47 protein-coding genes and 2 tRNA genes (1 of these 49 running past the window's edge) are annotated in these 57,671 nt (G+C 67.3%); 23 read left to right on the forward strand and 26 right to left on the reverse strand.

Going from position 1 to position 57,671, the window contains the following annotated elements; genetic code table 11:
- Window positions 1–410, reverse strand: partial view of a UDP-glucose 4-epimerase GalE gene (galE, locus tag WBN46_RS07990; RefSeq protein WP_337731076.1) — the 5' end (the start) only. 607 nt of this gene lie to the left of the window's left edge; the window shows 410 of its 1,017 coding nt (coding positions 1–410); it begins with the start codon at window positions 408–410; the stop codon falls past the left edge of the window.
- A gap of 219 nt (window positions 411–629) precedes the next feature.
- Here galE and WBN46_RS07995 point away from each other — a divergent pair, with 219 nt between their 5' ends.
- From WBN46_RS07995 to WBN46_RS08030, 8 genes are all read left to right on the forward strand, one after another.
- Window positions 630–1,919 carry a nucleotide sugar dehydrogenase gene (locus tag WBN46_RS07995; RefSeq protein WP_305079808.1) on the forward strand — a complete coding sequence of 430 codons (1,290 nt, stop codon included), beginning with the start codon at window positions 630–632 and terminating at the stop codon, window positions 1,917–1,919.
- Window positions 1,920–1,946: 27 nt separating this feature from the next.
- Window positions 1,947–2,954: an NAD-dependent epimerase gene (locus WBN46_RS08000; protein ID WP_337731077.1), complete on the forward strand. Its 1,008-nt coding sequence runs from the start codon at window positions 1,947–1,949 to the stop codon at window positions 2,952–2,954.
- 95 nt (window positions 2,955–3,049) lie between these two features.
- Window positions 3,050–3,670 carry an XrtA/PEP-CTERM system exopolysaccharide export protein gene (locus tag WBN46_RS08005; RefSeq protein WP_337731078.1) on the forward strand — a complete coding sequence of 207 codons (621 nt, stop codon included), beginning with the start codon at window positions 3,050–3,052 and terminating at the stop codon, window positions 3,668–3,670.
- The gene (locus WBN46_RS08010; protein ID WP_192201487.1) at window positions 3,670–5,259 is read left to right on the forward strand and encodes an XrtA system polysaccharide chain length determinant; all 1,590 of its coding nucleotides are present in this window, start codon (window positions 3,670–3,672) and stop codon (window positions 5,257–5,259) included. Before WBN46_RS08005 ends, WBN46_RS08010 begins: the two co-directional genes overlap by 1 nt.
- Window positions 5,260–5,269: 10 nt before the next feature.
- Window positions 5,270–6,037 carry a polysaccharide biosynthesis protein gene (locus WBN46_RS08015; RefSeq protein ID WP_192201488.1) on the forward strand — a complete coding sequence of 256 codons (768 nt, stop codon included), beginning with the start codon at window positions 5,270–5,272 and terminating at the stop codon, window positions 6,035–6,037.
- Between the two features lie 20 nt (window positions 6,038–6,057).
- Window positions 6,058–7,359: an outer membrane beta-barrel protein gene (locus WBN46_RS08020; RefSeq protein ID WP_337731079.1), complete on the forward strand. Its 1,302-nt coding sequence runs from the start codon at window positions 6,058–6,060 to the stop codon at window positions 7,357–7,359.
- 10 nt (window positions 7,360–7,369) lie between these two features.
- Complete coding sequence (locus WBN46_RS08025; protein WP_337731080.1) at window positions 7,370–9,232, forward strand: hypothetical protein; 1,863 nt, start codon at window positions 7,370–7,372, stop codon at window positions 9,230–9,232.
- A gap of 272 nt (window positions 9,233–9,504) precedes the next feature.
- Complete coding sequence (locus WBN46_RS08030) at window positions 9,505–11,517, forward strand: heparinase II/III family protein (RefSeq protein WP_337731081.1); 2,013 nt, start codon at window positions 9,505–9,507, stop codon at window positions 11,515–11,517.
- A gap of 9 nt (window positions 11,518–11,526) precedes the next feature.
- Here the strand turns inward: WBN46_RS08030 and WBN46_RS08035 are convergent, their stop codons facing one another.
- The 9 genes from WBN46_RS08035 to WBN46_RS08075 form a co-directional block, all read right to left on the reverse strand.
- On the reverse strand, window positions 11,527–12,450 hold the full coding sequence (locus WBN46_RS08035; protein ID WP_337731082.1) for a glycosyltransferase family A protein: 924 nt from the start codon (window positions 12,448–12,450) through the stop codon (window positions 11,527–11,529).
- Window positions 12,451–12,452: 2 nt separating this feature from the next.
- On the reverse strand, window positions 12,453–13,244 hold the full coding sequence (locus WBN46_RS08040; RefSeq protein WP_337731083.1) for a glycosyltransferase family 2 protein: 792 nt from the start codon (window positions 13,242–13,244) through the stop codon (window positions 12,453–12,455).
- Entirely contained in the window at window positions 13,241–14,428 is a 1,188-nt protein-coding gene (locus tag WBN46_RS08045; RefSeq protein ID WP_337731898.1) for a hypothetical protein, read from the reverse strand. The genes WBN46_RS08040 and WBN46_RS08045 overlap by 4 nt, the downstream gene beginning before the upstream one ends.
- A gap of 109 nt (window positions 14,429–14,537) precedes the next feature.
- A complete protein-coding gene (locus WBN46_RS08050) occupies window positions 14,538–15,179 on the reverse strand; it encodes a polysaccharide deacetylase family protein (protein ID WP_337731084.1) in 642 nt (213 codons plus the stop codon).
- A 30-nt stretch (window positions 15,180–15,209) separates the two neighbouring features.
- Window positions 15,210–16,361 (reverse strand): glycosyltransferase, encoded by a 1,152-nt coding sequence (locus WBN46_RS08055; RefSeq protein ID WP_192201495.1) that lies wholly within the window; start codon window positions 16,359–16,361, stop codon window positions 15,210–15,212.
- Window positions 16,362–16,368: 7 nt separating this feature from the next.
- Window positions 16,369–17,715 carry a phenylacetate--CoA ligase family protein gene (locus tag WBN46_RS08060; protein ID WP_337731085.1) on the reverse strand — a complete coding sequence of 449 codons (1,347 nt, stop codon included), beginning with the start codon at window positions 17,713–17,715 and terminating at the stop codon, window positions 16,369–16,371.
- Complete coding sequence (locus tag WBN46_RS08065) at window positions 17,712–19,265, reverse strand: oligosaccharide flippase family protein (protein ID WP_337731086.1); 1,554 nt, start codon at window positions 19,263–19,265, stop codon at window positions 17,712–17,714. The genes WBN46_RS08060 and WBN46_RS08065 overlap by 4 nt, the downstream gene beginning before the upstream one ends.
- Entirely contained in the window at window positions 19,262–20,557 is a 1,296-nt protein-coding gene (locus WBN46_RS08070; RefSeq protein ID WP_337731087.1) for an O-antigen ligase family protein, read from the reverse strand. The genes WBN46_RS08065 and WBN46_RS08070 overlap by 4 nt, the downstream gene beginning before the upstream one ends.
- Before the next feature lie 21 nt (window positions 20,558–20,578).
- Window positions 20,579–21,646, reverse strand: a complete 1,068-nt coding sequence (locus tag WBN46_RS08075; RefSeq protein WP_337731088.1) for a polysaccharide deacetylase family protein — start codon at window positions 21,644–21,646, stop codon at window positions 20,579–20,581.
- A 185-nt stretch (window positions 21,647–21,831) separates the two neighbouring features.
- Between WBN46_RS08075 and WBN46_RS08080 the strand changes: the two genes are divergently transcribed.
- Genes WBN46_RS08080 through WBN46_RS08105 form a run of 6 tightly spaced genes read left to right on the forward strand, consistent with a single transcriptional unit; the run spans window position 21,832 to window position 28,615 of the window.
- On the forward strand, window positions 21,832–22,503 hold the full coding sequence (locus tag WBN46_RS08080; RefSeq protein ID WP_337731089.1) for a J domain-containing protein: 672 nt from the start codon (window positions 21,832–21,834) through the stop codon (window positions 22,501–22,503).
- Between the two features lie 25 nt (window positions 22,504–22,528).
- Complete coding sequence (locus WBN46_RS08085; RefSeq protein WP_185742035.1) at window positions 22,529–23,140, forward strand: class I SAM-dependent methyltransferase; 612 nt, start codon at window positions 22,529–22,531, stop codon at window positions 23,138–23,140.
- On the forward strand, window positions 23,133–24,338 hold the full coding sequence (locus WBN46_RS08090) for a glycosyltransferase (protein WP_337731090.1): 1,206 nt from the start codon (window positions 23,133–23,135) through the stop codon (window positions 24,336–24,338). Before WBN46_RS08085 ends, WBN46_RS08090 begins: the two co-directional genes overlap by 8 nt.
- Window positions 24,335–26,395, forward strand: a complete 2,061-nt coding sequence (locus WBN46_RS08095; RefSeq protein WP_337731091.1) for an NAD-dependent epimerase/dehydratase family protein — start codon at window positions 24,335–24,337, stop codon at window positions 26,393–26,395. The genes WBN46_RS08090 and WBN46_RS08095 overlap by 4 nt, the downstream gene beginning before the upstream one ends.
- Window positions 26,396–26,399: 4 nt before the next feature.
- On the forward strand, window positions 26,400–27,521 hold the full coding sequence (locus WBN46_RS08100; protein ID WP_337731092.1) for a GNAT family N-acetyltransferase: 1,122 nt from the start codon (window positions 26,400–26,402) through the stop codon (window positions 27,519–27,521).
- A gap of 2 nt (window positions 27,522–27,523) precedes the next feature.
- On the forward strand, window positions 27,524–28,615 hold the full coding sequence (locus WBN46_RS08105) for a GNAT family N-acetyltransferase (protein WP_337731899.1): 1,092 nt from the start codon (window positions 27,524–27,526) through the stop codon (window positions 28,613–28,615).
- A 12-nt stretch (window positions 28,616–28,627) separates the two neighbouring features.
- Here WBN46_RS08105 and WBN46_RS08110 read toward each other — a convergent pair whose 3' ends face one another.
- The 3 genes from WBN46_RS08110 to WBN46_RS08120 are packed head-to-tail and all read right to left on the reverse strand — an operon-like array spanning window position 28,628 to window position 31,819.
- Entirely contained in the window at window positions 28,628–29,257 is a 630-nt protein-coding gene (locus tag WBN46_RS08110) for a hypothetical protein (protein WP_337731093.1), read from the reverse strand.
- Window positions 29,254–30,741, reverse strand: coding sequence for an oligosaccharide flippase family protein (locus WBN46_RS08115; protein ID WP_192201505.1), 1,488 nt, complete (start codon window positions 30,739–30,741; stop codon window positions 29,254–29,256). Before WBN46_RS08115 ends, WBN46_RS08110 begins: the two co-directional genes overlap by 4 nt.
- 46 nt (window positions 30,742–30,787) lie before the next feature.
- The gene (locus tag WBN46_RS08120; RefSeq protein WP_337731094.1) at window positions 30,788–31,819 is read right to left on the reverse strand and encodes an acyltransferase; all 1,032 of its coding nucleotides are present in this window, start codon (window positions 31,817–31,819) and stop codon (window positions 30,788–30,790) included.
- Between the two features lie 92 nt (window positions 31,820–31,911).
- Between WBN46_RS08120 and WBN46_RS08125 the strand changes: the two genes are divergently transcribed.
- The 3 genes from WBN46_RS08125 to WBN46_RS08135 are packed head-to-tail and all read left to right on the forward strand — an operon-like array spanning window position 31,912 to window position 36,088.
- On the forward strand, window positions 31,912–33,099 hold the full coding sequence (locus WBN46_RS08125) for a glycosyltransferase (protein WP_337731095.1): 1,188 nt from the start codon (window positions 31,912–31,914) through the stop codon (window positions 33,097–33,099).
- Between the two features lie 27 nt (window positions 33,100–33,126).
- Window positions 33,127–35,109: an asparagine synthase (glutamine-hydrolyzing) gene (gene asnB / locus WBN46_RS08130; RefSeq protein WP_337731096.1), complete on the forward strand. Its 1,983-nt coding sequence runs from the start codon at window positions 33,127–33,129 to the stop codon at window positions 35,107–35,109.
- Between the two features lie 34 nt (window positions 35,110–35,143).
- Window positions 35,144–36,088, forward strand: a complete 945-nt coding sequence (locus tag WBN46_RS08135; protein WP_337731097.1) for a class I SAM-dependent methyltransferase — start codon at window positions 35,144–35,146, stop codon at window positions 36,086–36,088.
- A 10-nt stretch (window positions 36,089–36,098) separates the two neighbouring features.
- Here WBN46_RS08135 and WBN46_RS08140 read toward each other — a convergent pair whose 3' ends face one another.
- The gene (locus tag WBN46_RS08140) at window positions 36,099–37,313 is read right to left on the reverse strand and encodes a PQQ-dependent sugar dehydrogenase (protein ID WP_337731098.1); all 1,215 of its coding nucleotides are present in this window, start codon (window positions 37,311–37,313) and stop codon (window positions 36,099–36,101) included.
- A gap of 105 nt (window positions 37,314–37,418) precedes the next feature.
- Here WBN46_RS08140 and WBN46_RS08145 point away from each other — a divergent pair, with 105 nt between their 5' ends.
- The 4 genes from WBN46_RS08145 to WBN46_RS08160 are packed head-to-tail and all read left to right on the forward strand — an operon-like array spanning window position 37,419 to window position 41,269.
- On the forward strand, window positions 37,419–37,703 hold the full coding sequence (locus WBN46_RS08145; protein ID WP_337731099.1) for an acyl carrier protein: 285 nt from the start codon (window positions 37,419–37,421) through the stop codon (window positions 37,701–37,703).
- Window positions 37,704–37,724: 21 nt separating this feature from the next.
- Window positions 37,725–39,233, forward strand: a complete 1,509-nt coding sequence (locus WBN46_RS08150; RefSeq protein WP_337731100.1) for an AMP-binding protein — start codon at window positions 37,725–37,727, stop codon at window positions 39,231–39,233.
- Complete coding sequence (nadE, locus tag WBN46_RS08155; RefSeq protein WP_192201511.1) at window positions 39,230–40,210, forward strand: NAD(+) synthase; 981 nt, start codon at window positions 39,230–39,232, stop codon at window positions 40,208–40,210. The genes WBN46_RS08150 and nadE overlap by 4 nt, the downstream gene beginning before the upstream one ends.
- A 3-nt stretch (window positions 40,211–40,213) precedes the next feature.
- Window positions 40,214–41,269 (forward strand): hypothetical protein, encoded by a 1,056-nt coding sequence (locus WBN46_RS08160; RefSeq protein WP_337731101.1) that lies wholly within the window; start codon window positions 40,214–40,216, stop codon window positions 41,267–41,269.
- Between the two features lie 30 nt (window positions 41,270–41,299).
- Here the strand turns inward: WBN46_RS08160 and WBN46_RS08165 are convergent, their stop codons facing one another.
- Entirely contained in the window at window positions 41,300–42,331 is a 1,032-nt protein-coding gene (locus tag WBN46_RS08165; RefSeq protein WP_337731102.1) for a polysaccharide deacetylase family protein, read from the reverse strand.
- Between WBN46_RS08165 and WBN46_RS08170 the strand changes: the two genes are divergently transcribed.
- On the forward strand, window positions 42,318–43,235 hold the full coding sequence (locus WBN46_RS08170; RefSeq protein ID WP_337731103.1) for a glycosyltransferase: 918 nt from the start codon (window positions 42,318–42,320) through the stop codon (window positions 43,233–43,235). The genes WBN46_RS08165 and WBN46_RS08170 overlap by 14 nt on opposite strands.
- A 25-nt stretch (window positions 43,236–43,260) precedes the next feature.
- Here the strand turns inward: WBN46_RS08170 and WBN46_RS08175 are convergent, their stop codons facing one another.
- Entirely contained in the window at window positions 43,261–44,658 is a 1,398-nt protein-coding gene (locus WBN46_RS08175) for a TIGR03013 family XrtA/PEP-CTERM system glycosyltransferase (protein WP_337731104.1), read from the reverse strand.
- A gap of 234 nt (window positions 44,659–44,892) precedes the next feature.
- Window positions 44,893–46,467, reverse strand: a complete 1,575-nt coding sequence (locus WBN46_RS08180) for a right-handed parallel beta-helix repeat-containing protein (RefSeq protein ID WP_192201516.1) — start codon at window positions 46,465–46,467, stop codon at window positions 44,893–44,895.
- 260 nt (window positions 46,468–46,727) lie between these two features.
- Between WBN46_RS08180 and WBN46_RS08185 the strand changes: the two genes are divergently transcribed.
- Window positions 46,728–46,804 (forward strand) — tRNA-Arg (locus WBN46_RS08185).
- Window positions 46,805–46,921: 117 nt separating this feature from the next.
- Here the strand turns inward: WBN46_RS08185 and WBN46_RS08190 are convergent.
- The 9 genes from WBN46_RS08190 to WBN46_RS08230 all read right to left on the reverse strand — a co-directional run bounded on the left by WBN46_RS08190 (window position 46,922) and on the right by WBN46_RS08230 (window position 57,560).
- Window positions 46,922–47,014: transfer RNA gene (locus WBN46_RS08190), tRNA-Ser, on the reverse strand.
- Window positions 47,015–47,090: 76 nt separating this feature from the next.
- Window positions 47,091–47,300 (reverse strand): carbon storage regulator CsrA, encoded by a 210-nt coding sequence (csrA, locus tag WBN46_RS08195; RefSeq protein ID WP_142124622.1) that lies wholly within the window; start codon window positions 47,298–47,300, stop codon window positions 47,091–47,093.
- Between the two features lie 150 nt (window positions 47,301–47,450).
- A complete protein-coding gene (alaS, locus tag WBN46_RS08200; protein ID WP_337731105.1) occupies window positions 47,451–50,102 on the reverse strand; it encodes an alanine--tRNA ligase in 2,652 nt (883 codons plus the stop codon).
- A 93-nt stretch (window positions 50,103–50,195) separates the two neighbouring features.
- Complete coding sequence (gene recX / locus WBN46_RS08205; protein ID WP_337731106.1) at window positions 50,196–50,711, reverse strand: recombination regulator RecX; 516 nt, start codon at window positions 50,709–50,711, stop codon at window positions 50,196–50,198.
- Between the two features lie 30 nt (window positions 50,712–50,741).
- Window positions 50,742–51,776 (reverse strand): recombinase RecA, encoded by a 1,035-nt coding sequence (gene recA, locus WBN46_RS08210; RefSeq protein ID WP_192201519.1) that lies wholly within the window; start codon window positions 51,774–51,776, stop codon window positions 50,742–50,744.
- 193 nt (window positions 51,777–51,969) lie between these two features.
- Window positions 51,970–52,611, reverse strand: coding sequence for a transcriptional repressor LexA (gene lexA / locus WBN46_RS08215; RefSeq protein ID WP_337731107.1), 642 nt, complete (start codon window positions 52,609–52,611; stop codon window positions 51,970–51,972).
- 48 nt (window positions 52,612–52,659) lie between these two features.
- A complete protein-coding gene (locus WBN46_RS08220) occupies window positions 52,660–54,345 on the reverse strand; it encodes an AarF/UbiB family protein (protein WP_337731108.1) in 1,686 nt (561 codons plus the stop codon).
- A 31-nt stretch (window positions 54,346–54,376) separates the two neighbouring features.
- Window positions 54,377–54,868: a CinA family protein gene (locus tag WBN46_RS08225; RefSeq protein ID WP_337731109.1), complete on the reverse strand. Its 492-nt coding sequence runs from the start codon at window positions 54,866–54,868 to the stop codon at window positions 54,377–54,379.
- Between the two features lie 127 nt (window positions 54,869–54,995).
- Complete coding sequence (locus WBN46_RS08230) at window positions 54,996–57,560, reverse strand: TonB-dependent receptor (protein WP_337731110.1); 2,565 nt, start codon at window positions 57,558–57,560, stop codon at window positions 54,996–54,998.
- Between the last annotated feature and the right edge of the window lie 111 nt (window positions 57,561–57,671).

A 57,671-nucleotide genomic window follows, 5' to 3' on the forward strand; every position in this document is an offset into this window, starting at 1 on the left:
CGCACGGGTACGCTGGCGGGGTCTCCGTAGACCGTGGCGGAGGAACTGAATACCAGCCGCCGGACGCCGGCCGCCTGCATGCCGTGCAACAGGTTGAGCGTGCCACCGATGTTGTTGTGGAAATAGTCCAGCGGACGCTCGCAGGATTCGCCCACCGATTTCAGCGCAGCGAAATGCACGACCGCATCGAACGGCTGGCGTTCGAAGAACCGCGAGACGGCCTCGCGTTCGCGCAGGTCCAGCGGCTGGAAAGGCACCGGGTGGCCGGTGATCTGCTGCAGCCGGGTCAGCACGCCCGGCGAGCTGTTGCTGAAATTGTCGGCCACCACCACATCGTGGCCGCGTTCCACCAGCACCACGTAGGTGTGCGCGCCGATGTAGCCGGCGCCGCCGCACAACAGGATCCGCATCTCGACTCCCCCGGTCGCAGGTCGCGCCATCTTCCCGATGGACGATTGCCCCTTGTTACGCAGGCAGCGGCACATTCAGGCCAATCCTGGCGCGTGTCCTCCCGGGCGTGCTTTGGACGTTGATCGACTCGACACCAGGCCGGGAACCGGGCGAACGCGCCCACCGCGCCACCGTATAGACTTCTCGACAGACGCGACACACAGGGGATCTCCACATCGATGAACGCACCACTGCCTACCCTGGACCAGGCCAGGATCGCCGTGATTGGACTGGGGTATGTCGGCCTTCCGCTGGCCGTCGCCTTCGGCCGCAGGTTTCCCACCCTCGGGTTCGACATCAACGGCAAGCGCGTGGCCGAACTGCGCGGGCATCATGACCACACGCTGGAAGTGACCGCCGAGGAACTGCGCGACACGCCGCAGCTCGACTTCAGCGACGATCCGGCCGCGCTGGCGGGCTGCAACGTATTCATCGTCACCGTCCCCACGCCGATCGACGACTACAAGCGCCCCGACCTGCATCCGCTGGAATCCGCCAGCCGCGCCGTCGGCCGCGCCATCGGCAAGGGCGCGGTCGCCATCTACGAATCCACCGTCTATCCCGGTGCGACCGAGGAAGTCTGCGTGCCGATCATCGAGCGCGAATCCGGGCTTGTCTTCAACCGGGATTTCTACGCCGGCTACAGCCCCGAGCGCATCAATCCCGGCGACAAGCAGCACCGGCTGGAGACGATCATGAAGGTCACCTCCGGTTCCAGCCCCGAGGTGGCCGACTTCGTGGACGCGCTGTACGGCAGCATCATCACGGCCGGCACCCACAAAGCCAGCAGCATCCGCGTGGCGGAAGCCGCCAAGGTCATCGAGAACACCCAGCGCGACGTCAACATCGCGCTGATCAACGAACTGGCCCTGATCTTCCACCGCCTGGGCATCGACACCCACGAAGTGCTGGAAGCCGCCGGCACCAAGTGGAACTTCCTGCCATTCCGCCCCGGCCTGGTCGGCGGCCACTGCATCGGCGTGGATCCGTACTACCTGACCCACAAGGCGCAACAGATCGGTTACCACCCGGACGTGATCCTGGCCGGACGACGCATCAACGACGGCATGGGCAGCCATGTCGCCCGCCGCGTGGCCAAGCTGATGGCCAAGCGCAACCTGCCCACGGCCGGCGCCAGGGTGCTGGTGCTGGGCCTGGCCTTCAAGGAAAACTGCCCCGACGTGCGCAATACGCGGGTGGTGGACATCGTGTCCGAACTGCGCAGCTACAACACCCACGTCGACGTGCACGATCCCTGGGTCAATGCGGACGAAGCGCGGCACGAATACGGCCTGGAACTGGTGGCGGAGCCACAGGCCGGCCAGTACGATGCCATCATCCTGGCGGTCGCGCACCGGGAGTTCACCGAACGGGGCGCCGAAGGTGTCCGCGCACTCGGCAAGCCCGGCGCCGTGCTCTTCGACGTGAAGCGGGCCCTGCCCCGCCACGCCGTCGACGACTGCCTGTAAGCGACCCGATTCCACGAGATCCTGTTGATGCGCGTACTGGTCACCGGCGCTGCCGGCTTCATCGGCTCCCACCTCAGCCATCGCCTGCTCGATCGCGGCGACGAGGTGCTGGGGTATGACAACCTCAATGCCTACTACGACCCCACATTGAAGGAGGCCCGCCTGGCCCGGCTCCTGCCGAAGGCGGGCTTCCATTTCGTGCGCGGCTCGCTGGAAGACCGCACGGCACTGGAAGCGGCTTTCGATGCGTTCAAGCCGCAGCGCGTGGTCAACCTGGCCGCCCAGGCCGGCGTGCGCTACTCGCTCGAGAACCCGCACGCCTACATCGACAGCAACATCGTCGGCTTCACCAACATCCTGGAAGCCTGCCGGCACCGCGGCATCGAGCATCTCGTCTACGCATCGTCCAGTTCGGTCTATGGCGCGAACCGGAAACTGCCGTTCGCGGTGGAGGACAGCGTCGACCATCCGGTCAGCCTGTACGCGGCCACCAAGAAGGCCAACGAACTGATGGCGCACACCTACAGCCACCTGTTCGGCATGCCCACCACCGGACTGCGCTTCTTCACCGTGTACGGCCCGTGGGGCCGGCCGGACATGGCGCTGTTCCTGTTCACGAAGAACATCCTCGAGGGCAAGCCCATCGATGTGTTCAACCACGGCCACCACAGCCGCGACTTCACCTTCGTCGACGACATCGTGGAAGGCGTGATCCGTACGCTGGACACCGTGCCCGGCCCGGATCCGGCGTACGACCCGCTGCTGCCGAACCCGGGATCGTCCAGCGCCCCGTACCGCGTCTACAACATCGGCAACCACCAGCCCGTGCAGTTGCTACGCTACATCGAGGTGCTGGAGGACTGCCTGGGCCGCAAGGCGGAGAAGCGACTGCTGCCGATGCAACCCGGCGACGTGCCCGACACCGAAGCCGACGTGGAAGCCCTGCGCCGCGATACCGGCTATTCGCCGACGACGCCCATCGAGACCGGCGTGCGCCGGTTCGTGGAATGGTACCGGACGTTCTACGCCGAGTAAGCCCGATCAGGAGCGCCGGCAAGGCGCTCCGCAGTGGCCGGATTCCCCTGTCGCCGCCGTTGTTACCGGCATCAGCAACTCCAGGGGATCCTCCGATGAAACGCCTCTTTGCCGGCCTTGCCGCCACCCTCCTTTCCGTGCTGCTGGCGTCGTGCGCCACATCCTCCGGCAGCGAGACGCCACCGCCTGCGACAAGCACGCTGGGTACCGATGCGTACCACATCGGCGTGGACGACATCGTGCAGGTCTCCGTGTGGCGCAACCCGGAACTCGGCATCACCGTGCCGGTGCGTCCCGACGGCATGATTTCGGTGCCGTTGGTGGGCGACGTGCCGGCCGGCGGCCGCACCCCGGGGGACGTCGCGAAAGACATCCAGGAACGCCTGGCGACCTACGTGCGCGATCCGCAGGTGGCCGTGATCCTGACCGACCTGCGCAGCCACGAGTATCTGTCCCGGGTGCGCGTCACCGGTGCCGTCCGCCAGCCCGTGTCGCTGCCCTACCGCCCCGGCATGACGGTGCTGGATGCCGTGCTCGCCGCCGGTGGCATCACTGAGTTCGCGGCCGCCGACAGGTCCGACCTGCACCGCAAGGGCGCCGAGCAGACCCAGACCTATGCGGTCCGGCTTGACCGCATCCTCAACCGCGGCGACCTGAGCACCAACTACACGGTGTCGCCCGGCGACGTCATCACCGTTCCCGAGCGCACGTTCTGATGAGCCAGAGCAATCTTCCCGCGCGGCGCGGATACGCTGCGCCGGCCGCGCCTGCGGGCGCGCTGTCGCCCAACGAACTGGCCCCGATCCTGCTGCGCGAAGCACGTCGCCACCGCGTGGCGCTGGTCGGCATCTTCGCCGGCGTCGCCCTGCTGACGCTGGTGGTCGGATTGCTGGTGCTGCCGAAGAACTACACCGCCTCGACGACGATCCTGGCGCAGGAAAGCGACATCATCCAGCCGCTGCTGGAAGGCCGCGCGGTGGCGACCGGCGTCGTGGACCGTGCCGGCATGGCCCGGCAGGTGATCTACAGCCAGCGGGTCCTGCAGGATGCGCTGAAAACCGGCGGCTGGCTGGAAAACGTGCCCAACGCCGTCCAGCAGGACCGCCTGATGGAGCAGATCAAGGGCCGCATCGCGATCACCAGCCCGCGCCCCAACCTGATCCAGATCACCTACCGCGACAGCGATGCCAAGCGCACCTACGAGGTGACGGAGCGCCTGAGCGACATGTTCATCAAGGAGAGCCTGGCGGCGAAGGAGCGCGAAAGCCGCGAGGCCTACGAGTTCATCAACAAGCAGGTGCAGGACTACCACGCCAAGCTGCTTGAGGCCGAAGAGCGCCTGCGTGCATACCGCTCGGCCAACACCGACGCCCAGCCCGGCAGTGCGACCGATGCCAACACGCGCATCAGCTCGCTGCGCACCACGGTCGAACAGACCCGCATGGCACTGCTCGAACAGCGCTCGCGCGAAGGCGCGATCGCCTCGCAGCTCTCCGGCGAATCGGCGGTCACCGCCGTGCAGACGCGCGAAAGCCTGTACCGCGGGCAATTGCTGGAACTGCAAGGTCAACTGGACCGCCTGCTGCTGAACTACACCGAGCAGCACCCGGACGTCGTGCGGGTGCGCCACCAGATGGCCGACCTGCAACAGTCGATGGTCAATGAGCAGAACCGTCGCGCCTCCGCGCCGCAGGGCGGGAGTCCGTTCGACGAAGCCCAGATGAACCCGCTGTACCAGGAGCTGCGCAGCCAACAGGCGCAGACCCGTCGTGAAGTGGCGGCGACCGCATCGCGCATGTCGATCGCGGAGTCGATGCTCAACGACGAACTCAACCGCAGCCGGCGCATCGCCGATTCCGAAAGCGCGCTGGCCGAACTCACGCGCGACTACGAGGTCAACCGCGACATCTACCAGGATCTGCTGCGCCGGCGCGAGAACGCCCGCGTCTCCATGCAGCTGGACCGCGAAGAACGCGGCCTGACCCTGCGCGTACAGGATCCCGCGACGATGCCGTTGCGCCCGACGGGCCTGCGCTTCATGCACTTCGCCATCGGCGGGCTGCTGATGGCGGTGGGCATTCCCCTCGGCCTGCTGTTCCTGCGCGCACGCTTCGATCCGCGCATCCGCTCGGCGCACCAGGTGCAGCGTCTCACCGACCGGCCGCTGCTCACCGTGGTGCCGACCTACCACTCGCCGCGTGACCGTCGCCAGGAGTTGACCCGCAACGCGATGAGCGTCGGCATCCTCCTGGTCGTCGTGCTCGCGTATGGGCTCGTGTTCGGCCTCAAGCAGCTTGCCGCCTGAGGCCTCCGCCATGACCCAACACGCCACAATGGAAAAGCCAGTGACCCCGGACAACGACCGACTGCACGGCGTGCCCTACCGCGCCGATACCTCCCGCTCGCTGGCCCTGATGGACGAGCCCACGGCATTGACGCCACGCGAACTGGAAGAACGTCGCGTCATCCATCGCAACGATTCCGTGCGCGAACAGGCCGATGCGTTCCGCGAGCTGCGTACGCGGCTGCTCGCGCTGGGCGGCGAGCGCAACTTCGTCACCTTGGTGGCGCCGGTGAGCCACGGCTGCGGCGGCAGCTTCGTTGCCCGCAACCTGGCCACAGCGTTCGCGTTCGACGACACCAAGAGCGCGCTGCTGGTGGACTGCGACGCGCTGCACCCGACCCAGCACACCGCGCTGCGCGTGGATGCCGGGCACGGCGGCCTGATGGATTATCTGGATGACAGCGACACCGATCTCGCCCGCATCCTCTACCGCACCGGCGTGCCGCGCCTGCGCCTGATTCCGAGCGGCCGCCAGCGCGAGATGACCGGCGAAGCGTTCAGTTCGTTCCGCATGCGCGCGATGATGGATTCGCTGCGCAGCCGCTACCCCGACCGCTACCTCGTCCTCGACAGTCCGTCGGTACTCGGTTCGCCCGATGCGCGCATCCTCTCCGAGCTCGCCGACCTGGTGGTCCTGGTCGCGGGCTACGGCAAGGTCACGCCGGAGAAGCTGGAGAAAGCCATCGGCAGTTTCCCGGCCGACAAGGTGGCCGGCGTGGTGTTCAACGAAATCCCGTGAAGCAGCCAAGGAGCATCGGCATGCGCGTCACCCGCCTTCGCGTTTCCGCCATCGCGGCCTCCGTGCTGGCCACGTTCTCCGGCCACGCATTCGCCGCGCGGGTCGATTACACCGTGGACCTCGGCATGGAGCACAACAGCAACGTGACGATGGTGCCGGCCGACCCCATCGAACAGCGCTACCTGCGCGCCGGCGTCGGCTTCAGCATCACCGAGAACATCTCGGCGCTGCAGCTGAGCCTGGACGGGCGCGCCGAGTACCGCGACTACGAGGACGACGTCTTCGCCGACACCGTCGATGGCACGCTCTCCGGCCGCATGAACTGGGTGGCCATTCCGCAGCGCCTGTTCTTCGTGGTCGAGGACAACCTGACGGTGCAGCCGGTGGACTCGCTGGTACCCGATGGCCCGGGCAACCGCCAGCAGGTGAACGTGTTCTCCGCCGGCCCGACGGTGCTGTTCAACTGGACGTCTTCGCTGCATGGGCAGGCCGAGCTGCGCTACGTGCACAGTGATGCCGAAGTGACCGACGAGTTCAATTCGCAGCGCCTCGCCGCCGCGGTCCGCACGATCAAGGAACTCTCGCCCACCAACCGCGTGTCGTTGAACCTGCAGGCGCAGCGCGTGGACTTCGACGACGACATCGTGGCCCGCGACTACAACCGCTACGACATCTACGGACGCTATGTCCGCACGCTGGCCAACTTCGAGCTCGGCGCGGACCTGGGCTATTCGCGCATCGACTACCGGCAGGGCGAGTCGCGCTCCGAGCCGCTGCTGCGCGCGGATGCCAAGTGGAACCTGTCTCCGCACAGCCAGCTGATCGCGGCCGTGTCCAGCCAGTTCTCGGACACCGCGACAGATGCACTGACCGGCATCCAGTCCGAGGCCACGGTGCCGGAGAACGTCCTGACCGGCGACGCGGTGGTGAATGCCTCACCGTACGAGGTCCGCAGCATCGACCTCGGCTACCGGTACACGGGCACGCGGTTGACGTTTTCCGTCACCCCGTACGCACAGAAGCGCGACTACGTGGATTCGGACACGTTCGACCAGAAGACGCGCGGCGCGCGCTTCGACCTGCAGTGGCTGATCCGTCGTTCGCTGACGCTGGGAAGCTACGCCACCTGGGAGCGGCTGGATTACACGCAGCTCAACCGCGAGGACGAGACCTCACGCGTGGGCGCGAGCCTGGAATACCAATGGGCGCCCCGCTGGTCGGCGCGCCTGCACGCCGAGCGCTACAAGCGCGACAGCACCGACGTTGGCCAGAGCGTCGCGCAGAACCTGATCTACCTGAGCATCGCCTACTCCAACCGTTGAGGTGTCCGGCATGCGCGCCACGCCCTCCAGATTGAAGACGCATGGCATTCCCAGTGCGGTGTTGCTGACGCTGGCGCTGCTGGCAGCCGCCATCGGCCATTGCGGTGCAGCCGATGCACCGGAGGCGACCGCGGCGCAGGAGCCCCGCGCGACGCAGGCCTCCGCCGATGCGCCGCAGGCGACGGCCGCGCCTGCCTCCCCGCCGGCAACGGCAGGGACCGACCAGTTGAAGATCGACCTGACGTTCGTCGATCGCAGGTCGCCGGAGTACGGCCGCTTCCGCAACTGGGTGGACACCGCCGTGTTGGGCAGCCCGGGCTATGCGTTCAGCGCCAGCGACGCCGCCCTGATGTTCCTGCTCAGCGGTGGCGAGAAGTACTGCAAGCTCGCTGTCCGCATGGTGGAAAAGGAAGTCGCTGAAGCCGAGGCGGCGATTGCGGCCGGTTCGCGCCCCGCGATCGCCGGCGATTCGTACCTGGAGGTCGGTCCCCGCATCGCGGACCTGGCCATGACGCTGCACGCCTGCACCAGCATGATCGATGCCGCGCAACGGCAGCGCTGGTCCGCCCTTGCCGAGCAGGCGGTGTGGAACGTCTGGAACCCGGGCCGGGCGCAGTGGGGCGGACGCAGCCACGCATGGACCGGCTGGTCCATCGACAATCCCGGCAACAACTACTACTACAGCTTCATCGAAGCGACCATGTACTGGGCGCTGGTCAGCGGCAGCAAGACCTGGATGGACGAGCTGAAGACACGCCGCCTGCCGCCGCTGAAGGCGTACTACGCCGAACTGCCGGGCGGCGGCAGCCGCGAAGGCACCGGCTATGGCGCTGCGCAGATGCGCCTGTTCGGCCTTTACCGCCTGTGGAAGGACAGCACGGGCGAGGACCTGGCTGCGGCCAGCACGCATGCGCGCGACAGCATTCCGTACTGGATACATGCCACGGTGCCCACGCTGGATCGCTTCGCGCCGATCGGCGACCAGGCACGCAGTTCGATACCCGAACTGTTCGACTATCACCGCCGCCTGGTGCTGGAAGCGCGCCAGCTGACGACGGATGCCGATGCGCGCGCGATGTCGTCGTGGTGGCTGCGCAGCATCTCGGTGCCGCGCATGAGCCAGGGCTTCAACAGTCGCTATGACCTGTTGCCGGCCAGCGATGGCGGCGATCCGCCCCCGGCCCTGGTCTACCACGCCGAAGGTGCCGGCCACCTGTTCGCGCGCAGCGACTGGGGCAAGGACGCGATGTGGATGTCGTTCGTCGCCGGCCCCTACAACGAGAGTCACGCGCACCAGGAACAAGGCGGATTCACCCTGTTCGCACGCGACTGGCTGGCGGTGACCGAGAACATCTGGAGCCACAGCGGCATCCAGCAGGGCTCGCCCGTGCACAACGTGGTGCGCTTCGAACGCGCCAATCCGGACGCGCAGCAATGCGCGGCGCCGCGCGGCGACACCGTGGTACACCAGTGCGAAACACCGCGCTCGCGCTCCCGTGTGACCGTGACGCCGCGACCCGATGGCGGCATCACCGCGACGGCCGACCTGACCCCGGTGTATCGCGACAATCCGGCCCTGGAGTCCTGGCAGCGGCGCATCGAGTTCGGTGGCCGCAAGCTGCTGGTGCAGGACGATTTCCGGCTGGGCACGGGGACCCGTGCGATCTTCCAGGTCAATGTCCCGGAGCGCCCCACCGTCCAGGGGAACGAAGCCATCGCCGGGCGGCTGCGCATCCGCGTGCTGGAGCCCGCGAATGCGACGCTGCGTGTCCACACCTGGAGCGACGATGACGCGCAGGAGTTCAGGCGCGGCTGGCGGGTGGATGTCTCGGGCGGACAGACCGGCTACAAGGTGGAACTCAGCGAGAAATGACCCGGGTCGTAGCGGGCGACGCAAGCACCGCAAACAGTGCGGCGCGTCGCAAAGCCGTCCTCACGGGCCCGTGACCTCCCCTGCCGCCGGCTGAACCAACCTGCGTTTCTGTGACCCAGCCCGTCCGTTTTGACGGAAGCCCCACGTTATGATCCGCCCGCCGTTGCGCGGATCGCATGTAGCGAGGGGGCGCTGCAGCGGGTAGTCACCAGCCTCGAGGGCTGTCGTCTTCCAATTCGTTCGTGCGCGGTTTTCTTGCCAGGAGAACCCCTTTGTCGCGCACGCCCGCTTCCCCCCGCCGCACCCGCCGGTTGCCCATCGCCCTGTTCCTGGGCGCCGCATCGCTTACCGCCCTGACCGCTGCCAGCGCCGCCGGCGGCCTGTTCGGGCTTCGTGCCCAGGCCTTCGCATCCCACGCCTGGATCCAGGCCGAAGATGACTTCGCCGAGTTGCGCCAGGATACCCGCGACCACGTCCTGCGCTTCTGGACGCGCGCTTCAGCCAATACCCGGCTCGCCCGCCGCGCACGCGAACGCGCTGCCGTCGGCACCCCCGGCACCAGCACGGCCAATCCCGTCGTTCTCACGCCGGTTGCCCCCACCGTGGATTCAACCCCGGTCCTGAGCAGCGGCGGGCGGATCAGTTCGAATTCCTCCCGGCCACGGCTGGTGAACCTGCCCATGCCGGTGCCGGCGGTCGACAAGGCCTCTGCGGCCTACACCCGCTTCAAGGGCTGGGTGGATGCGGCCGTCGCCGGCAATCGCGGCTACGGCTTCAGTGCCGCCGAGGCCGCGCTGATGTACCAGCTTTCGCCCGAGGCCAAGTACTGCACGCTGGCTGTCAGCATGGTCGAGGCGCAGGTCAGCGCGGCGGAATCCGCGATCGCCGGTGGCGGCCGTCCTGCCGTGGCGGGAGATTCCTATCTCGAGGTAGGCCCGATGATCGCCGATGTCGCAGCCACCATGACCGCCTGCGGCGGCAGCATCACCGCCAGCCAGCGCACCCGCTGGTCCGCATACGCGGAACAGGCGGTGTGGAACATCTGGAACTACAACAACGCCCAATGGGGCGGTCGCAGCCATCCGTGGTCCGGCTGGTCGGTGAGCAATCCCGGCAACAACTACTACTACAGCTTCGTCGAAGCGACGATGTACTGGGCGCTGGCCAGCGGCAACAGCACCTGGTTCAACTTCCTCCGCGACAACAAGCTGCCTGCGCTGCAGACCTACTTCGCCCGGCTGCCCGGCGGCGGCAGCAGCGAAGGCACCGGCTACGGCACCTCGCACATGCGGCTGTTCTCGCTGTACCGCATCTGGCGCGATGCCACCGGCACCGACCTGGCCAACGCCAACAGCCATGCGTCCGACAGCATCCCGTATTGGGTGCATGCCACGGTGCCCACGCTGGACCGCTTCGCGCCGATCGGCGACCAGGCACGCAGTTCGGTTCCCGACATCTACGACTACCACCGCCGCCTGATGCTGGAGGCCCGTTCGGTGGCGACCAATCCGGTCGTGCAGAACCAGGCGACCTGGTGGCTCAACAACATCTCGATCGCGCGCATGGGCTCCGGCTTCAACTATCGCTACGACCTGCTGCCTGCCGGCACCACGGCCGCCGTACCGTCGGAGCTGGTCTACCACGCCCGCGGTACCGGACACCTGTTCGCGCGTACCGGATGGACGCGTGATGCGATGTGGCTGGCGATCGTGGCCGGACCCTACAACGAGAGCCACGCCCACCAGGACCAGGGTTCGTTCACGCTGTTCTCCGGCGACTGGCTGGCGGTCACCGCCAACATCTGGAGCCACAGCGGCATCAACCAGGGCACCGATGTGCACAACCTGGTGCGCTTCGTGCGCAATGGCACGGTGGCACGCCAGTGCGAATCCACCACGCGGGCCTCGACGCTCACGGTCAATCCCGGCAGCGGCGGCTCCTTCACCGCCGATGCCAACCTGACCCCGGCGTTCTGCAACAGCGACGCGGTCACCAATTGGCAGCGCAACTTCACCTTCGCCAACCGCCGCCTGACCGTCCGCGACAGCTTCAGCATCACCAGCGGCACCACCGCGACGTTCCAGGTGAACGTGCCGGTGGCGCCGACACTGGTGAACAGCCGCGAAGCCACGGCGGGCCGCCTGCGCGTACGCGTGCTGGAGCCGGCCAACGCGACGATCAACAGCAACTTCAGCTCGGGCAAGTACGTCGAGGATGGCGCGCGCTTCCGCATCGACGTGCAGGGCGGCACCACCGGCTATGTCGTCGAACTGAGCGAAATCTGACCTGCCCCGTCACGGGCAAGGGTAAGGCCGCCGCCCGCGCGCGCGCAGGCGGCGGCGCATGTCCAGCACGGGGATGGGCATGCAGCTGATCGACATCAGGCTGATGCGTTCCAGCGTGGGCCGTGCGACCAGCGCCGGCAACAGCAGGTGGCGTGCCGGCTGCAACCGGCGCGCATGGATCAGGTGGCGGGCGAACTCCGTACGGATCACCCGCACCTTCCACGCCACCATCGCGGCAGGCAGCGACAACTGTTCGCCCAGCGTCTGCGCGTTGTGGATCTCCGCAGCGGCGCAGCGTTCGATACGACTGGTCAGGCTGCCTTCCACAGGCGTGTAACGGCCCACCAGGCCAGAGCAGGCTCGCACCCGCCAGCCTGCGTGCGCGATGCGCAACCACAGGCTGTAGTCCTCGGCACCGATGAGCTCGCGCGCTTCGAAGAAGCCGCCCAGGGTATCGAAGACTTCGCGGCGCACCACGCTCATCGAGGTGCATATGCGGTTGCACCGCCACAGCAGGTCGAAATCCATCTCCGCCGGCAGCGCCAGGCGGTCCTCGCGCGCACTGCCATGCAGAAGACCGGCACGCGGATCCACCGCCAAGGGCATCTGTGCCTGCATCTTGTGCGGCAACCAGGTGTCGTCCGCATCCAGGAATGCCACCCATGCCGCCGATGTCGCGCGCACGCCCGCATTGCGCGCACTGGCGGGTCCGCCGTTGGGCTGCCGCAGCAGTTCGACGACGCCGCCATAACCCGCCACGATGCGCGCCATCTCGTCGCCATCGGGGGAGCCATCGTCCACCACCACGATCTGGCGCGGCGGCAAGGTCTGCGTCACGACACTGTCCAGTGCGCGCGCCAGGGTGGCAGCGGCCTGGTACGCCGGAATCACCACCGCGTAGTCCGGCACCGTCACGGGGGAAGACGATGCCATGGTCACGCCAGCCTTGAGACGGGACGTCGCTTGAGCAGCGCATGCGCGATGTAGTGCAGCATGCACCACGCCGACCGCGGCCAGGGCAGGCTCTCGATGTCGCGGTAGATCCGCCACTGCCAGCCGGCGGCACGCAACTTGTTCGACGACACCGAACCTTCGCGGACGAGGTAGTACGCCAGCGGCCGCTCATCCGGCACGCGTTCGGCATGGCCGGCACGTCGCACCCGATCCAGCCAGAACACGTAGTCTTCATGCCCCATCTTCTGGAACGCCACCTCGCCCAGCGATCGCTCGTAGATGCCGGTCAGGTTGCCGATGCGGTTGCTGTAGAGCATGCCGGCATAGTCCACGCGCGCCGGGGGCAGCACGGTCGCCAATGGCCTGCCATCCTCGCCCACGCGCTGATAGGCGGTGTAGCACACGCGCGCGCCGGTCCGCCGCATGTGTTCGAGTTGCAGGGCGAGCTTGTCGTGCGTCCACCAGTCGTCGCTGTCCAGGAACGCAACGTGGCTTCCGCGCGCGGCCTGCAACCCCCGGTTACGTGCAGCCGCGACGCCCCCGTTGGCCTGGTGGATCGCCACCACGCGCGGATCGCGCGCTGCGTACTCGTCCATGATGGCCGGCGAACCGTCGCGCGAGCCGTCGTTGACCAGGATCAGTTCCAGGTTCGGGTGGCTTTGCTGCAGGACCGAATCGATGGACCGGCGCATCGTGGCCTGCGCGTTGTACACGGGCATCACCACGCTGACCATCGGCGCATCCAGCGGGGCGGCTGGCGTAGCGTCCGTCACGCGGCCGCCTGCGCCATCTTGCCGCCGGCCCAGGATGCGCGCGGGGCCGGCAACGCATAGTCGCGGTAGGCACCGGGATTGCCCTGCATGCCCGCCTCTGCGGCCTTGACGATGTTGTAGGCCTCGCGCGCGGTGACGTAATGCAGCACGTACTGCTTGCCATCATTGTAGGCGGATTCGAGATAGTCGTGCATCGCATCGACCGGCGGACCGAGCAGCGTATCGATATCGCCTTCCTGCGTGCCGTGGGTATGGATCTTCACGAACAGCCAGTCGGGCCTGCCCTGCACATGCACGCCGGCGCGCACCCAGGCATCGACCCGTTGCGGCGTCGGCGGCTGGCCCCTGCGCACATCGGCATTCTCGATGCGCGGGATGATGCCCATGCGTCGATCCTTCCAGTTCAGGCCAAGCGGCCCCTGGATGAGCATCAGGTCGCCACTCGCCTGTCCGCCGACGCGGACCGGCACGCCCTGGTCGTGCGACTTCGGCGCGTGCGGATCGTCGGTGGCGTAGTAGATGCTGTTGATGGTGCTGGTCTGGGTGTCGCTGGGTGCGGAAGGCAGCGTGAAGTCCGCGTAGCATCCCAGCTCGCGCAGCAGGATCAGCTCGTTGTCCAGGCCGCACCAGCGGCCATCGGGCCGCGAATTGTCCAGGCACCAGTTGCCGTGGATGAAGCCGAAACGGAGTTCGCCCGTGGCCGGATCACGCGGCAGCGCGCCATGGCGTTCGTGCAGCACGCGGCAGAAACGCGACATGCCTTCCTTGAAGTTGGCCTCGGTATCGTTGTCGTGGTGCAGGTGCACTTCGATCTCGCCATAGCCGTCGGTGCACAGCGCGGAGAGCTTGTCGAGATACTCCGGCACGTACTCCTCTTCGGGATAGAAGAAGCTGTGCTGGGGCGGCCGGCCATCCGCGTCCCGGTGGCGTCCGGCCAGCGTGCGGTAGTCACGGCACCAGCGGTCCACGCGCTCGCGCTGCGTCGCTTCATCCGCGCCATGCCACATGGGCTCGAAGTGGTCGACGAAGCAGAACATCACGTGCACGGGCCCCTCCACGGCGCGCATGCGCGGGCGCCGCAGGTAGTTGCCGATCCAGAGTTCCATGTTGCGCGAACGCAGCAACTTCCAGACCGCCAGCACGGTCGCCAGGATCACGACGGCCAGCCCCGCCAGCCACATCACACCGTCCAAGCATCCCCCTGTCGTTGCCGGCGCGTGGTCGCGCCATCGTCACTCCAGAAAACGCGACAACGCGGATGCACCGGCCACCCCATGCCGGGGTGCGGCAAGGTCAATGCACGTGCGGCAGGGCGCGCAGATCGAATCCCTGGGCTTTCCATGCCGGGATCAGGCGACGCAGCAGTTCGAGCGAATGGTCGCTGTCGTCGTGCATCAGGATGATGTCGCCACCGCGCGGCGGATGGCGCCCGATCGTCTCCAGCAACTCCGGCACGGGACGCCGGCTGTAGTCCAGGCTGTCATACGACCAGTAGTCGATGCGGTGCCGGCGCCCCACCAGCCGCGCCAGCATCGGCACGCTCAACACGCCGCGGGGTGGACGGAATGCGTGGCGTGCGCGGCCATCGATGCCCTGCAGGAGTTTCTCGGTGCGATCGATCTCTTCCATCTGCTGCCCCAGCGTCAGCGATTCGAAGACCGGATGCGAGTACGAATGGTTGCCCAGCGTGTGCCCTTCCGAAGCGATGCGGCGCGCGAGTGCGTCGTGCCGTTCCACCTCGCGCCCCACCAGGAAGAAGCTGGCCTTGGCATCATGCTCCGCCAGCAAGTCCAGCAACGGCGGCGTATGGGCAGGATGCGGGCCATCGTCGAACGTCAGGTACAGCGCGCGCCGCTCCCCGCTCGGGCCGGCGGTCGACAGCCAGCCGTTCGGCAGGAAGCGCAGCAGTTTCAGGCGTCGTGGACGTGGATTCATGGCGATCGGATTACCGGGAAGCGCAAAGTTTCATGAGATGCGTCCCTGCACGGCCATCGCACCGGATGACATGTCCTGGCCATCATCCTCGTAGAGGCCATGGTAACGCTCGGCCATGGTGCGGAACGAGGCTTCCGCCTGCGCCCACGCCTGCCCTGCCCGGCCCATCGTCGCGGCACGGTCGCCGCCGCGCAGCAGCGCGATCAACGCCGTGGCGAGCGCGGCCGCATCGCCCGACGGCACCAGCCGGCCGTTCACACCCTCGCGGACGATCTCGCGGTTGCCACCCACATCCGTGGCCACGATCGGAAGTCCGGCCGCGCACGCCTCCAGCAGCGCGATCGAATAGCCTTCGCTGGACGACGACAGCGCGAACACTTCCATGCCCATGAGCAGGCGCGGCACATCATGGCGGTCACCGAGGAACCTGACCGCATCCGCCAGTCCGGCCTGCGTGGCCTGCGCCTCCAGCGCCTCGCGCAACGGACCGTCGCCGACGATGGCGAGCACGGCTTCCGGCACCTGCATGCGCACCTTGGCGAAGGCGCGCAGCAACAACGCGTGGTCCTTCACCGGCTGCAGGCGCCCCACGGTTCCGATGATCCGGCTGCCCGCAGGCCAGCCAAGTTCGGTGGCAAGCGTCTGGCGTGCATCCGGGCCAGCGGAACGGAAGCGCTCCAGCCGGATGCCGTTCGGCACCGCCAGCAGGCCATGCCGCGGATGCACGCCTTCTTCGGCGAAGCGCTCGCGTGCGGCTTCGCATACCGCGACGGCGTAGTCGGTGAAGCGCATGCTCTGCCGGTACAGCCATTCCTGGCGACCGCTGCGCGAGCGACCGCCCATGCCGTGGCGGGTGTTGATGCGGCACTTCACGGGCAAGCCCAGCGACGCCATCACCGCGTAGTAGTGCGCCATGGCGTTGTGCGTGTGGATGACGGCGTTGGGCGACTGCCGCAGCAACGCGCGTGCGCGACGCAGCGCGCGCAGGTCCAGGCCAGGCTGCTTGCCGCAGGCGTCTACCCGGACACCGCTGGCCAGCAGTTCCCTGGCCAGCAGGCCCAGCTTGAACAGGCAGATGACCCGGCACTGGTGACCCGCCTCGCGCTGGCTCGCGATCAGGTCCACCACGGTGCGTTCCAGCCCGCCCCGGTCAAGGTTCTCGACGAAATGCACGATCTCCACGCTCTTCCTACCCTCCAAGTTCCGACACGGTGACCCGCTGTTTGCCGCTGGGCGTCAGCGGGATCTCGTCCGTGAGGCGGAAGTTCAGGGCGACACTGTCGCCCACGACCTTGACCAGTTCGCTCCGCACATGCTCGATGATGCCGGCATCGAAGCCTGCGTCCGGCACGATCAGGATCTCGAATGCATCCAGTTGCTTCTGCACCACCTGGTAGCGCCGGATGCCGGTCGCGCCCAGGAAGGCATACACCACGTACTCGCCCGGCACGAACCGGCCATCACGGGTGCGCAACGCATCCAGCTTGCGTCCATCCACGCGCGCCAGCCGCGGCAGTCCGCGTCCGCAAGTGCAGCGGCCATGGCCGGGCGTGGCAAGGTCGCCATTGACGTAGCGGAGCAGCGGCATGCCCAGGTTGTGCAGGTCGGTGATCACGAGTTCGCGCGGCCCTTCCCCGCCGGCACTTTCGCCATGGCCGAGTTCCACCTTGAGATGGTCCGCGTTGACGTGCAGACCATCGCGGTGCTCGCATTCGGCGGCGATCAGCATGAACTCGCGGCAGCCGTAGGTGTTGTAGGCCGGCGCGCCGAAGGCCTGTTCGATGCGCGTGCGCTGCGCGTCATGCAGCGCCTCGGCGGCACCCAGGATGCGCAGCGGCGCATGCACCCGGCGACCGGTGGCGATCAGCCAGTCCGCCATCTCCACGATGGGTGCGACGTAGGACACGATGGTTTCGGGTTGGAAACGGTCGATCGCATCGGCGTACTCCGCCATGCGCGTGCGGTCCATCTCGAAGGCATTGAGCATGCGGCGATTGAAGGCGCCGTGGTACAGCAGGTCCTTGCGCTTCTGCGCGCCGAGCGGCGTGCCCCACAGGTAGAGGGTACGCTGCCCCAGCCGTGCACCGGCCCATCCGTAGCCACGCCACATGATCGCGACGCGGCGCTCATAACTATCGCGCGTGTAGCCGAACTTCAGGGGTTCGCCGGTCGAGCCGCCGGTGGTCTTGTAGAGCAGGCCGGCCCGCTGCGGGCCGGCGATCAAGCGCTCGAAATTGGCGCGGATCGTGGGCTTGTCCAGCACGGGTAGCCGGGCGTAGTGCGCGGGATCGCGGATGTCCTCCGGCGCGGCAATGCCAAGCCCGGCCCAGGTTTCCCGGTAGTAGGGCACGTGCTCCCAGCAATGGCGCAGCAGGTGTTGCAGCTTCTGCCACTGGAGCGCATCGATCTGCTCCGGCGCCAGCCATTGCTGACGCTCGTACTCGCGCAGGTACGACAGCGTCTTGCGCCCGCGCAAGCCGGATTCGTACGCGGGGAAAAGCACATGGCGGAACAGGGGTTCGTAGAGACCCGTCATGAGGCGCCTTCCCCCGCACGTTCGTGGGCCCATGCCAGCAGGCGCGCGCCCATGCGCGGACGACCCGCGGCGAAGCGGCGGTGCAGCAGTTGCAGGTGCTCGATGTCGTCGCGGCTCCAGCAGCGCAGCAGGAGCGTGAACAGCGCATACGACAGCACCAGCAGCACGCCCCCCAGCAGGACCGCCGCCCAGGGCACCAGATGCCCCCGCAACGGCCACGCCAGCGCCGCCGCCAGCGCGCCCGCCAGCAGCACGCGCCCCAGCGCGCCCCAGGCCAGCCGTGCGTGGCTGACCCGGATCGCAAGCGAGATGTACAACGTGGCGTTCACCAGGGCCACGGTGAGGTAACCGATCACCGCGCCCACCAGGGCGAAGTGCGCGATCAGCACGGCGGACAGCGTCAGCTTCAGCACGCCGCTGGTCACCGCCAGCACCAGGATGCTGCGCTGCCGGTCCGCGCTGACCAGCATGCTGGAGGCCCCCTGCGCCATCGTGGTCAGGCACGTGGCGAACAGGCAGGCGGAGAACAGCGGACCCGCCGCCCAGTATTCGGGCCCGTACAACAGGTGGATCACGTCGTCGCCGAACACCAGGCCGAACGCCATCAGCGGCGTCGCCAGCAGCGACAGGTAGTGCGTGGTGCCGGCGAAGCGCCGCGCCGCGACTTCCCTGCCCTGGCTGAGTGCGCTCGCCATCATCGGCAGCAGCAGCGCACCGAACACCCCCGGCACCAGCGCCGCCGCGCCGACCGCCAGCTGGTAGGCCACCTTGAACTGGCCGGCATCGTGACTGTCCGCGTACAGGTTGAGGAACATCACCTCCACCTCGCTGGCCACCAGGAAGCTGACCGACACGGTCAACGCCGTCCAGCGCATGTGGTGGCCGATGCGCGCACGCAGTGTCGGCGGCAGCACCACGCCGGGCTGGCGTGGCGGAAGCAGCGGACGGATCTGCCGCAGCGACACCACGTAGAAGACGATGCCCGACAGCGAGAACACCGCCAGCAGCCATTCCACCGGTGCGTCCAGCTGCCACGCCGCGATGACGAGCAGCAGGTTGATGGGGGTGGACACCAGCGCCACGATCGCGGTGGCGCGGAAGTTCTCGAAGCCCTTCGCCACCCCGATGTTGAACATGTACGACGAGCGCAGCACCACGCCGAGGATCAGGAACCCCAGCAGCAGCGTGTGGTTCATGCCGGGCGCGACATGGTCGCCGGCGAAGATGAACAACGCGGCGCCCGCCAGCAGCACGAACAGCATGAACACCCGCTGCGCGCGCCGCAGGTAGGTGAGCACGTAGGGGATCTGTTCGAGGTGCCCGGATCCGCGCAGTTCGGCGATGAACTTGATCGCCGCACTGGCCGTGCCCGAGTTGGTGGTCGCCACGCCCATCGCCACCAGCCAGATCACCAGGCTGTAGGTGCCGAAACCCTCCGGTCCCAGGTGCCTGGCGATGATGATCGACGTCAGCATGCCCAGCACGTACTCGGTGTACATGCCCACCGAGGAGAACAGGGTGTTGCTGAGCGTGCGCGAGCGGGAGTTCATGCCAGGGCCAACAGGACCTTCACGGTCAGATACAGCCCGATAACGCCGATTACGGCAATAAGGGGCCAGCGGATGATGTCCCTGTCGAGCGAGAACTGCGGCAGGCTGGGGTACGTGGACCGCATGCGCGTGTAGTGGCCGACGACCAGCGCGACCAGCAGGTACAGGATGATCACGTAGCTGCGGCTGAGGAAGAACGCCGCCGTGAAGAAGCCGGTCAGCGACAACAGCAGGCTCAGGCTCAAGGCCTTGTCGGTCCTCCATTCCTTCAGCGCGATATCGTCGGGCACCTCGAGCGGCACGTCGTCGATGATGTCGTCGCCGCGGTTCACGATGGCCAGCATCATGCGGAAGCAGTAGCCCACGATCGCCAGCCAGACGGTGAAGCCCACGATGCCCGTTTCCGCGAGCACCAGGACGAAGGAGTTGTGCGCCGTCAGTTCATGCAGGTCCGAGTAGCCGCCGGCACCGATGCCGAACACAGGGCTCCCGATGAACATCTGGATGCCCTCGTACCAGGATTCGACGCGTCCCATCGCGGAGGCTTCGGACACATCCATTTCCTGCATGCGCGAGGGCAGCATCATCAGCCCCCCCAGTGCGCCGGCGCCCATCAGGCCCGCCAGGAACAGGCCGCGCGTGCGCCAGACGTACACGCCCAGCATCGCCACCAGTGCCAGCAGCGTGCCGCGCGAATTGGTCAGGTAGCAGCCCCAGACCAGCAACACGATGGCAGTCCACCAGAACAGCCGCTTCAGCCCCAGCCAGCCACCCTGCGCGCTCAGATAAAAGGCCATCGGCAGGCACATCACGAACAGCATGCCCAGGTCGTTGGGGTCGTTGAAGATGCCCACGTACTGGATGCGCGTGCCCTGCGAGAGCTCGACGCCGGTCCAGCCGATGCCCGTGCTGGCCTGGTCGATGCCGTGCACCGCCAGCACCGACGCACACACGATGAATACCCCCATCGCCACCTGCATGCGCTTGCGCGTATCCACGGCATTGGCGAGCAGCACGTAGGCCAGCAGCACGGGGGCGAACACGAAGAACACGAACAGCGCACCGCCTGCCCAGCCGTTCACCACCTTGGACACCATGGCGATGAAGAGGAAGATCGGGATCAGCAGGTACTGCGGCTGGTTGAACGACTTGCGCTGCGAGAACACCCACAGGCCCGCCGCCAGCACCAGCGCGATGGACTGCAGGGGCGGGCCGGGCGATTCGGCCACCGCCGGGTAGTCCTGTGGCCTGATCAGCACCAGGATCAGGTACACCAACAAGAAAAAGAACATGGTCCCCTGTCGCTCCCTGCCTCAGCCCGTGCGCAGCCGCGAGGCGTAGGTGAACAGCTCCGGCAGCGCCATCATCGCCTGGAACCACGGCATGTCCATGTGCCGCTCCACCGGCAGGCGGGGCAGCGAGAACTGCGTGGCCGGCCCCAGCCGGCCAACGCCGGCCACGTAGCTGCATGCCAGCCCGAAGCCCGCTGCGCGAACCGCCTCGACCGTGTCGTGGTTGAACGCATCGGGCCCACCCACGGGATACGAGATGACCCGCGCGGGCACGCCCAGTTCGCGCTCCAGCGCGAGCTTGGATTCGCGTACCTCGCCCACCATGCGCTCCAGCGGCAGCTTCGCCAGCATGCGGTGGTCCACGCCGTGCGACCCGATCTCCATGCCGCCACGCTGCATCTCGCGCAGCTGGTCCCAGGTCATGGGCCGGCAATCCGGGTGACCCACGGTGCGCGGGATGCCCCAGGTGGTTTCCAGCCGGGCGACCAGTGCCGCCTGCTCGTCGTCATCCAGCAGCTTCACCCGGTACAGCAGGTCGGAAGCCTGGCGCCGGCGCTCCGTCAGTGTGGCCTCCAACCCCCAGTCGATACCCAGTTCGGGCACCTGCAGGCGCGCGCCGTCGGGCACCGAGCACAGCATGTGCACCAGCCAGTCGTACGCGTACGGCCGCCCGGAATCGATATGGCCCGTGGACACGAAGAACATCGCCGACATGCCCAGATCGCGCAGGATCGGGAACGCGATGCGGTAGTTATCGTCGTAGCCGTCGTCGAAGGTGACCAGCGTGGCTCCTGCGGGCAATGGCCTGCGGCGATCGAGATGGTCCAGCACCTCGTCGAAGCGCATCGGCACGAAGTTCGCCTTCAGGTGCTGCATCTGCTGGCGGAAGACGTCCGCGGACGCGCTGATCAACTCCGGATCGAAACTGAAACCCTTCGGGTCGGACGACTCCAGCACGCGGTGGTACGCCAGCACGCGCACTTCCCCGTGCGCCCCCGGCCTCACGCGCTTCAGCAATGGCAGCGCGCCCAGCCGATGGCACCAGCGTGCCAACAGCTGCCGGCGCCCCACGCGCGCCGCGACGCTCATCGATGATCCCCTGGTCATCATCATCCGCAGTTCGGCAACCTTGCCTGTGCTGGTGAATACGTAGAAAGCCGGCGCGCGCGGCCAGCCCCTGGACTGGCCGGATCGCGCCCCGGAACGCGTATAGCTGGGAAAGCAGACATCACGCGCCAAGAAGGCGCCGACGGCGATACAGGGGCGCGTCACCAATGTCGGACGATACCGACTTCGTCAGCATGTACGAAGAGCTGGGGCTGGACGCGGAATGCGGCATGGCCGCCTTCAAGCAGGCCTATCGCCGGCGCGTGGCGGCCCTGCACCCGGACATGCAGGGCGATGCCTCGGACCTGCCGCGACTGCAGCGCCTGAATCGCCTGTACGAAGCGACCCTCGACTTCCACCGCGTGCATGGACGGCTGCCGGGCGCCTCCGCACCCCGGCGCAGCATGCACGCCCCGGCCCAGGCCGAACCCGTCGCCCACGACATGCCCGCGTACGACGAAACACCCGCGCCGCCCCGTTCACGCCGCTACCTGCTGATCGGCGCCCTGGTCGCCGCGCTGCTGTACTGGCTGGGCGCCAACCGCACCGCCGTCCCCACCCTCGATCCCGCCGGCCCCGGCGATGCCTCCGCCGCGGCATGGCAGCCACGCGCCGCGCGGCAGCTCGAACTGGGCATGGACACCGGGCAGGCGCGCAGGATCCTGGGCGAGCCGACAACCGAGCATGCTGCGCGCTGGCATTACGGTCCTTCGTGGGTCGACATCGAATGCGACAGGATCACCGGCTGGTACAGCGCACCTTCGCGTCCGCTGCCCGCAGGACGTGACTCCGCGCACCAGGCAACCGAGGGCCCACGCGGCCCGGCCGCGTGCGGCTGAGCGGACAAGGAAAGAGGACACGCGAATGTGGAGTGATACCGCCCGATTGCTGAAGAAGGCCCAGCGTCGCCTGTGGATGAAGTACGCGCTGCGCGGCGTGGGCGGCAACGACAACCATGCGCGCCTGGATCTGGCCTATCGCGTCGAGGATCCATGGAACATGGACTCGGCCATGGAGCGCACGCGCTTCGAAGCCACCAACCGCGTCATCGAGCAGGCGTTCGGCCGCGTGGGTTCGGTACTCGAGATCGGATGCGGCGAAGGACACCAGACCCAGCATCTGGCCCGCCTCAGCGACGAACAGTACGGCCTGGATGTCAGTGCTGCCGCGGTGGAACGCGCGCGCCTTCGCCTGCCGCAGGCGCACTTCGCCGCCGCCGACCTGTTCCAGCAACCGTGGGGCGACGAACGCCACCGTTTCGACCTCGTCACCGCCTGCGAGGTGCTCTATTACCTGAGCGATCCTGCGGCCACGATCGCCCGCATGCGCCATCTCGGCCGCTGCGGCCTGGTGACGTTCTTCGCGCCGGCATGCGGTCGCGTGGGGCCGCACGTCGAGGCCATTCCCGGCCTGCAGAAGACCTGGATCCACCATGGCGGCACCGCCTGGCTCATCGGCTGGTGGCGTGATGAGTGATCCGTCCACCGCGCTGCAGGGGCGCGGCGTGGTCTATTTCGGCAACGACTGGAACGCGGAGAACCGCACCAGCAGCCATCACGTCGCCACGCGCCTGGCGAACCGCATGCCCGTGCTCTACGTGGACTCCCCGGGCATGCGGGCGCCCAACACCTCCGGGCGCGACCTCAAGCGCGCATGGCGCAAGCTGGCCGCCGCGCTGCGGCCGCCGGTACCGATCCGCGAGGGCTTCTGGCATTGCACCGTGCCGCAGCTGCCGTTCCGGCGCATTCCCGGCGTGGAGGTCTTCAACCGGCTCTTCAGCCGCTGGGCCGTGCGACGCGCGCTGCGCATGGTCGGCATCACCCGTTACCTGTCGTGGTTCGTCGTCCCCCACCCGGGCTTCCTCGCGCACCGCCTGGGCGAGGACTTCTGCGTGTACTACTGCATCGACGACTATGCAGCGCATCCCGGCGTGGATGCCGACCTGATCGGTCGCCGCGACGAGGCGCTCAGCCGCGAGGCCGACCAGCTGTTCGTCGCGCCACCGTCGTTGCTGCCCCTCAAACAGGCGCTCAATCCCACGGCCACGTACGCCCCGCACGGCGTGGACCTCGACCTGTTCCTCACCGCGCGCATGCCCGACACGCCCGTGGCGGAAGGCGCACGCGACCTGAAGGGGCCCGTGGTCGGCTACATCGGCTCGATCCACGAATGGATCGACATCGAGCTGATCGCATGGCTGGCGCAACAGCGCCCGCAATGGAGCTTCCTGCTGGTCGGCCATCCGGCGGTCGATGTGTCTTCGCTGCGGGCACTGCCCAATGTGCGGCTGGCCGGCCCCCAACCCTACCCCACGCTTCCGCAATGGGCGAAGGCGTTCGACGCCGCCATCATCCCGTACCGGATGAACCGCCAGGTCGCCAACGCCAACCCGCTCAAGCTGCGCGAGTACCTGGCCACCGGCAAGCCCGTGGTGAGCACGTACAACCCCGAGATCGCGAAGTTCGCGCAGTGGGTCCGCATTGCGGAAGACCGGGGCGGCTTCCTCGCCGCCCTCGAGCAGGCACTGCGCGACGACAGCCGCGAGGCCGCCGACGAACGCGTCGCCGCCGTGGCGGCGCAGACCTGGGACCGCCGGGTCGAGGACGTGCTGGCCACCGTGACCCACGCGCTCGATCACCGACCACATACCTCCATGATGACCCCTGCCCCATGACCGTTCCCGCTTCCACCCGCCTGCGCGTTGCCATCGTCGGCGCGGGCTATGTCGCCACCCATCACCTCGCCGCCCTGGCCGAGCTGGATTTCGTCGACGTCGTCGGCATCTGCGACCCGAACCTCACCGCGGCGCAGGCGCTGGCCGACCGCTTCAAGGTGCCGCGCGTCGCGGCCCATCTGGACGAATTGGCGGACCAGCGTCCCCAGGCGGTCTATGTGCTGACGCCGCCTGCCTTCCATGCCGCCATCGCCCTGCGGGCGATGGACATGGGCTGCCATGTGCTGGTGGAAAAACCCATGGCCGATACCGTCGACGATTGCGAGGCGATGATCGCCGCCGCGCGCGCGCGCAAGCTGCAGCTCGGCGTGAACCACTCCGACCTCTTCGATCCCGTGCTCATGCAGGCCATGCAGGCCGTGCGCGACGGACGCATCGGCGACGTGGTGTCGGTGGAGATCGTGCGCAACTCGGAATATCCGCCGTATGCCGGTGGCCCGCTGCCGGGCTCGGTCACCCAGGGCTCGTATCCGTTCCGCGACCTGGGCGTGCATGGCCTGTATACCCTGGAAGCCTTCCTCGGACCGGTGCGCGAACTGCGGGTGGATTGCCAGGCCCGCGGCACCGACCCCAACCTGCACTTCGACGAATGGCAGGCGCACGCGGTGGCGCGCGATGGCGTGGGCCGCCTGCTGCTGTCGTGGAACGCCCGGCCGATGGAGAACCGCGTGTTCGTGCGCGGCACGCGCGGCACGATCGAGGTGGACCGCTTCCTGCAGACATGCCGCATCCATCGGGTGCTGCCCGGGCCGAAGTTCATCGGCATCGTGGTCAACGCCTTCGCCAGTGCATGCAAGGACGTATTCCGCGTGCCGTGGAACGTGGTGCGGTTCGCCACCGGCATGCTCAAGCCGTCACCCGGCATCCGGCGGGGCGCGGCGGAGTTCGCACGCGCCGCGCGCGACAATGCATCTCCTCCCTTCACTGGCGAGGACGCGTTGCGTATCGCGCAGCTGCTGGAACCGGTCTGCGCAGACCCCGATGCTGAGCGCATCGCGCTGCTGGAATCGCGCTACGCCGCGCTTCCGCCGGCGGACGTGCTGGTCACCGGCGCCGCCGGCTTCCTCGGCAAGCGCGTCGTGGCACGCCTGCGCGAACAGGGCAGGACGGTGCGCGTGCTGGTGCGTCGTCCCGTGGCGGCTTTTGCGCAGGACAAGGATATCCAGACCGTCATCGGCGACCTGGGCGACCCGCGCATCGTGCGCCATGCCGTCGACGGCGTGCCGCTGGTCTACCACGTGGGCGCCGCGATGCGCGGTGGACCGCGCGACTTCGAGGCCGGCACCGTCTGGGGCACGCGCAACATCGTCGATGCCTGCGTCGACGCTTCGGTGAAGCGGCTGGTGTACGTCAGCTCGATGAGCGTGTTCGACCACGCCGGGCGCGACGTGAACGCGGTGATGACCGAATCGTCGCCGCTGGAGCCACATCCCGACTGGCGCGGTGCCTACACCCAGACCAAGCTGTCGGCCGAACGCATGGTGCTGGATGCGGTGGCGCAGCGGGGATTGCCCGCCATCGTCGTGCGTCCTGGCCAGATATTCGGGCCCGGCGCCGAGAAGGTCACCCCGAACGGCGTCATCGCCCTGGCCGGGCGCTGGGTCGCCGTCGGCGACGGTGCGCAGGCACTACCGCTGGTGTACGTGGACGACGTGGTGGACGCACTGCTGTGCGCGGCCGACGCACCGGCACCGGCGCACCCGCTGTTCAACGTGGTGGACACCTCGCACATCACCCAGGCCGACTACCTGGCCCGCTGCACGCGGAAGTTCGGCGACGAAGTGAAGGTCGTGCGGGTTCCGCGCTGGATGTTCATGACCCTGGGCTTCGGCGTGGAGCAACTGGGCAGGATCCTGCGCCGCGACGTGCCGCTGACACGCTATCGCGTGCGCTCGCTGCGGCCGTTGGCGAACTTCGACACCACGGCCGCACGCACCGGCCTGGGCTGGACCCCGCGGGTGGGCGTGGAGAGGGGACTGGATGCGACGTTCGGGTGACAGCGTGACGCCGTCTGCCCGGTATGACGTGCGGGTGGAGCCGCTGCCCCCGCTGGACCTGCTGGAAACGCAATGGCGGGCCCTCGAGCAGCAATCGCGTGGCAGCTTCTTCCAGAGCTGGATGTGGATCGGCACCTGGCTTCGTACCCTGTGCCCGCTGCGGCGCGCGCGCCTGCTGTCCGTGCATGTCGAGGGCCGTGTGGTCGGCCTGGGTATCGTGGTGGAACAGCGGCGCTGGTTCGCATTGGGGCTCAAGCATGTGCGCCTGCACCAGGTCGGTGATCGCGTGGCGGACAGCATCACCGTCGAGTTCAATGGCGTGCTGTCGCTCGCGGGACACGAAGACGATGTGCTGGTCGCCTGCGTCGATCACTTCGAACGCCGTGAGCGCCACTGGCTGACCCTCTACCTGCCGGGCATCGACATGGACGCACTCCCGCTGGAGCGATTGCGATCACCGCGCCTTCGCCTGCAGAGGACCAGCAGCGCGACACCCTATGTCGATCTGGCCGGCCTGCGTCTGGGCCACCAGGATTACGTCACCACCGTGCCGGGCAGCCGCACGCGCGCCAACCTGCGCCGCACGGCACGCAAGCTGATCGACCAGTTCGGCCCACTGGCCTGCTGCACGGCGGTGACGCTCGCCGACCGGCTGGAATTCTTCGACGAACTGGTCCGCCTGCATCAGGCGCACTGGGACGAGGATTCCGGCGAACAGGGCGCGTTCGCCGATCCACGCATCATCGCGTTCCACCACGCCCTGATCGCGGCCTCCACGCAGGAGACCGGCGTCCATCTCATGCGCCTTGAGGCGGGCGGCACCATCGTGGGCTACCTGTACCACCTGGTCTGGCGCGGCATCGCGTATTTCTACCAGGCCGGCATCAACTACCGGCAGATCGGCGGCACGGGAAGCCCGGGACTGCTGCTGCTCAGCACGGCCATCAACGAGTTCGCCGGCCATGGCTTCGACCGCTACGAACTGATGGCCGGCAACGCCGAGTACAAGCGCTCACTGGCCATGGCCGAAGGCCGCATGGCATGGCTGTCGGTGGACCGGGTGGGTTGGCGTGCACGCATCGTCGACCTGTACCGCCGCCGGCATGGCCAGGAGGTCCTGCCGTGAGCATGTTGCGCACGCGGCTGCGGACACTCGACGAACTCACCGCGGCCGACTTCGAAGCCTGGGACGGATTGGCGCGTGCCACTGCGGCCTCCGTGCCCTTCCTGCTGCCCGGTTTCGTGCAAGCGGCCGCACGCTGGCTGACGCCGGATGCGCCTCCGGTGGTGCTGACCATCGAGCGCGGAAGCGATCTGCTGGCGTTGACCTGCCTGCAGCGACGCGCCGCCAATCTGTTCGTGCCGATGCCGCACTGGCGCGCGTATCGGCATCTGCATGCGTTCCAGTCCGGCATCCTGCACCTGCCGGGCGAGGCCGGCGCCATCGCCGGGGCTTTCGCCCGCCTGATGCACCGGGGCAGTTGGCGCGAACGCGCGGTCGTGTGGCACAACGTCGCCGCCGACGGCGAACTGTGGGCGGCGTTGCGCGAGGGAACCGGACTGCGCTGGAGCCAGACCGGTTTCTCGCGCAGACCGGTACTGCGCCGCATTGCGGGGGATGTGCCGGCCGCCGCGCGGGTCCGGCCGAACGTGGCGAAGGACCTGCGTCGACGGTCGCGTCGACTGCAGGAACGCGGCGATGTCAGCCTGCGCATCCTCGAAGGGCGTGAGGCCGACTCCCATGCAGCCAGCCGCCACCTGACCCTGGAGGATGCGGGCTGGAAGGGCGCACAGGGCAGCTCGATGCTCGCATCCGGCGCGGAGCGCACGTTCTTCCTGGAAGCCAGCGCGCGCCTGGCGGATCGCGGCCACATGGTGTTCGTGGAAACGCTGTGCGGCGACCGCGTGGTGGCGTCCAGCAGCAACCTGCTGTGCGGCAATGGATTGAGCGGATTCAAGACGGGCTGGGATGCGGACTTCGCCAACGCCAGCCCCGGCAAACTCAACGAATGGCACCTGCTGCAGGCCCTGGACGGGCGATGGCCCGAGCTGGCCCTGTTCGACAGCCAGGCCCACGAAGATTCCTACATGGGCGAGTTGCTGCCCGACCGCCAACCCATGGCCTCCGGCATCCTGCACGCAGGCGGGCTGCCGCGTGGATTGATCGCGGCGGCGCGCCCGTTGCGCCCGCTCGCGTACAGGCGGGGACACGACAACTGACGCCGCCCGGCATCACGCGATCTGTTCGCGGTGCCAGGCGATTTCTTCGGCCGTCAAGCGCAGGCGGCGCTGCGCAGGCCTGATCATTGTCGGCGCCGGAAATTCCTCCGGTGGCAGGCTGCGCCAGAACCATGCGTCGCCAATCCGCAGGCTGCGTACCGTCGCATAGCGACTGAAACCCATCGCGTCGTGGGCCCGCAACGACGGCCGGTTGGACACGCTCACGTCGGAGAAATACTCCATCGGCGTGGATTCGACGCTCATCCCCTGCCCCATCATCGCCACCAGCAGGCGCCGCCCGCGCCGCCTGGGTACCACGAACGCATCGCGCAGCCATACCTGGGAGGGCGTCAGCGGCAGTTGCCACGCCAGTTCGTCCATGTAGCGCGGCACGCCATGCAGCGCCCAGAACCATGCCACCAGTTCCTCGCCCTCGAGGATGCCGAAGCAGCGCATGCCGTGGCGATAGCGCCGCAGGATGCGTTCCGGTTTCCCCGACATGCCGTTCGCGCGGTACGCCGCCACCAGGCGGTCCATGTCCGCTTCCCGCAGTTCGACGAAGCGCTGCTCCTCCGACAGCGCCATCGTGCACTGCTTCGCCGCCGGCCGTCGCAGCAAGGCGATGGCATCGAAATGAATCATGGTGTGCTTTCCCCTTCTCGCACCCGATCTTCGAGGTGTCGCCGACGCGACATCCCCAGTCCCGCCAGCGCGTCCCCGACCAGGTCGCGCCCGACGCCCCACATCGCACCACCATACACAACCATGCCCACCAGCACTTCGCCCGCCAGCCGCCAGCCGATGGCCAGGTGCGCCTGCGTGGCCCACCGCCAGGCCAGCACGGCCGCTCCCATCACCACGCACGCCAGCGCGATGCGCAGCCAGGGCGCCGCCAGCCCCTGCAGGCGCAGGCCGTCGGCGCGGCATGCCCTCACGGTGAGCAGCCACTGCACGAGCGCAGCCACGCCGATGGCACCCGACGCCATCAGCACACCGCCCTTCGACAGCAGCCACAACGACGACACCAGGGTCGCCATGGTCGCCACCTCGATCCACATCAGCCAATGATTGCGCGCATGTGCCGCGAGGAACGCGGACAGGATGAAGCTGCCCGTCCCGGGCAGCGACGCGAGGGCGAGCACGCCCAGCAGCGGCGCGACCTGCGACCAGGCCGGGGGCAGCAGCGCGGCGACCAGGGTGGGCGCGCATATCGCCAGGCCCGCCGACATCGGGAACAGGAGCAATGCCGCGAACGTCAGCGCGCGCACCATCAGTGCGGGCCGCTCCTGTGGCGGCGCGCGCGTCACGGCCGGCACCATCACCGTGCCGATATGCCCCCCCACATAGACCGCAGGCAACTGCGCAAGATTGAACGCCATGCCATAGCTGCCTGCGTCATGCGCGCCCACGAGCCGGAACATCAAGGGCTTGTCCCAGTAGCGCGCACCCTCGCTGAGGACGATCTCGCCCGTGATCGGTGCGCCGAAGCGGAGAATGTCGCGCAGCCGCGCGGCGGATACCTTCACCGGCAGCAGCCAGTCGCGCAGGCGCGTGGCCGTGATCGTCGCGCCGGCAATGACGCAGGACTGGACGATGAAGGCGATGATCATCGCCTGCCCGCCCAGCGTGGTCGTGCTGACCAGCGAGACGGCCACCACCGCATAGGCCACGTCGCCGAGCGCGGTGCCCAGCGCGATCCGCCCGAAGCGCAGCTCGCGTGCGAGCAGCTTGTCCGGCATCGCGCCGAGGCGGCGGATACCGATGCCCAGCAGGGCGCCAGGCAGGTAGTCGGCCACCCGCGGGGCCTGCAGCCAAAGCGCGAGCGTCGGCGTGGCCCACCAGAGCACTGCGATCATCGCGATGCCTGCAAGCAGGTACACCATGCTCGCGGCGAAGATGGCCTCCCTGCCCTCGCCCCCACGGACCACGACATACTGGCCGCACCCCCACGCGGCGATCCAGTTGCCGGTCAGCGCGATGACCGTGGCCACGGTCACTTCGGCCACGATGTCGGGCGTCAGGTGGCGTGCGATCAGCAGCGTTCCTACCAGGCCCACGGCGCGCCCCGACAGGCCGCCGATGATGCCGAGTGCGGCGCCGGAAAAGATCTTTCGGTGATCGTTCAAGCAAGCGTCCCGTGCCGGTGCAAGTATCCGGTGACCGGATGATCGCTCACGTCGTCTCCAGGCGCATCCCGCGCCGCCGCCAGCCTTCGCGCATCCACGCCATCATCGGCCGTTCGACGCCACGGTTCAGGCCCACCGCCAGGGCCAGCGACAGCGCAGCGGCCACCGCGCACGCCAGCAACGCCGGCACGCCACGCTGCTCCAGCTGATGGATCACCACGAAACCGATGGCCTGGTGCACCAGATACAGCGCATACGAGATGCCGCCCAGGAACACGAACAGGCGCGTGTCGAGGAATCCCAGCCCGCCCCGGAGGAACAGCGCGAAGATCGCGCAGCAGGCCAGCGCCACCGGCAGGAACACCGGCCGCTCGCCGATCGCGATGGCCAGCAGCGCCAACAGCACCATCACGAAGTTGAGCCGCCACTCGCCGGGATAGCGATGCATGCGATAGAAGAGAATGCCCAGCGCGAAGAACGGAATGAAGCGCAGGACCAGCAGTTCCCGCACCCAGTACGAGAAGTGCCAGTGATGCTTCTCGCACAGGCCCTCGACCGTCGCCAACAGCAGCCATCCGCCGATGATCCAGTGGATGCGCCCGAGCTGGCCGACCACGAACCAGAACAGCATCTGCACGTAGAAGAACAGTTCGATCTGCAGGGTCCAGTAGGACCCGTCCAGATGCTCGGCACCGAGGATCTCCTGCACCATCGTGAAATTGAGCAGCAGCGCCCCCAGCGGAAGCTGCTGCATCGACAGCCCGGCGGCATACACCACGGCGGCGGTGAGCAGGACGGCCGCCCAATAGCCCGGAAAGAGCCGGGAGAAGCGCGACACCACGAAATCCATGGCGTTGCGCGTGCGCTCCAGCGTCATGAAGATCACAAAGCCGCTGATCAGGAAGAACAGGTAGACGCCGTACTTGCCCACCCGCAGGTCCAGCGCCATGCCGCCGGCATGGCCTATCTGCTCCTGATAACGCGTTGTGAAGTGGTAACCCAGCACGGCGACAGCGGCGATACCGCGCAGGGCGTCCAGTTCCACCATCCGCGAGGGCGTAGACGTTTCGTGACCCACCCTGTTCCCCTGCATCGGCATGACTCGGTTCTGATAACGCCAACCACACCGTGCTGCGGACAGCATGGCCGCCTCTCCTCCACGGCTCCTGCATGCGTATCCTGATCGTCACCTCCCAGTTCCCGATCGCCGGCGAACCCAACCGCGGCCGCCCCGTCTACCAGACCGCGCGCGAACTGTCGCGGCTCGCCGAGGTGAAGGTGATCAGCCCGGTCGCTTCGTATCCCCGCTGGGCACAGCCGCGCAGCTACCTGTATCGCCCCGTGGAAGATGCGCAGGTCGCGCCCGGCTGCGACGTGGACCATGTGCGCTATCCCGCGTTGCCGGCGATCAGCCGCCCTTTCAATGGCCATCTGTGTGCACGGGCGCTCGCCGCGCCGCTGCGCGCCTTCGCACCTGACGTGGTGCTGGCCTACTGGCTGTATCCGGACGGCTACGGCGCGATGCGGGCTGCACGCGCGGCCGGCGTCCCCTTCATCGCAGGTGCACGCGGCTCCGACCTGCGCGTGCGGGATGCCATCAGCCGCCGCCTGACCCGACCCGTGGTCCGCGCGGCGCGCCGGCTGCTGGTGGTCAGCGAAGACCTGGGGCGCGTCGCAGTCGAGGGCTACGGCGCCGAGCCGCATCGTGTCCGCGCGATTCCGAATGGCTGCGATGCCAGTCTGTTCCATCCCGGCGACCGCAGCGCCGCGCGGGGCGCGCTCGGCGTGGCGGAGGATGCCGAGGTGGTGCTTTACGTGGGACGTCTCGTCGCCGAGAAGGGCCTGCGCGAACTGCTGCAGGCGTCGCGCCGCCTGGTGGCGCAGCGGCCACGCGCCCGCGTGGTACTGGTGGGTGAAGGACCCCTGCGGGGCGAGCTGGACGCGGCGCTCGCCGCCGATCCCTCGTTGCCGCTGCAACTCGCCGGTGCACAGGCCCCCGCCGAAGTGGCGCGCTGGATGGTCGCCGCCGATGCCATCACGCTGCCCAGCTATTCGGAAGGTCATCCGAACGTGCTGGTCGAAGCGCTGGCGTGCGGCAGGCCCGTGGTGGCGACCCCTGTCGGCGGCATCCCGGAAGTCGTGGATGCGGCCAACGGCGTGCTGGTCCCGGCGCGCGATGCGGACGCGCTGGCGGCCGCACTGGTGCAGGCACTGGAACGGAACTGGGACGAAGCCGCACTCGCGCGGCGCTTCTCCCGGGATTGGGAGCAGGTCGCCCGGGAAACCCTGGATGCCTGCGGGGAAGCGCTCGCCGAAACGCATGCCGGCCGGGCGTACTACGCCACCGGCCGGGCCTGACAAGAACACGGACAGGGGAAGCAGCACATGTGCGGAATCGCGGGTTTCATGGGTCCCAGCGTCGTCTCGACGGAGGCGCGGCCCTGGCTGGAGCGGATGATCCAGCCTCTGGCGCACCGCGGCCCGGACGGCTTCGGTTTCCACGCCGAGCCGAGTATCGGACTGGCACACGCGCGCCTGTCGATCATCGACCTGTCCACCGGCGACCAGCCCATCCACAATCCGCGCCGCACCGTGTGGACGGTGTTCAACGGGGAGATATTCAACTTCGTCGAACTGCGCAGGATGCTGGAGGACAAGGGCCACGTGTTCTACACGCAGTCCGACACCGAGGTGATCGTGCACCTGTACGACCGCTACGGCGAGGACTTCGTCCATCACCTCAACGGCCAGTTCGCCATCGCCCTGTGGGACAGCGAACGCCAGCGCCTGGTGCTGGCGCGCGACCGGGCCGGCATCCGTCCGCTGTACTACACCCGCCAGCGCGGTCGCCTGTGGTTCGCCTCCGAAGTGAAATCGCTGCTGGCGGTACTGCCGGAGTGCGCGCACCTCGAGCCGCAGGCGTTGCTGCAGACGCTGACCTACTGGGCCCCGGTGGATCCGGAGACGCTCTACCAGGGCGTGCAGAGCCTGCCACCGGGGCATGTGCTGACGGTGGAGCGCGACGGGCGCCAGCACCTGCGCCGCTATTGGGACTGGACGTTCCCCGACGCGGACGCGACATCGCCTTCACGGTACCCGCTCACGCTGGAACAGGCCACGGCGGAGCTGCGCGAACTGCTGGTCGATGCGGTGCGCCTGCAGCTGCGTGCCGACGTTCCGGTGGGCGCCTACCTCAGCGGCGGCCTCGACTCCTCCGGCATCGTCGCCCTGATCCGCGGCTTCACCGACACGCCGGTACGCACGTTCTCGGTGGCGTTCGAGGATGGCGAGTTCGACGAAAGCGCGCACCAGCAGGCGATGGTGCGGCACCTGGGCACCGACCACACCACGCTGATGTGCACGCGCCGCGACATCGGCAATGCGTTTCCGCGCCTGATCCGCCACACGGAAACACCCGTGCTGCGCACCGGGCCCGTCCCGCTGATGCTGCTGGCCGGCAGTGTGCGCCAGCACGGCTACAAGGTCGTGCTGACCGGCGAAGGCGCCGACGAAGTGTTCGGCGGCTACGACCTGTTCAAGGAAGCCAAGGTGCGACGCTTCTGGGCGCGCCAGCCCGGCTCGCGCCTGCGACCGCGCCTGCTGGAGAAGCTGTACGGCTACCTGCAGAACTCGCCGGTGAGCAGTCCCGCGTTCGCGCAATCGTTCTTCGGCCAGGGCATGGAGCACCTCCACCGGCCGATCTTCGCGCACGTGCCGCGCTGGACCACCTCGCAGCGCGCCTTCGCCTTCCTGTCGCCGGACCTGCGGACCACGGCCGCGCACTGGGACCCGCTGGAGGCGTACGAGCACACGCTGCCGCCGGACATCGCGCGATGGAGCGATCTCGCGCGCGACCAGTACGTGGAAGCCAAGTCGCTGCTGGCCGGCTACCTGCTGTCCTCGCAGGGCGACCGGGTGGCGATGGCGAACTCGATCGAGGGCCGTTTCCCGTACCTCGACCATCGCGTCATCGAGTTCGCCAACCGCCTGCCGCCCAGCTTCAAGATCCGCGGCATGACGGAAAAGTACCTGTTGCGGCGTGCCCTGGCGGAACTGCTGCCGCCGGATATCGTGCAGCGGACCAAGCAGCCGTACCGCGCACCGGACAGCCAGAGCTTCTTCTTCGACGGCAAGCCGCTGGACTACGTCGCCGACCTGCTGTCGCCCGATGCGATCCGCGATGCCGGCTATTTCGACCCCGCGCCGGTATCGCGGCTGGTGGAGAAGTGCCGGCTTGGACGGGCGACGGGCTTTGCCGACAACCAGGCATTCGTGGGCATCCTTTCCACGATGCTGGTGCACCGCCAGACCGTCGAGGCGCGCTTGTCGCCCCTCCCGGCGGCACAACCTTCCGGCGCGGTCGCGTAGGACGCACACTCGGACATATCGAGGGGATCAAGGCATGGATTGGCGGGTCAAGGGCACCATCCAGAAAATTCTCGGCGCGCTGCCCGGTGGGCACGGGCTGCACTTCCACCTGCAGCGCCGCTTCGGCGGCCTGCGCGATTTCGACGGTGAACTCGCGACCAAGGTGGACGACTGGGAAATCATGATCGGCCACCTGCGCGGCGCCGGCGTGGTGCTGCCCGGCGTCCGCTGCTTCGAGATCGGTACCGGGTGGTACCCGACGTTCCCGTTCGCCTGCTATCTGGCAGGTGCCGCACGCGTGACCACGTACGATCTCAACCCGCACCTGCGCATGGACCTGACGTTGCGCTGTGCGGACGTGCTCGGCCGTTTCCTCGACCGCATCGCCACCGCCGCCGGAGTTCCGCTCGCCGACGTCGAACAGCGCCATCTGCAGCTGCTCGACCGCCTACGCGCGGGTGCCGACCTCGACGCCGCCAGTGGCGGCGTGATCCATTACCGCTCGCCGGCGGATGCCACCCGCACCGCACTTCCGGACGGCGATGTCGATGTGGTGTTCTCCAACAGCGTGCTCGAACACGTGCCGCCGGATGTGATCGATGCGATGTATGCCGAATCCATGCGCATCCTGTCGCCGCGCGGCCTGATGTTCCATTCGGTCAATTGCGGCGACCATTACGCGTACGTGGACCGCAGCATCCACCAGCTGCACTACCTGAAATATTCCGACAACCAGTGGCAGCGCTGGAACAACGCGTTTCTCTATCAGAACCGCCTGCGCGCGCACTGGTTCGTGGAAGGCGCGCGCCGGCATGGATTCGACATCGACCTGGACACGTCCACGACGCGGCCCGAACGCATGCGCCAGCTCGCCGGCACGCCCGTGCACCCGCAGTTCGCCCACGTCCCGGCCGAGCAGCTGTGCATCACCAGCGTGGATTTCATCGCGCGCAAGCCGGCTGCGAGCGCGGCCGGCTGACCCTCGCGCGCTACTGCGACGCAGCCTGTGCCGGTGCGGGTGTTGCGGGCGCAGGGGCGATACGCAGCAGCTTGCCGTCGGGTGCCGGCGCATCCACCAGCACGTACAGCGCGCCATCCGGCCCCTGCCGCACATCGCGGATCCGCTGGTTGCGTTCGGTCAGCAGGCGTTCTTCGTGCACCACGCGGTCGCCGTCCAGTTCCAGGCGGATCAGCGCCTTGTCCGCCAGCGCGCCCAGGAACAGGTTGCCGTTCCAACCCGGCAACGCGTCGCCGGTGTAGAACGCCATGCCGCTGAGACCGGGGGACTTCGCCCAGACGTGATGGGGCTGCTCCATGCCGGGCGCCGCCTTGCCCTGCGAACCCGGTACGGGCCGGCCGCTGTAGTCGATCCCGTGGGTGATCACGGGCCAGCCGTAGTTGAGGCCGGCTTTGGGCAGATTGAGTTCATCGCCGCCCATGGGCCCATGTTCGGTGGCCCACAACTGGCGCGTCACGGGATGCAGGGCTGCACCCTGCACGTTGCGATGCCCGTACGACCAGATCTCGCCACGGGCACCTGCGCGCGACACGAAGGGATTGTCAGCCGGCACCGTGCCATCGGGATGGATGCGCGCGATCTTGCCCGAGAGCTTGTCCAGCTCCTGCGCCGTGGCCGCACCGACGCGATTGTCGCCCTGGGTGACGAACAGATTGCCCTGGTCGTCGAACACCAGCCGTGCGCCGACATGGGTGCCGTGCGAGAGCTTGGGCTCCTGCCGGTACACGACGGTCGACTCGACCAGCGCATCACCCTGCAGCTTGCCGCGCACGACTGCAGTCCCTGCCTTGTTGCCGCGGAAATTGGGCTCGGCGAAGGCCAGGTAGACCCATCCGTCCTGCGGGTAACCGGGTGACAGTGCGACGTCCAGCAGGCCGGCCTGTCCGTCGACGAAGATCTCGGGCAACCCGGTGAGGGGTGCCGACACGCTGCCGTCGGCGGCGATCCTGCGCAGTCGCCCCGCCCGTTCGGTGACCAGCATGCCGCCGCCGGGCAGGAAGGCGAGCGACCACGGATGGTCGAGGCCGACGACCTGTTCCGACACCACGAAATCCTGCCTCTCCGACGCGTAGGCCGTTGGCGCCGGATCCTGCACCGAGCGGGGAGGCGCCGCGGGCGCGGCGACGGGATCGGCCTGGCGGCACGCCGCCAGCGCCAGGACCAGCAGACACAGGGAGAAACGCATCGTGGACTCCTGTCGGCGCGGATACTGGGCGGCGATGGTAGCACCGGCGGATCGGCGGCCAGCACCTGATCCGGATGGCCGGTGATACGCGGAACCGCCGTTCATGTGAGCAGCAACGGAACAAGAAGCGTTGGGGAAACCATGCCGCAGAAGCAGCAGATCAAAACCTTCATCCTGCAGAACTTTCTCTTCTCGGATGACCCTTCCGCCGTGGGCGATCAGGATTCGCTGATCCAGGGCGGCATCATCGACTCGACAGGGATCCACGAGCTGGTGTTCTTCCTGGAGGACGCGTTCAAGCTGCAGATCGCGGCGGAGGAGATGACTCCCGCCAACTTCGATTCCATCCAGACCGTCGACGCGTTCGTCTCGCGCAAGCTGGCCGGCTGACCCGTCGCGTACGCCGTCGCCATGGAGCGCCTCGCCACCCGACTCGCGCGGATCGCACGTACCACGCCGCAACGCATCGCGATGGTGGAGGGCGAGCGCACGATCGACTACGGCAGCTTCTGGTCGCAAGCGTCCGGCTTCGCGCACCACCTGCGTGAGGCCGGCCTGCAGGCCGGCGAACGCGTGGCGCTGGTGCTTCCGAACAGGATCGAAGCCGCCGTTGCGCTGTATGGCATCTGGCTGGCCGGCGGCGTCGCCGCGCCCCTGAATGCGCAGGCACGCTCGCGCGACTTCATGCCCTGGCTGCGCCACTGCGGCGCGCGCTTCGTGGTGCATGAGAGTGGCCATCGCGACATGGAGCAGACGCTGGCGCAATGGGACGACACCGCTCCCACGCCACGCGCGATCGCGCTGTCCCCGGACGACGACCTGCCACGTGCCGAGGGCGACGACGACTGGCCGCAGGACGATGCCGACGACACGCTGGCACAACTGCTCTACACCTCGGGCACGACAGGTGAGCCCAAGGGCGTGATGCTGAGCCATGGCAATCTCGCCGCCAACACCGATGCCGTCGTCGCTTATCTGGAGCTGACGCGCGACGACGTGATCGTCAGCGTGCTGCCGTTCTACTACGCCTACGGCGCATCGGTGCTGCATACCCACCTGGCCAGCGGTGCGTGCATCGTGCTTGGCCCGGGCATGGTCTTCCCGATCCAGGTGCTCGACGCGCTGCAGCGCCACCGCGCGACCGGCTTCTCCGGCGTTCCGTCCACCTACGTGTTGCTGATGGACATGCTGGAGCGCCGCAGCCACGACCTGTCTTCGCTGCGTTACCTGACGCAGGCGGGAGGTGCGATGGCGCCCGCCGTGGCCGACCGTGTCCGCGCCGTGCTTCCGGATGCGCGCCTGTTCCTGATGTACGGCCAGACCGAAGCCACATCGCGGATCAGCTGGCTCCCGCCGGAACGGCTTGACGACAAGCGCGGCTCGGTCGGCATCCCGGTGCAGGATACACAGTGGCGCATCCTGCGCGAGGACGGCAGCCCCGCCTCGACGGGCGAAGCAGGCGAAGTCTGCGTGCGTGGGCCCGGCATCATGCAGGGCTACTGGAACCATCCCGCCGGCACCGGGGCAGTCCTGCGCGATGGCTGGCTGCATACCGGTGATCTCGGCCATGTCGACGCCGACGGCTATCTGTTCCTGCAGGGCCGACGCAGCGACATGATCAAGACCGGTGCCCACCGCGTGCACCCCAACGACGTGGAAGAAGTCATCGCAGAACTTGCCGGCATCCGCGAAGTGGCGGTGGTCGGTATCGACGACGACACGCTGGGCCAGGTCATCAAGGCCTTCGTGGTGGCGGACGAATGCATCCCCCGTGCGGAAGACCGCATCAAGGCACACTGCCGTGCACGCCTGCCGGCCTACAAGATTCCCCGACACATCACCTTCGTCGAAGCCCTGCCGCGGACTGCATCCGGCAAGGTAAGACGCGTCCAACTGACGGAGCAGACCACGACACCATGAGCCAGCTCGATCACCATGTCCTCGACATCGACTACCAGAGCGAAGCCGACCGTATCGCGGCGCGCCTGCGCGAGATCACCGCGCGCCAACTGCACCGGCGCGGCCTTGTGGTCGCGATCTCCGGCGGCATCGACAGCTCGGTCAGCGCCGCGCTCGCGGTGCGCGCGTTGGGGCCCGACCGCGTGTTCACGCTGATCCTGCCCGAACAGGATTCCTCCGACGACAGCGCCGCGCGCGCGCGCATCCTCGCCGAACACCTCGGCGTGCGGACCGAGACGGTGGACATCGCTCCCGCCCTCGCGGCCATCGGCTGCTACCGCGCCCGCGACGAAGCCGTGCGCAACACCCTGCCCGAATACGGCGAGGGCTGGAAGTTCAAGATCGTCATCGACGGCGGCACCGAAGGCCGCATCAACCGATTCCGCCTGATCGCGCAGTCGCCGGATGGCGCCATGCACGAGCGCGATCTCGCGCTGGCCGACTACCTGACGATCGTCGCCGCGACCAACTTCAAGCAGCGCATCCGCAAGACGTTGGAGTACTTCCACGCCGACCGCTTGAACTACGGCGTCGTCGGCACGCCGAACCGGGTGGAGTACGACCAGGGCTTCTTCGTCAAGAACGGCGACGGCTCGGCCGACGTCAAGCCGATCGCGCACCTGTACAAGTCGCAGGTCTACGGCATGGCACGCCACCTCGGCCTGCCGGAGCGCGTCTGCGCCGCGATCCCGACCACCGACACCTACAGCCTGAGCCAGGGCCAGGACGAGTTCTACTTCGCCCTGCCCTACCAGCAGATGGATCTCGCCATCTGGGCGCTCAACCATGGCCGCCCCGCCAGCGAGCTCGCCATCGCCCTGGGCATCACGCCGGCGCACGCGCAGGCCGTCTACGACGACGTCCGCAACAAGCGCCGCACCACGAAGTATCTGCACATGGCGCCGGTGTTGGCCGGCGACGTTCCCGAACTGGACTGAGCGATGAACGCCATGCCCACCCCGCCGCAGTACCTCGTGGGAGCCGGCCATCCGGCGCGCGACCGGGAGACGGTGCTGTCGTTGTGGCGTGGCAATCTGGGCCAGGACGCCCGGATGACCGCAAAGTACGAGTGGTTCTACCTGCGCTGCCCGCATGGCGAGCCACTGTTGCAGTTGCTGCTTGATGTCCCGACGCAGACGCACGTGGGCACGGCATCCGCAGGCAGGCGCCGCCTCGTGTGGCAGGGGCGGGAACTGCGCGGGGGCGTGCTCGTGGACCTCGCCGTGCTGCCCCAGCATCGTTCACTGGGGCCCGCACTGATGCTGCAGCAGGGATTGATCGCGGCTGCGGGTGAAGCGCTCGATGTTCTCTACGGCTTCCCGAATCCCAAGGCCGCCCCGGTGTTCAAGCGGATCGGGTATGCCCAGTCCGCGCATCTGGTGCGCTACGCACGCGTGCTGCGCCACGCCCACTATCTTCGCAGCCGCCTGCCAGGCTGGCTCGCGTCGCCCGCAGGCTGGGCCGCCGACAGGGTGGTCGCGCTTCGCGATGCATGGTCGCGCCTGCGCGGCCCGGCGTTGCGCTCGGCATGGACGGACCAGGCCGACGCCCGCATCGATGCCGTGTGGGCGGACTCCCACAAGGGCGACGATGTCATGGCGGTACGCGATGTCGGCCATCTGCGCTGGCGCTTCGACGAATCTCCGCTGGCGACCACCCGCTATCTGCTGGTGAAGCGTGCACGCGACCGTGCCCTGCAGGCCTGGTTCGCCGTGCAGCGCATCGAGGGCACGCTGCATGTGCGCGACTTCTGGTCCCTCGACGGCACCAACGGCATGGCGGCCATGCACGTGGGCGAGCTGCTTCGTGCCGCGCGTACGCTGGGCTGCGCGGCTGTCTCGGTGGAGATGTGCGCCTCGGACGCGCAACGCGCGGGATGGCAGGCGCTGCATTTCGTCGAGCGCGGACGCAGGCCGGTGTTCACGCGCTGGAGCTCGTCAGGCGAACCGGCAGCCGCCGCGTCGCTGTTCCTGACCTCGGCAGACGAAGACGAATAACGCGCGCGGCGGCACCCGTGCCTGACAGCGTCAGGCCAGGCGGCGCGCCTGTCGGCGGAACAGGTACAGGGCCAGCCAGTCTTCGCGGAACCGTCCCTTGCCATCGACCACCGCGTCGGTTTCGAAGCCGGTCCGGCCCAGCAGCCAGCCGACGCCCGGCGTCGTGGGATTCAGTACCGGCACGCTGGTGAACAGCAATTCGTAACCGGCTTCCCGCGCCCGCTGCGCGATGGCGGCATCGAACGATCCATGGGGAAACGACATCGACTCCGCACTGGCATGCGTCTGCCCCAGATGCTGGGCGAGCGCTGCGCGTGCGCCGGCAAGTTCCGCATCCAGATCAGCCGCAAGCCTCATCGGTGTATGGGTCTTGCCATGCAGGCCCAGGGCAACGCCCCCGGCTTCAAGCTGATGCAGTTCCTCGGCAGTGACCATGTGGCGGTGCCCGTCATCGAGCCGCGCCATGAAAGGCTCCAGTACGCGCGCGCGGACATCCGCCTCCAATGCCTCGAGGCGCGCGATCACCTCGCGCAGGGCGCCGATGGTCTCATCGACCTGGGCCCCTGGCGCCTCGCCAGCCGGCAACGCAGCTGCCAGTTCGTGCACACCCAGCGCTCCGCGTCGCCAGGCGCCGATGAGGCGTTCCTGGAAGAAAGGCTGCCGGGTTCCCACCGCATCCGCCACCACGAACAGCAGCGCCGGCAAGCCCGCCCGCTTCAACGCGGGAAGCGCGTAGTGGGCATTGTCGGCCCAGCCGTCGTCGAAAGTGATCAACAGGGATCTTGGCGGCAGGGGCGCGCCTGTCCTGCGCGACGCCAGCACCTGCTCCAGCGATACCACGCTGTAGTGGCGACGGAAGAACGCCAGCGACTGTTCAAGCCAGCGCGTGGCCAGCGTGTAGTCGGGATCGCAGGTCGCCCAGCGCGGATCGTCCGGACTCAAGGTACGATGGAACATCACCACCGTCAGGCTGTCGGCGTTGCGCAGCCGGTGATAGAGGCCGAGCAACCCGATCGTGTACAACAGCTTCTTGGAGACGTCCTTCAGCATGGCGCCCGACATCGAAGTTTCAGTGATTATACCGACGTACAACCGTCGGGACCTGTTGCCGCGCGCCATCGATTCCGTGCTGGCGCAGACCCACCGCGTCGACGAGATCATCGTGGTGGACGACGGCTCCACCGATGGCACGGCCGACATACTGCAGGCGCGCTACGGCGAACGCGTGAAGCACGTGTGGCAATCCAACGCAGGCGTATCGGCCGCACGCAACCATGGCCTCCGCCTCGCCCGTGGACGCTATCTCGCCTTGCTCGACAGCGACGACGAGTGGTTGCCGGAAAAGACCGCGCTGCAGGTGGCCTTCCTCGAATCCAGGCCGGACTTCGGCATGGTCGTCTGCGACGTCGAGCGCATCGATGGCGACTACCGGCACATCGACGTCTTCCACCGCCGCGAGGTGATCCGCGAGGATGGCTGGGCGTTGAGATGGCTGCTGCACAATCCCGCATTGATTCCCGCATCGGTCATGCTCCGCCGGCAGGTGGTGGACCAGCTGGGCGGGTTCGATGAGGCATTGCGCACTGCCGAGGATCTCGAATTCCACCTGAGGGTCGCACGTCATTGGCCGATCGGTGTCGTCGAACTGGCACTGGTGCGCGCGATGCGGGGCCATGATGGCCTGTCGGCGGCGAGCAGCACGTACGACGACTATGTCCGCGTGGTCGAAGCCGCTGTCGCCGGTGCCCGCGGCACGCTTGACGACGGCGAACTGGACGCCGCGCTTGCCGGCACCTACCTGCGCAATGCGCGCGGCATGCTGATACGCCGCCGCTGGGTTGCGGGCGGCAGACTGGCCAGCCGCGCCTGGCGGCTCTCGCGGGACAGGGGACAGCGTCGCGAGATCCTGGCCCTGTTGCCATTCGGCCTGAAACGCTTCCTGCGCGGACTGCTCCCCGCCGGCTGAATTTCCCTTCCGCATGCGCGGCCGCTCAGCGCGCGCCGCGGCCGAACAGCACGACCTCTACGGTCTGCAGCAGGATCATCACGTCGAACACCAGACCATGGTTCTTGACGTAGAACAGATCGAACTTGAGTTTCTCTTCCGCATCGCGCACCGATGCACCGTAGGGGTAGCGCAGCTGCGCCCACCCGGTCAGACCGGGCTTGACGCTGTGCCGCACGCCGTAATAACGCACTTCATCGTTGAGCATGTCGACAAAATGCGGGCGCTCCGGCCGCGGCCCCACGAAGCTCATGTCGCCGCGCAGCACCGCGATGAGCTGCGGCAGCTCGTCCAGGCGCGTCTTGCGGATGAAGCGTCCCACCCGCGTGCTGCGGTCGTCATCCTTGCTGGCCCAGATTGCGACACCGCCCTTCTCGGCATCCACCCGCATGCTGCGGAACTTGGTCAGCGTGAAATGCCGCCCACGCTCGCCCACGCGTGTCTGGCTGTAGAAGACGGGTCCGCCCGATTCGAGCCAGACAGCAAGGCCCACCAGGACCATCAGCGGCCAGCTCACCAGCAACAGCGCGCCCGCCGCCAGCAGGTCGAAGAAGCGCTTGCTGAGGCGACGTGGCGTGGAGTAATCGAAGCCCCCCGAGAACACCAGCCAGGACGGGTCCACCGCGTTGAGCTGCACCATGCCCGCTTCGCGTTCGAAGAAGCTGGACAGGTCGACCACGGATATCCCCTGTTGTACGCATTGGAGCATCTGCTCCATGGGTAGCCCGCCGCGACGCTCATCGGGCGCGATGACCAACTCGTCGATCAGCAGGCGTTCGGTCAGGGCATGCAGTCCTTCATCCCCCATGTGGACCAGCATGTCCTCGCGCACCAGCACGGGCTGGCCCGGCACCGGCACGAATCCCACGACAGAGAACGTGCGACGGTCCGAGCGGCGCCGCATGCAGGAATTGATCAGGTCCGCATTACGGCCTGCACCGAGAATCAGGACGCGCTGCTTCAGGACGTCCGAATGGAACACCCGCACCCACCCGATGCGGACCAGCACGATGCCAACCACTCCGATGCCCAGCGTGATGGCCAGCACGCCGCGACCGAGATACGCAGGAGGCACCAGGTAATACAGGACGACGAGCGCGATGCCGCCAAACGCGAACGAGAGCGCCAGGCGCAGGACGAAGTCCATGCGGGAGTGCCGGACGTGGGTCTGGTAAAGGCCGAAGGCGGTCATGGAGCCGGTGATGGCCAAGGCCACCAGTGCCGCGCGCCACGGCGTCTGTTCCAGGAACATCACCTGGTATTCCGGATCCGTGTGGAAGCGGATCCACGCCGCCGCCATCACGGCTGCGAACAGTACGACCACCTCCCCCAACCACAGGAACCGGATCACCCGGTCCTTGCGGCTCTTGTGCGCTGCCTTCATCGACGCCCCCTGCTGCCGTACCGGCCAGCACCCTCGGCCCGTACCGCGATACGTTTCATTCCGTCGCCACGCGGCCATCCCTTCCCGGGAAAACCATCGCTCTGGCGCCGGTACGTCTTCTTACTTCCGACACACCTCCTCGAACGTGACTTTCCGCCAGTGCCGGACACGGGAACGAAAAAAGGCCGCCCCGAAGGGCGGCCTCTGGTCGCAACAGAGGAAAACGGCCGCGCGTCAGCGGCGGACAACGCCCCTTCGGTAACGCGCAGCGGGCGCCTGCCGCCAGCGCGGCCGCTCGCGGACCGCCGGCAGCGTGGCCGGCGCAGGGGTGGCAATGGCCGGTTGGGACGCGGTCACCGGCTGTGCCGCCGCTCCGGACGCGCGTGAGGGGATCAACGGTTGCGACCCATTCACCCGGATCGGGTCGGAGACCTGGTCGATGTCGAACTGTTCGAACGCCCCCACGTCGATGCGGTTCTCCAGCAGAAGACGGGCGTGCGCATCGCCCATCGCGAGTTTGGTCCGCAACGGCGGATCGAAGGCCGGCAGCAGCTGCGGCGACGGGAACGGGAAAGCGGTTGGCGTCACGGGCGTATTGTTGCCCGCGTTCAACAGGGGACTGCCCGCGCGCGGACGAAGGTTGCGCTGCGCCAGATCGACGAACATCGGGTCGTTGCCGCGCAGCGTGCCCGTCCATTCCGTCGGCACCATCGCCGCCGCCGTCTGCACCCAGTTGTTGGAGCCGGCGACCTTGCGGCCATCCGACCAGGGCTCCCTGCTCTGCGGACCACAGTACGGCGTGTCGACATTGCTGGCTGGATTCTCGCGGACGATGCTGGGCGCACTGCCCGCTGCCGGCTGGTAGATCACATTGTTGTGCATCTCCAGCGAGCCCTGTCCCAACTGGACCAGCACGGCGTTCGCCGTGCCGGAGCGGTCCATCAGGATGGTGTTGTTCACCAGGCGCGTGCGCCCCTGGTTGCGTCCGTTGAGATCGCCGCCAATGCGCAGCGCATTGCCCGAACGACTCGTCGAACGATGGATGATGACGTTGCCGACGAGCTCGGCGTCTTCGCGCCGGAGATCCGCCGTCCAGCCGGACTTCTGCGTCTCGCAGTCGGGCCCGATCAGCTCGACTTCGTGCAGGTCCGACCCCTCGATCCAGTTGTAGTGGATTTCGGCACGCTGGTGGCGCACGCGCACCAGCACGCCACCCGTGGCGCTGTGCACGTAGTTGTAGCGCATCCTGAAGACGGTGTCCGGATAGGCCACTTCGTCGGACTGCATGTAGATCGCGTGCCGGCGGTCACCCTGACCCGAGCGGGCGATCTCGCTGTATTCGAGCGTGAACGAACCGGAGTTCTGGTCGGCGCCCAGGATGCCGTGCGAGGGACAGTCATGCACGTAGGCATCGCGTACCGTGGCGTTGTGGGCTTCGCTGAAAATGCAGGAGCTCGTTCCGCCGGTCACCTCGAAGCCTTCCAGCACGACGTGGTTCGACTGCTCGAACTTGATGGTATGGGTGCCCCCCGAAAGCACCGGCCGGGTTGCCCCGGCGACACGGCGCCACCTGATCGTCACCGGGCTGGCTTCCGTACCGCTGTCATCGCTACCCACCACGATATTGCCGGCGTAGGTCGCATTGCCGTCTACTTCGACGATGTCGCCAGGCGCCAGATTGACGCTGCTGAAGAGGGTCGTGAGCTGCGTATAGGTGCGCCCCGGGCCGACGTTGTAAGTCGCGGCAGCCGCGCTCAAGGGGACAGCCGCCAGCAGCCCCAGCCCAAGCAAGGGTTTTGAGAAATGCATCAAATGGACTCCCGCGATTGCTCGCGTTCTGTTGTTTCCCCTGCCCGATCATTGTCCCGACGCGGGCGTGAACAGCCTGCTAATCCGGACCTTCATTAAGCGCTGCGGATGAGACGCGCGCCCCATTTCGGTGATCGGATCTGCCTTCAAGTACGCGAAGGACCGCCGAAGGCGGTCGCAGGCGTCGTGCCCAAGGAATCTTTCCATCAGGTTATTGACGGGTGAAATTCGTTCGTGCAGAATTCCGCTTCTAACGAAACGCGCCCGTAGCTCAGCTGGATAGAGTACCTGGCTACGAACCAGGCGGTCGGGAGTTCGAATCTCTCCGGGCGCGCCATTTTCGAAACAGGCTGACTTAGGTCAGCCTGTTTTTTTTCGTCCGCGAGAAGAGGAGCGTCGTTCCAGCTCATGCGGACAAAAAGAAGCCCCGCATTGCGGGGCTTCTTTCATCAACTGGCGGAGTGAGAGGGATTCGAACCCTCGATAAGGCTTTTGACCCTATACTCCCTTAGCAGGGGAGCCCCTTCGGCCACTCGGGCATCACTCCGGTTTTTGTCGCACGTTGCAGCCATGCTGCAGCGGCCGCCTAGGATAGCGGCTCACCGCGCAGGCGGCAAACAAATTCACTCCGAAGTGACGTTTTCAGACCCTGCAGGCGAAGCGATCTCTTCGCCGCGCTGGATGCGCTGGTAGATTTCTTCGCGATGCACGGCCACATCCTTGGGCGCGGTGATACCGATACGCACCTGGTTGCCTTTCACGCCAAGCACGGTCACCGTGACCGAATCGCCGATCATCAGGGTTTCGCCGACACGGCGGGTCAAGATCAACATGTTTCTTCTCCGTAATCCGGCAAAGGATAGTGCCGGGGGCGCGCCAGCCTTGTGAAAACCGGCCGACAGCTTCCTGGTACATTCATGAACCTAAAGCATGGTAGCGGCCGGAGGCACACGGCCGCAAGCGCTGAATGACCCCATGACAGGTCAGGCGAGGCGTTGCTGGACCCATGCCGGGACGCCCTCGAGGGCCGCAGCAAGGGCGGGCCCGTCCTCACCACCACCCTGGGCGAGGTCCGGGCGACCACCGCCCTTGCCCCCGATCTGACCGGCGATATGTGACAGTAGTTCCCCCGCCTTGACCCGGCCGGTTGCGGCACCGTTCACGCCCGCCACCAGTGCGGCCTTGCCGTCCGCAGTGCCGGCGAGGACGATCACGGCGTCACCCAGCTGCTGTTTCAGGCGGTCCACGGCATCGCGAAGCGCCTTGGCGTCGAAGCCTTCCAGCCGTGACGCGAGTACGCGGACGCCCGCGATATCGACCGCCCCCCCTGCCAGGTCGGACGTGGCGCTGGAGGCCGCCTTTGCCTTCAGGGACTCCAGTTCGCGCTCGAGCTTCTTCTGCCTGTCGGCAAGAGCCCGGATCTTCTCGACCACTTCACTGGCGTTCCCGCCCAGAAGGCCTGCAGCTTCGGACAGCCGGCGCTCCTCGTCCGCCACGTAGTCCAGGGCACCCTGCCCTGTCACCGCCTCGATGCGTCGCACCCCTGCGGATACGCCACTTTCACCGACCAGCTTGAACAGGCCGATGTCCCCCGTGCGTCCGACGTGGGTGCCGCCACACAGCTCCGTGGAATAGCCGCCCATCTTCAGCACACGTACGTTCTCGCCATATTTTTCGCCAAACAGGGCCATGGCACCGAAATCCAGCGCCTCCTGCATGCCCATGTGATGCACTTCGGCCTCGTTGTTGGCACGGATCTGCGCATTGACGCGGCGCTCGATCTCGGCCAGCTCCGCGGGCGTCATCGGCTGGAAGTGGGAAAAGTCGAAGCGCAGGCGATCCGGCGCGACCAGCGACCCCTTCTGCTGCACATGGGTGCCCAGCACTTCGCGCAGCGCCGCATGCAACAGGTGCGTGGCGGAGTGATTGAGGATGGTGCTGGCGCGACGCGCCGCATCCACCGACGCCACGACGTGGTCACCCACCTTCAACGAACCCTTCGCGACGCGACCTGCGTGGCCGTGGAACTGGCCAGCGAACTTGAGCGTGTCCGCGACATCGAACTCGACACCCTGCTCGGCCAGCACGCCGGTGTCGCCAACCTGGCCACCGGATTCCGCGTAGAAGGGGGTACGGTCCAGGATGACAACGGCCTCGTCACCCGCCTGCACCGCCTGCACCGGGCGCCCATCCTTGAGCAGCGCGACAATCTCCAGGCCGCCGGCATCAAGCTGGTCGTAACCCAGGAATCCAGTAGGCGAAAGCTGCGCCACCAGGTCGGCAGGCAGGCCGGTCGTCGAGGTGAACTTGCCGGCGGCACGCGCGGTTTCGCGCTGCTGCTCCATCGCGGCATCGAAACCCGCCATATCCACAGTCAACCCACGCTCGCGCGCGATATCCGCGGTCAGGTCGACGGGGAAGCCATAGGTGTCATAGAGCCGGAACGCATCGACGCCCGGGATCACGCCATCGGTGACGCGAGAAGCCACATCGTCAAAGATGCGCATGCCCGAATCCAGGGTCTCGGCGAAGCGCTCCTCCTCGGCCTTGAGTGCGCGCTCGACGAGCTCGCGAGCGGCGGGCAGTTCGGGATAGGCATCACCCATCAGGTCCGACAGTGTGCCGACCATCCTGTGGAAGAACGGCTGCCGCACGCCCAGCATCCAACCATGGCGCAGCGCGCGGCGGATGATCCGGCGCAGCACGTAACCGCGCCCTTCATTGGAAGGCAGGACGCCATCGACGATGAGGAAGCTGCAGGCGCGGATATGGTCCGCGATCACGCGCAACGACTTGTTCTCGAGGTCGGCCGTGCCGGTCAGCTCGGACGCCTTGCGGATCAGGCCCTGGAACAGATCGATCTCATAATTCGTGTGGACATGCTGAAGCACGGCTGCCAGGCGCTCCAGTCCCATGCCGGTATCGACACAGGGGGCCGGCAGCGGTATCAGCGTGCCGTCGGGTTGCCGGTCGAACTGCATGAAGACGTTGTTCCAGATCTCGATATAGCGATCACCATCTTCATCCGGCGAGCCCGGAGGACCACCCGCGATGTGGTCGCCATGGTCGTAGAAGATTTCAGTGCAGGGACCGCAGGGGCCGGTATCGGCCATCTGCCAGAAATTGTCCGATGCGTAAGGGGCGCCCTTGTTGTCGCCGATGCGCACGATGCGTTCAGCGGGCAGGCCGATCATGTCATGCCACAGGTCGTAGGCTTCGTCATCGGTGTGATACACCGTGACCAGCAGGCGGTCCTTGGGCAGCTTCCAGACCTCGGTCAGCAATTCCCACGCCCAGCCGATGGCTTCCTTCTTGAAGTAGTCGCCAAACGACCAGTTGCCCAGCATCTCGAAGAAGGTGTGATGGCGGGCCGTATAGCCGACTGAGTCCAGATCGTTGTGCTTGCCGCCTGCGCGAAGGCAGCGCTGCACGTCGGCGGCGCGTACGTAACTCCGCTTCTCGGCACCCAGGAAGACGTCCTTGAACTGCACCATGCCGGAATTGGTGAACAGCAGCGTGGGGTCGTTGCCGGGCACGAGTGAGGCAGACGGCACGATGGTATGGCCCTTCCCGGCAAAGAAATCGAGGAAGTCCTGGCGGATCTGGCGGGTGCTGAAGGTATTGGGAGTGGTCATCTGGCAGGCATTGGCTGGAAGGCGCATCACCGCGCCGCGCTCTCCGCTACATGCGGGTGCGGCAGGGTGGAAGCAACCCAATGCCCTAGATTATCAGGCCGCTCCGTCCCAGTCCTCCGCCTCCAGCCGACTTGCGGCACGGATGGCGGCACCATCGAAGCCGCGTCGGGTCAGGAAATCCGCGATCTTGCGCCGTTGAGCCTGGTCGATCTGGCGGGCTGGACCGAAACGACGGCGGACGAGGTCGCACGCCGCTTCGGTCCAGTCGCCATCGAAGGTGGCCATGGCCGCCGCCACTGCCTCACGGTCCAGCCCATGCGTGGACAGCTCAGCCCTGATCCGTAGCGGACCATAACCACCCGAGGCCCGGCTGCGGACAAGGGCCTCCGCAAAGCGCGTGTCGCTCTGCCAGCCCTCACCTGCCAACCGGTCCACGGCCGATCGCACATCGGCCGCTTCCACTCCACGGGACGTCAATTTTCGGGACAACTCCCGCCGGGAATGCTCCCGACGGGTCAGGAGTCCGAGCGCGCGCTGCAGGGGTGTCTGCTCGACCGGCTTGCGACGGCGGCGTCCCGCCCCCGGTGCATCTCCTGCTTCATCGACCATGACACGCGCCCATCTCACCTGCCGCGATGCTTATTCGCCGTCGTTGTCCGCACTTTCTTCGCGCTGCGCTTCAGCGGGCTGGAACTTCTCACGCAGTTCGGCTTCGAGCTTGGCGGCGATGGCGGGGTTCTCGCGCAGGAAGGTACGGGAATTGTCCTTGCCTTGGCCGATGCGCTCGCTGCCGTAGCTGTACCAGGCGCCCGCCTTCTCCACCAGCTTGGCTTCCACGCCCATGTCGATCAGTTCGCCTTCACGACTGATGCCTTCGCCGTAGAGGATCTCGGTGACGACCTGCTTGAACGGCGGCGCCAGCTTGTTCTTGACCACCTTGATCTTGGTCTGGTTGCCGATGATCTCGTCGCCCTTCTTGATGGCACCGATGCGGCGGATGTCCAGGCGGACCGAGGCGTAGAACTTCAGTGCATTGCCGCCGGTGGTGGTCTCCGGGCTCTGGCCGGGCATCATCACGCCGATCTTCATACGCAACTGGTTGATGAAGATGACGGTGGTGTTGGAGCGCTTGATGTTGCCGGTGAGCTTGCGCAGGGCCTGGCTCATCAGGCGCGCCTGCAGGCCGGGCAACTGGTCGCCCATCTCGCCCTCGATTTCAGCCTTCGGGGTCAGCGCCGCCACGGAGTCGATGACCACGATGTCGATGGATCCGGAGCGCACCAGCATGTCGGCGATTTCCAGCGCCTGTTCGCCGGTATCCGGCTGCGACAGCAGCAGGTCATCCACGTTCACGCCCAGTTTGGCGGCGTAGATCGGGTCCAGCGCATGCTCGGCGTCGATGAATGCGGCCGTGCCGCCCTGCTTCTGGCACTGGGCGATGGCCTGCAGGGTCAGCGTGGTCTTGCCCGAGGATTCCGGACCGTAGATCTCCACCACGCGACCACGCGGCAGTCCGCCGATGCCCAGGGCGATGTCCAGCATCAGCGAGCCGGTGGGGATGATTTCCACGGGCTCGATGACCCGGTCACCCATGCGCATCACCGAGCCCTTGCCGAACTGGCGCTCGATCTGGGTCAGTGCGGCGGAAAGGGCGCGCTTCTTGTTCTCATCCATTGTCGTGGTCCTAGTCAAGGTGGTCAGGTGCGATCAGTGTGGGGAGCGGCCATCGCACAGGCTGCGACGGAACGGGCATGGGAGAAATTAGTTGCTCGCGGGGGCTGCGGGGATCGGCGCTCGCCGCAGTGGGAGGTCGGGAAACACCGTGCTTCGATGCAGGAAGGCATCCCGACCGATCTAGCGCCATGCGTCACCGGTTCGGCCTCACCAGCCCGCAGTACAGGCCTTCGATGGCGAAGTCCTGGTCGGGCAGCACCTCGATGGGGGCGTAGTCGGGATTGCGTGGCAGCAGACGGATGCGGTCCTTGCCGATCTTCAAGAGCTTGACGGTGATGGCGTCGTCGATCCGCGCCACTACGATCTGGCCGGAACGGGCGTCGCGCGTGCGGTGCACCCCGATCAGATCACCATCGAAGATGCCCTCGTCGCGCATCGAATCACCCTTGACCTTCAGCAGGTAGTCCGGCGCGGGTGCGAAGAAGGCGCGATCCAGCAGCACGTAATCGTGGTGCCCTGCGTCCGCGCCGATCGGCGAACCCGCCGCTACCTGCCCCAGGACCGGGACACGCAGGCCGTCTTCGTTGGCGGCGGGAAATGCAAGGTCCGACTGGGGGGGTAACGGTGCCTTGAGCAGGCGGATGCCGCGCGCGCGGCCGGGGACCCGTTCGATGGCCCCCGCCTGTTCCAGCGCCTCCAGGTGGTACTGGGCGGCACGCACGCCTTTGAAGCCGAAGGCCTTGGCGATTTCCGCCTGCGACGGCGGCATGCCCTCGGCTTCCAGCCGTTCGGCAATCAGGGCGAGGATGGCGTGCTGGGTATCGGTCAGATCCATGGTTAGTAGTAATACTACTAACTTCGCCGATTGGCAACCCGGGGAGCGCTAGCGCCTCCCGCTGCGCAGGATCGAGAACAGGATCCACACCCCGCACAGCGCGGCGCCGAGGAAACCCAGCACGCCGAGCGCCATCAGCCACCGGTTGGAAACACCTCCGCCCACGCTGTTCATCACGATCGACGAGCCGATGATCAGGGCGGCCGTGATGATGCCCATCGTCAGGCGGTTGGCAGCCCGGTCCACCTGCTCGCCGAACACCTTGAGCGTATCGACCTCGATATGCATCTGCAGCTTGCCGCGCCGGGCCGACTGCAGCAGTCGATGCACGTCGCGCGGCATGTCGCGCAACAGATCCACCAGCCCGGACAAGGTCCGTCGTCCGCGCCTTACCAGGACATCGGGCGCATAACGCTCCAGCATGGCGCGCTCCAGGTAGGGGCGCGCTTCGCTGGCCATGTCGAAATCCGGGTCGAGCTGGCGCCCCATGCCTTCCAGGGTCAGGAACGCCTTGATCATCAACGCCAGGTCCGCAGGCAGGCTGAGGCCGTGCTCGCGCAGCATCGCGGTGACGTCGCCGAGCATGGCACCCATGCGCAGGTCCTTCAGTGGCACGCCGCGATACTGGTCGACGAAGGCACCGGCGGACTCCTGCAAGCGCAGTTCGTCGACGTCGTTGTTTTCCTCGGTCCAGTCGGACAGGACTTCCGCCACGGCTTCCGGGTCGTGTGCGACCAGGCCATGCAGCAGGCGCACGATCTGGAAGCGGCGCTGCTCGGTGACCCGCCCGACCATGCCGAAATCGATCACGCCGATGGCGCCGTCCGGCATGTAGAAGATGTTGCCGGGGTGCGGATCAGCGTGGAAGAAACCGTCCTCCAGCACCATCTTGAGCACGATCCCCGCCCCGGTGCGCGCGAGCTGCCTGCGGTCCAGCCCCGCCGCATCCACGGCGGCGAGGTCGCGCCCGGGAATGCCGTCCAGGCAGGTCTGCACGTTGAGCCGCTCGCAGGTCCACTCCCAGTAAACGCGCGGGATCACGATGTCCTCGCGGCCGGCGAAATTTTGCGCAATGCGCTCGGCATTGCGGCATTCCGCAGCGAAATCCAGCTCGCGGCGCAGCGAGGCGCTGAACTGCTGCACGATGCGCTGGGGATGGTAGCGGCGCAGTTCGGGAAGATTCTTCTCGACGATGACGGCCAGGTGCTTCAGCAGCCGGAGATCGGCTTCCACCGTGTCGCGGATGCCGGGGCGGCGTATTTTCAGCACCACCGCGCTGCCGTCGGCCAGCCAGGCGCGGTGTGCCTGGGCCAGTGAGGCGGCAGCCAGGGGCTCCTGCTCGATCCGGTCGAAGACCGCTTCGGGATCCGCCCCCAGGTCTTCGCGCAGTTGCGGCAGCACGTCCTCCCATCGCAACGCAGGCACGGCATTCTGCAGCTGGCAGAGTTCGTCGATCCACGTGGGCGACAGCAGGTCTACCCGGGTGGCTATCACCTGGCCCAGCTTCACGAACGTGGGGCCCAGGTCCTGCAACGTGCAGCGCAGCCGCGCAGGCACGTCCATGCGCAGGCGCCCTTCCTCGACCGCCTGCCAGTGCAGCAGGCGCCCCGCCTTCTCCAGCACGCCAGCCATGCCGATGCGCTTGACGACATCGCCGAAGCCCCAGCGGATCAGTACCGACGCGATTTCCTGCAATCGGCCCAGATCGCGCACCGTCCCCAGCGTTTCCCACATCACCGCATTCCTCCGCGGCGGATAACCGCGATCACAGCTTTTCCAACCCGTCGAGCGCGGTCGCTACCGTCTGCCGGCGCACGGCATCGCGATCACCCGAAAACTGGAAAACCTCGGCGCGCGCATAGCCGCCCCGCCGCTTCCAGCCGATCCAGACCGTACCCACCGGCTTGTCCGCGCTACCGCCGCCCGGGCCGGCAATGCCGGTCACGGCGACCGCGACGCTGGCACCCGAACTCACCAGTGCGCCGGACACCATTTCGATCACCGTCTCGCGGCTGACCGCGCCATGCGTCTCCAGCGTCTGCGGCCGCACGCCCAGCAGGGCCTGCTTGGCTTCGTAGCTGTACGCCGCCAAGCCGCAATCGAACCAGTCCGATGAGCCGGCGATATCGGTGACGCACTTGGCGATCCAGCCCCCCGTGCAGCTTTCCGCCGTGACCAGATGATCGCGGCCCTGCCTGAGGCGTTCGCCCAGACGGTGGGCCAGGACGCGCAGTTCTTCATCGGTGGGGACGGACATCATCGGTTCCGGCTGGGGGGCGTGCGTGTTGTAGCCGATTTGTCCGGCGATGTCGCCCCGCCATGCCGCCCCAAAAGAAAACGGCCCGCCTGGGAGGCGGGCCGTTCGCGATGTTCTGCGAAGGGGATCAGTAACGCACGCGCAGGGTCACGCCATACATGCGGGGTGCGCCGAGGAACGCATTGAAGGTGTTGAACGGGTTGTTCGGCGCCGGCGAAACATTCTGCAGCGGCCCATCGAAGCCGACCTGCACGTAGTCCTCGTCGGTGATGTTGGTGCCCCAGAACTCCAGCATCCAGCGCTGGTCCTGCGCGCCGATGCCGAACCGTGCGTTGGCCACGGCGTAGGCATCCTGCATCTTCTCCGGATCCAGATCGGAACCGGTGTTGTACTTGGACACGTACTTGGCCCCGATGTTGAAGCGCGCCATCAGGCTGCCGACGTCCCATTCGTAGGTCAGCGACGCCGAACCGGACCACTTCGGCGCGAAGCTCATCTGCGCGCCGGGCAGCTTGTACAGCGCACCCGTGGGCGCCACGAAATCCCCGCCCGGGATGCTGTCGCCGTACTGCGTGTCGGCGTACATCAGGCCGCCCTGCAGCATGAGGCCGCGGATCGAGCGCGGTTGCCACATCAGCTCGGCATCCAGGCCCTGCGAAGTGACTTCCGGGATCGAGCGCACCACGAAGCTGGTGCCGAGGAAGCTGTTGAGCTGGAAGTCCTCGTACTTCTGGTGGAACAGGGTGGCGTTCAACAACAGGTTGCCATCCAGCCACGTGGTCTTGGCGCCCAGCTCGTAGCTGTCCACGAACTCGCCTGCGAACGAGGTGTCGAGCACCGGCAGGATACCCGTGCCGCCACTGGACAGGCCGTTGGACGACTGCACGCGATCGAGGTTGAAGCCGCCGCCCTTGTAGCCGCGCGCGAACGAACCGTAGGTCATGACGTGCTCGTTCCAGCGGTATGCCGCCTTCAGCGTGCCGGACCATTCCTTCTCTTCACGCTCCTGCACCGTGTCGCGCGTGGGCGCGTTGTGCAGGGGGTTGGCCCACGGCAGGCAGCCGTAGCCGACCACCGTCGGCGCCGCAGCCACCGCCTGCGCCTGGGACAGGCCGCGCGCCATCAGCGCACCCACGACGCCGGCCTGGTTGGCCAGCATCGCGCCGCAGCCCGCACCGCCGTTGGGGTTGCTGTAGTTCGACACCAGCGTCTTCTTCTCGCGGGTGTAGCGCAGGCCCAGGGTAAGGTCGAGCGCATCCGTGGCGTGCCAGGTGTTGTTGGTGAACAGCGCCGTGCTCTTGGCGCTCTGCTCGTAGGTATCCAGCGCCCCCAGGCCGGCGAACACGGTGCCGAACGGGCGGCCCGTCGCCTGCGACAGGAACAGCGGCGCGGTCGGCGACTGGCCCAGGGCCGGATTGATGATCGACAGCAGCGCAACCGACAGATAGGGCTCGTAGTGCGAGCCGATGCGATAGGTCTCGGTACGGTCCAGGTCCTCGTCGGTGTAGAACGCACCGACCATCCAGTCGATGTGGTCGTTGCCGCCCGTCAGGCGGAACTCCTGGCTGAAGGTCTTGAAGCCGGTGAAGGACTCGTCCTCGTCTGCCACGCGGTACAGGATGTCTGCCGTGCTGAAATCGTAGTCCAGGCCGTTGATCGCCTCCCACTCGCGCTGTGCGGTGATCGATGTCAGCGTGGCGCCACCGAACCAGGACGAATCCCAGTTCACCTCGACCGCCACGCCGTTTTCCTTGATGTCCTGCGTGGTCGGACGGTTGCTGTAGGCCACGCGGTCGAACGGATCGTCGCCCGGCGCGGCAACCGCCTTGCCCCCGACCAGGGCGTTGAGGATCGCGGCCGTGGCACCCACGGTGGTCTGCACCGCCGCGCAGCAGTTTTCCTCACGACTGGTGAAGTCACCGGATACCAGGATTTCCAGGTTCTCCGAGGGCTCCAGCAACAGCTTGCCACGCACTGTGTGGAAATTCTGGTCGTTGTCGTCGGTTTCCTGGCGCGGGCCGTTGCCCGTGCGGACATCCATCCAGCCGTCGCGCTTGCGCTTGGCCGCATAGATGTTGAATGCACCCGCTTCGCCCAGCGCGTCGTTGTAGCTGGCGGACACGCCGATCGCGCCGTAGTTGCCGACCGTGACCTCGCCTTCCGCACTCTGCGTGTAGCTCGGGCGACGGGTCACCACATTGATGACGCCGGCCGAGGTGTTCTTGCCGAACACCGTGCCCTGCGGCCCCTTCAACACCTCGATGCGTTCAAGTTGCCCCAGATCACCGAAGCCGACGCTGTTGCGCGGACGGTACACGCCATCGATCACCACGCCGACCGATGATTCCAGGCCGACGTTGTCGCCCACCGTACCGACGCCGCGGATACGGGCGGTGGTGATGGCTTCACTCTGGGTGCTGGTGACAGTCAGGCCGGGCACGAGGACCTGCAGGTCCTTGATGTCGCGCACGCCGGTATCCTGCAGAAGCTGTTCGGACACCGCCGTCACCGCGATCGGCACGTCCTGCATGGCCTCCTCGCGCTTCTGCGCGGTGACCGTCATGGTCGCCAGGGTGGTGGGTTCTTCTTCTGCCGCGGGTGCGGCCTGCTGCGCATACGCATGCGAGCTGGCGCAGAGCGCGGCGAAGACGGCAAGTGAAAGCGCTTTGTGCCTGGGCGATGCGGTGACCATGTTCTCCCCTCCAAGGGTCATGTGCTGGCGACGGGTGCTTGTGTGTTTCCGGATGTAGCGTGCAGTGATGCCGCTGTGGCGAACGCAACTCCCCTTGCGTCAACGCGAAAT

The organism is Pseudoxanthomonas sp. CCNWLW251, assembly GCF_037402255.1.
Lineage (GTDB): Bacteria > Pseudomonadota > Gammaproteobacteria > Xanthomonadales > Xanthomonadaceae > Pseudoxanthomonas_A.

Bases quoted from the DNA above. Each gene is read 5' to 3' on its own strand.
- WBN46_RS07995 (WP_305079808.1), top strand. From the start codon at position 630: ATGAACGCACCACTGCCTACCCTGGACCAGGCCAGGATCGCCGTGATT.
- WBN46_RS08000 (WP_337731077.1), top strand. From the start codon at position 1,947: ATGCGCGTACTGGTCACCGGCGCTGCCGGCTTCATCGGCTCCCACCTC.
- WBN46_RS08005 (WP_337731078.1), top strand. From the start codon at position 3,050: ATGAAACGCCTCTTTGCCGGCCTTGCCGCCACCCTCCTTTCCGTGCTG.
- WBN46_RS08010 (WP_192201487.1), top strand. From the start codon at position 3,670: ATGAGCCAGAGCAATCTTCCCGCGCGGCGCGGATACGCTGCGCCGGCC.
- WBN46_RS08015 (WP_192201488.1), top strand. From the start codon at position 5,270: ATGACCCAACACGCCACAATGGAAAAGCCAGTGACCCCGGACAACGAC.
- WBN46_RS08020 (WP_337731079.1), top strand. From the start codon at position 6,058: ATGCGCGTCACCCGCCTTCGCGTTTCCGCCATCGCGGCCTCCGTGCTG.
- WBN46_RS08025 (WP_337731080.1), top strand. From the start codon at position 7,370: ATGCGCGCCACGCCCTCCAGATTGAAGACGCATGGCATTCCCAGTGCG.
- WBN46_RS08035 (WP_337731082.1), bottom strand. From the start codon at position 12,450: ATGGCATCGTCTTCCCCCGTGACGGTGCCGGACTACGCGGTGGTGATT.
- WBN46_RS08050 (WP_337731084.1), bottom strand. From the start codon at position 15,179: ATGAATCCACGTCCACGACGCCTGAAACTGCTGCGCTTCCTGCCGAAC.
- WBN46_RS08060 (WP_337731085.1), bottom strand. From the start codon at position 17,715: ATGACGGGTCTCTACGAACCCCTGTTCCGCCATGTGCTTTTCCCCGCG.
- WBN46_RS08065 (WP_337731086.1), bottom strand. From the start codon at position 19,265: ATGAACTCCCGCTCGCGCACGCTCAGCAACACCCTGTTCTCCTCGGTG.
- WBN46_RS08070 (WP_337731087.1), bottom strand. From the start codon at position 20,557: ATGTTCTTTTTCTTGTTGGTGTACCTGATCCTGGTGCTGATCAGGCCA.
- WBN46_RS08075 (WP_337731088.1), bottom strand. From the start codon at position 21,646: ATGAGCGTCGCGGCGCGCGTGGGGCGCCGGCAGCTGTTGGCACGCTGG.
- WBN46_RS08080 (WP_337731089.1), top strand. From the start codon at position 21,832: ATGTCGGACGATACCGACTTCGTCAGCATGTACGAAGAGCTGGGGCTG.
- WBN46_RS08085 (WP_185742035.1), top strand. From the start codon at position 22,529: ATGTGGAGTGATACCGCCCGATTGCTGAAGAAGGCCCAGCGTCGCCTG.
- WBN46_RS08090 (WP_337731090.1), top strand. From the start codon at position 23,133: ATGAGTGATCCGTCCACCGCGCTGCAGGGGCGCGGCGTGGTCTATTTC.
- WBN46_RS08095 (WP_337731091.1), top strand. From the start codon at position 24,335: ATGACCGTTCCCGCTTCCACCCGCCTGCGCGTTGCCATCGTCGGCGCG.
- WBN46_RS08105 (WP_337731899.1), top strand. From the start codon at position 27,524: ATGTTGCGCACGCGGCTGCGGACACTCGACGAACTCACCGCGGCCGAC.
- WBN46_RS08110 (WP_337731093.1), bottom strand. From the start codon at position 29,257: ATGATTCATTTCGATGCCATCGCCTTGCTGCGACGGCCGGCGGCGAAG.
- WBN46_RS08125 (WP_337731095.1), top strand. From the start codon at position 31,912: ATGCGTATCCTGATCGTCACCTCCCAGTTCCCGATCGCCGGCGAACCC.
- asnB (WP_337731096.1), top strand. From the start codon at position 33,127: ATGTGCGGAATCGCGGGTTTCATGGGTCCCAGCGTCGTCTCGACGGAG.
- WBN46_RS08135 (WP_337731097.1), top strand. From the start codon at position 35,144: ATGGATTGGCGGGTCAAGGGCACCATCCAGAAAATTCTCGGCGCGCTG.
- WBN46_RS08140 (WP_337731098.1), bottom strand. From the start codon at position 37,313: ATGCGTTTCTCCCTGTGTCTGCTGGTCCTGGCGCTGGCGGCGTGCCGC.
- WBN46_RS08150 (WP_337731100.1), top strand. From the start codon at position 37,725: ATGGAGCGCCTCGCCACCCGACTCGCGCGGATCGCACGTACCACGCCG.
- nadE (WP_192201511.1), top strand. From the start codon at position 39,230: ATGAGCCAGCTCGATCACCATGTCCTCGACATCGACTACCAGAGCGAA.
- WBN46_RS08160 (WP_337731101.1), top strand. From the start codon at position 40,214: ATGAACGCCATGCCCACCCCGCCGCAGTACCTCGTGGGAGCCGGCCAT.
- WBN46_RS08170 (WP_337731103.1), top strand. From the start codon at position 42,318: ATGGCGCCCGACATCGAAGTTTCAGTGATTATACCGACGTACAACCGT.
- WBN46_RS08165 (WP_337731102.1), bottom strand. From the start codon at position 42,331: ATGTCGGGCGCCATGCTGAAGGACGTCTCCAAGAAGCTGTTGTACACG.
- WBN46_RS08175 (WP_337731104.1), bottom strand. From the start codon at position 44,658: ATGAAGGCAGCGCACAAGAGCCGCAAGGACCGGGTGATCCGGTTCCTG.
- WBN46_RS08180 (WP_192201516.1), bottom strand. From the start codon at position 46,467: ATGCATTTCTCAAAACCCTTGCTTGGGCTGGGGCTGCTGGCGGCTGTC.
- csrA (WP_142124622.1), bottom strand. From the start codon at position 47,300: ATGTTGATCTTGACCCGCCGTGTCGGCGAAACCCTGATGATCGGCGAT.
- alaS (WP_337731105.1), bottom strand. From the start codon at position 50,102: ATGACCACTCCCAATACCTTCAGCACCCGCCAGATCCGCCAGGACTTC.
- recX (WP_337731106.1), bottom strand. From the start codon at position 50,711: ATGGTCGATGAAGCAGGAGATGCACCGGGGGCGGGACGCCGCCGTCGC.
- recA (WP_192201519.1), bottom strand. From the start codon at position 51,776: ATGGATGAGAACAAGAAGCGCGCCCTTTCCGCCGCACTGACCCAGATC.
- lexA (WP_337731107.1), bottom strand. From the start codon at position 52,611: ATGGATCTGACCGATACCCAGCACGCCATCCTCGCCCTGATTGCCGAA.
- WBN46_RS08220 (WP_337731108.1), bottom strand. From the start codon at position 54,345: ATGTGGGAAACGCTGGGGACGGTGCGCGATCTGGGCCGATTGCAGGAA.
- WBN46_RS08225 (WP_337731109.1), bottom strand. From the start codon at position 54,868: ATGTCCGTCCCCACCGATGAAGAACTGCGCGTCCTGGCCCACCGTCTG.
- WBN46_RS08230 (WP_337731110.1), bottom strand. From the start codon at position 57,560: ATGGTCACCGCATCGCCCAGGCACAAAGCGCTTTCACTTGCCGTCTTC.